This window comes from Saccharothrix sp. CCNWYY140 (assembly GCF_037401995.1).
In the GTDB taxonomy this organism is placed as follows: Bacteria; Actinomycetota; Actinomycetes; order Mycobacteriales; family Pseudonocardiaceae; genus Actinosynnema.
In genome coordinates, this window is the sequence record NZ_JBBEGC010000013.1 from 56476 (window position 1) to 104292 (window position 47817).

Consider the following 47817-nt stretch of genomic DNA (forward strand, 5'->3'; position numbering starts at 1 on the left):
GACACCGGGCCGAGGCTGGACATCAGCCGCTGCGCGTCGGGCGTGCCGCCGACCATGCGCCGGAACGGGCCGTAGGCGGCGCAGAACCAGCCGGTGGGGTTGTCCTGCCACGGACCGCGGGTCGCGGCGGTCTTGCTGCCCTCCAGCTTCTCCCGCAGCGACGGCTGGAGGCCTCGGTAGCCGCGCCGGTCCTCTTCGTCCGGCATCGTCCACACCAGGCCCGCCCAGAGCTCGCCGGAGGGCCGCCGACCCTTGCCCGACCAGCGCTCGGCGTGCTCGTCCTGGGTGAACCGGACCTGCGCGACGGCCTCCCGCTCGCCCGCGGTGACCCAGTTCTCGAAGTCGGGGACCAGGTTGCGGGCCACCGCCGGGCCGCTGATCGCCAGCGCGATGGCGTGCAGCAGCGAGGTCTTGCCCGAACCGTTTCGACCCGCGATCACCGTCCACCCGGGCGCGGTGAGCTTGAGGTCGACTTCCCGGGCGCCGTGAAACCCCTTGATGTTTCGCAGCCGGACCTGCGAGATGTACATGGTGGCGACTGTAGTGGGGGGCGGGTGTCCAACCGGTGCGGTCGGCGGGCGCGGCGGCGGGGGCATCTTATGGGGTGCGTATGCATCTTCTTAGAGCCCGAACGAGTGAACTGAAATCGCCGCTCCCGACCACTAGGGTGTTCGCAGTCTTTTCACGAGGAGCGAGGGCGAATGGCAGCGGTCCAAACCCGACGCAAGCGCAAGCTGGGGCAGTTCCTCAACGCGCTGCGCAAGCGCGCGGGCAAGACGGAGATCGACTACCACGCGCTGACCCGCAAGACGCAGTCGACGTTGTCCCGGATGGAGAACGGGTACATCAGTCCGAGTTGGACCGAGCTGAGCGCCCTGCTGGCGCTCTACGGGGCCACCGACGACGAGCGGCGCGAGGCGGAAGCCCTGTGGGAGGACGCGAAGCAGGACTCCACGCGGCTGGCCAACGCCGCCGCGTTCACCCCCGAGGCGCGCACCTACGCGCGGCAGGAGGCGGACGCGTCCGAGGTCCGGACGATCGAGATGATCGTGATCCCCGGCCTGTTGCAGACCGCCGCGTACGCGTCGGCGATCCGCCTGGCGGGCCGGCGCTTCGTGGACGCGGCGGTGTCGGTGGAGCAGGCCGTGGCGGCGCTGGCGAGCAGGCAGCGCCGGCTGCCGGGGTTGACGCTGCACGCGGTGATCGACGAAGCGGCGCTGCACCGGGTGGTCGGCGGGAACGAGGTGATGACTGAGCAGTTATCGCACCTTTTGGACATGTCCGGGCAGGACAACATCACGATCCAGGTGATCCCGTTCGGCGCGGGGGCCTACGGGACCATGTCCGGCGGCGGCGCGACCGCCCTCCTGTTCGAGGAAGGTGATCCCTCCACCGTGTACCTGGAGTACGCCGGCGGTGGGAAGTGGGTGGACAATCCCGCCGATGTCGAGAAGTACCTGCTTCACTTCGATGACATGGCCGGCGAGGTCGCGCTGCCGCCCAAGGACTCGGCCTCGCTGATCAGGGAACTGGCAACCGCACTGAAGGAAACATGAAGACGAAGAAGACCTGGCGTAGAAGCTCGTACTCGGGCGCGGCCAACAACTGCGTCGAGCTCGCGGTCGGCCCCACGGCCGCTGTTGTTCGCGACAGCAAGAAACCCGGCCTGGAACTGACCTTTCCCGACGGTCCGTTCCGGGCGTTCCTCTCCGCACTCCGCCGAAGCTGACCACCGCTCACGACCCCGCCGCCGCCCGCGTCCCCCGCGGGCGGTGACGTCCGGCACGCTGGTCCGTACGGGTGATACCCGGCGATTGTCCACAGAGGACTCGGCCGACGCTTGCCGCGAAGTCCATATAGGACTGATGAATACGATATCCGCTCGGCCGCCGCTCGCCCTCCACACACCTGTCGTTTGACGGCCATGCCGCTGCGGCCTGTGTCGGTTCAGATGAATGGTGACCGGGAGTGGGGGACACCACCCGGGAGTGCGTTTTCGGTACCCGGCCGGGTGATGCGTGGCGCTCCCCGGAGAACCGACCCCGATAGTGGGGGGAGTGGCGACCAGGCGGGGGAGGCGCGAGGGGCGCCGGGACTGGGCTCAGGTCTCGTCGCTGGTGTCCGCGTTGGCGGCGGTGGGGGCGCTGGTGTTCACGGCGCTGTCCCTCCAGGCCACGCGGGACCAGATCGAGATCACCGAGCGCGGGCAGGTCACCGACCGGTACAGCAAGGCGGTCGAGCAGCTGGCCCACGCGCGGTTCGAGGTCCGGCTCGGCGCGGTGCACGCGTTGGAGCAGATCGCGCGGGACTCGGAGGTGCACCGGGTGCCCGTGGTGTCGGTGCTGACCTCGTTCATCCGCGGCGAGCGGCACATCACGTCCGGGGGCGAGCCCGCGTGCGAGGTGGAGGAGTTCTACGACGTGGGCTCGGCGCGGCACGACATCCACGCCGCGCTCACCGCCGTGGCCCGCCTGGACGGGGGCGGCGCGGTCGACCTGAGCCTGTCGTGCCTGGACAGCGCGCTCCTGTCGGGGGCGCGGCTGCGGTGCGCCAACCTGGACGGCACCTCCCTGCGCCAGGCCTCGCTGATCGGCGCGGACCTGCGGGGCGCGTCGCTGTCCAGCGCCCGGCTCGACGCGGCCGAGTCGGGCGGACCCGGCGGGGTCGGCGCGGTGCTGCGCGGCGCGTCGCTGGCCGGGGCCCGGCTGGCGGGCGCGTCCCTGCGCAACGCGGTGCTGGAGCGGGTCGACTTCGCCGGCGCGGACCTCACCGACGCGGTGCTGGCCGGCGCGGACCTGGACGGGGCCAACCTCGCGGGCGCCTACGTCCGGGGCGCCGACTTCACCGGCGCGACGGTCGACTTGGACGCGGCCCTGCGCGCCGGCGCCATCGACGACTACCCGCCCGCGCCGCAGGGGTGCGGACCGTGAGAGGAGAGGGACATGAGCGAGAACTGCCCGAACGGCAGGGCCTGGCAGGACGGCTGGTACTACCCGGACCCGCCGGGCGACGGCGGGGGTCTCCGGAAGTACGCCAAGGACGAGTGCTTCGGCGGCAGAGCCGGGACGACCTGGCGGTACAAGCACGCCATCATCCCGGTCCCCGGGGACCCGTGGGACCCGGACGCCAAGGAGTGACCAGGCCCGGACGCGCCAAACCGACGCGTCCGGGCCTGCACAAAAGCCGTCAGTGGACGCCCAACACGCCGTCCACGCGGCGCGGGATGCCCAACGGGTTGGCGTCGCGCAGCTCCGCCGGCAGCAGGGCGTCGGGCCACGACTGGTAGGTCACCGGCGCCAGCCACCGGCGGATGGACGTCGCGCCCACCGAGGTGTGCAGCGGGTTGGTGGTGGCGGGCCAGGGGCCGCCGTGGTGCATGCCCCACGCCACCGCCACCCCGGTCGGCCAGCCGTTGAAGATCAACCGCCCGGCCACGCCCTCCAGGGCCGCCGCGACGGCTCCGGCGAGCTCGTGCTCGTCGTCCGAGGCGTGCACGGTCCCGGTGAGCGTCCCCGGCAGCCCGCGCAGCACCTCGGGCAGCGCCGCCGGGTCGCGGTAGGTGACGACGATCCCGGCCGGCCCGAAGTGCTCCTCGGTCAGCTCCGCCACGTTGTCCGCGAACACCTCCAGCGGCACCTCGAACAGCTTCGGGGCCGCGCTGAACCCGTCCTCGGGCGCCGATCCGCAGGCGACCTGCTTCGCCAGCCCCGAGGCCGCCAACTCCTCCGTGCCCGACCGGTAGGAATCCGCCATCCGCTCGTTGAGCATCGCGCCGCCGGTCGTCCCGTCGACCGCCGCGACCAGCGCCGGCACCAGCGACTCGGGGGCGAACAGCAGCCCTGGGTTGGTGCAGAACTGCCCCACCCCGAGGGTGAGGGACGCGGCGAACCCGGTCGCCACCTCCTCGGCCCGCGCCGCCGCCGCGCCCGGCAGCACCACGGCCGGGTTCACGCTGCCCAGCTCGCCGTAGAACGGGATCGGGTCCGGCCGGCCCTGCGCGAGGTCGAACAGCGCCCGACCGCCGGCGGTCGACCCGGTGAACCCCACGGCCTTCACCGCGGGGTGCTGGACCAGCGTCACACCCGCCGAGGTCCCGTGCACGATCCCGAACACCCCGTCCGGCACGACGGACGCGACCACGCGCGCGGTCTCCCGGGACGTCGCGGGGTGCGCCGGGTGCGCCTTCACGACCACCGGGCACCCGGCGGCCAGCGCGGACGCCGTGTCCCCGCCCGCGACCGAGAACGCGAACGGGAAGTTCGACGCCGAGAACACCGCGACCGTCCCGAGCGGGCGCAGCACTCGCCGCAGCACCGGCCGGGGCGGGACGGTGCCCGGGTCCGCCGAGTCCAGCACCGCCTCGACGTAGCTGCCCTCCCGCAGCACCTCCGCGAACAGCCGCAGCTGGTTGGTGGTGCGCTTCAGCTCGCCGCTCAGCCGGGGCACGCCCAGCGCGGTCTCCGCGTCCGCCACGGCGACCAGCGACTCGGCCGAGCCGTCCAGGGCGTCGGCCACGCGCTCCAGCACGTCCGCGCGCTCCGCCGAGAGCAGCCCCGACCAGGCCGGGAACGCCGCCGCCCCGGCCCGCGCCAGCACGTCCACCTGTTCGTCGGTGGTCTCGGGGACGGGGTCGCCGAACGGCTCGCCGGTCCGGGGGTTGTAGCCCTGCACGACGGTCACCGACCCGCCTCCTTCACGGCCGTGTCGAACTCCGGTCCGCACCACATGCCACCCAGGTACTTGTGCGCCAACGACTCGGGGTCGCCCTCGGGCACGTCCGCGGCGAACACCTCCGAGTCGTCCTTCGGTTCGTAGCCCAGCGCGCGGGCCTCGTCGAGGGAGAACCAGCGGCGGGTGTTGTCCGAGACGCCCCACACCACCCGGAACCCGGGCGAGGGCGCCGACAGGCACGCCTCGAACAGCCGCGCCCCGTCGTCGGGGGACAGCCAGGTGGCCAGCATCCGGGCGTCCTTGGGCCGTTCGAAGCACGACCCGATGCGGACCGCGACGACGTCCATGCCGTACCGGCTCGCGTAGAGGCTGCCCAGTGCCTCCAACGCCACCTTGCTCACGCCGTAGTACGTGTCCGGCTGCGGGAACAGGTAGTCCCCGGCTTCGCCCGAGGACCGCTCGTAGAACCCGACCGCGTGGTTGGAACTGGCCAGCACGACCCGGCGGACCCCGTTGCGGCGCGCGGCCTCCAGCACCACGTGCGTGCCGTTGATGTTGACGTCGAGGATCTGCGCCCACGGCTGTTCCAGGCTGTGCCCGCCGAGGTGGATCACGGCGTCGACGCCCTCGCACGCCGCGTCCATCGCGGCCTGGTCGGTCACCGAGGCCCGCACCACCTCGACGGCCTCGCCCTCGGCGGCCGGCGGCTGCTCGCCGACGTCCAGCAGCCGCAGGACGCGGTCGGGCGCGGCGAGGCGGGTGCGCATCAGCGTGCCCACCACACCGGCCGACCCGGTGATCAGAATGCGTTGGGTCACAACGAGAACCTTTCGCGGCTAGGTGAGTCAGACCCGCCCGAACTGGCGAAGCAGTTCGGTGATGGTTCGAGCGGCGTGCAGAAGGGCTTCCACCACCTGCTTCTCGTGCTCAGGGGTCAACCGACCCAGCGGCACCGAGCAGCTCATGGCGTCCAGGACCGGTGAGCGGTAGGGCAGGGCGACCGCGAAGCAGCCCAGGCCGGGCGTGTTCTCCTCGCGCTCGTGGGCGTACCCCACCGACCGGAACCCGGCCAGCTGGGCGTGCAGCGCGCCCCGGTCCACGACGGTGTTCTCCGTCAGCGGCTCCAGCTTCACCGGCAGGATGGCGTCCACCTCCTGCGGCGTGCGGGCGGCCAGCAGCGCCTTGCCCAGGGACGTCGAGTGCGCGGGCAGGCGGCGACCCACGCGCGAGACGACCCTGAGGTGGTGCTCGGACTCCCGGCTGGCCAGGTAGACCACGTCCGCGCCGTCGAGGCGGGCCAGGTGGACCGTCTCGTTGATCTCGCGGCGCACCTGCTCCATCACGCGGATCGCGACCTGCACGACCGGGTCGTGGTCCAGGTAGGAGGTGCCCACGAGGAGGGCGCGCACGCCGATGCCGTAGGTGCCGCGGGTCGTGTCCAGCTCGACCCAGCCGCGCGCGACGAGCGTCTGCAACAGCATGTAGAGGCTCGACTTGGGGTAGCTCAGCTCGCGGTGCAGCTCGGTCAGCGTCAGCGGGCGGTCCGACCCCGACAGCACCTCCAGCAACTCCACCGTCCGGTCGGCCGATTTGACCGCGTTCGGCCGTGCGGGTGACGCGGGTCCAGTCACCTGTCCTCCCCGGTGAATCCTTGAGACGCGCTTCTTGACACGTCGTAGCGGCGATTCTTACAGTCCGGCCATCACGTTCACAAGTACGACTCCATTTCACACATGTGAACACAGGAGACTGCTCATGAGAACATCCCGCCGGTCCGTCACCGCTGCCGCTGCGCTGGCCGTCGTGGGACTCGTCACCTCCGCCTGCGGCTCGTCCGCGTCCGGCGGGGCTCAAGTCCAGCAGGACCCGAATGCGCCCTTCGAGGTGTGGACGCGCAGTACCGAAGCGCCCGCGAAGGTCTACGCGAAACTTTTCGCGGATTTCGAGCAGAAAACCGGGGTGAAGGTCGATTACAAACCCATCTTCACCGATTTCGAGAAGCAGCTCCAGCAGCGCGCGGCGTCCAAGGACCTGCCGGACGTGATCATCAACGACACCGGCTCGCTCGGCACGCTCGTCCAGCAGGGCCTGGTCCCCGAACTGGACCGCAACTCCATCGCCGGCGGCGGGGACATCGTCGAACGGGCCTGGGACAGCGCCCGGGGCGCGGACGGCAAGTACTACGGCGTCCCGTTCTCCGCGCAGTCGTTCGTCACCCTGATCCGCAAGGACTGGCGGGAGAAGCTCGGCAAGCCGCTGCCGAAGACCTGGGCCGACCTGGCCGACCTCGCCACCGCGTTCACCACGCAGGACCCGGACGGCGACGGCCAGGCCAACACCTACGGCGTGCTGGTGCCCGGCACCACCGACCGCGGCTACCTGGCCTGGTGGGCGTCGAGCTACCTGCTCCAAGCCGGTGGCGACATCGTGAAGGCCGACGGCGACAAGTACTCCGTGGCCATCGACTCGCCGGAGTCGGTCAAAGCCGTCGAGTGGATCCGCGGCCTGTTCTGCGACAGCAAGGTCGTCGTGCCCGGCGCGCTCACGCTCAACACCAACGACGCCCACGCGTTCTTCGAGTCCGGCAAGGCCGGGATCTACCACACCGGCCCGTACATGTTCGGCCGCTTCGACCAGAAGCTGGGCAAGGACAAGTACGAGGTGGTCGCGCCGCCGGCCGGCCCGGCGGGCGTGGGCTCGCTGGCCGAGGGCGAGAACGTCTACCTCATGGCCGGGTCGCCGCGCGTGGCCGACCAGAAGAAGCTCGCCGAGTTCCTGATCGGCGCGGGCGCGCAGGAGGCCGGCATGAAGGGCGAGACGCAGCCGGTGGTGCGCCTGCCGGTCAACAAGAACGTGGACGTGCAGACCGTCTACAACGACGCCCGCTGGAACACCGTCGCCAAGCTCTACCAGGACAACGCGAAGCCGTTCCCGAGCCTGCCGAACTTCCAGCCGTTCCGGCAGCAGACCGCCGAGGGCCTCAACGGCATCTTCGCCACCTGCTCCACCGACGTGCGGGGCGACCTGGGCGAGCTCGCCGAGAACCTGAAGAAGGAACTCCAGGCGCAAGGCATGGCCAGGTGACGGCGGTCCACACCGCCCGTGAAGACGTGGGGGCGACGGCCAACGGCGGCGGTGCTCTCGGCCCCCACCCCGTGGGGCGGCGACGCAAGCGCCGCCTCACGGGCGCCACCCCGTGGCTGTTCCTGGCCCCCGCCCTGCTGCTGTTCGTGGTCTTCAAGTACGTGCCGATGGCGGAGGGCATCCGGCTGAGCCTGTTCCAGGTGCGGCCGTTCCTGGGCGACCTGTTCGTGGGCATGGACAACTACGTCCGCATCCTCGGCGACGACCGGTTCCGCTCGGCCATCGGCCGGACGTTCCTGCTCGCGGCGGGCCAGACGGCCGGGGCGATGCTGATCGGGTTCGCGCTGGCGCTCCTGCTGGAGGGGCACGCCCGGTCGCTGTGGTTCGTGCGCTCGGCGGTGTTCCTGCCCGTGGTGGCGGCCACGGCCGTGATCGGCGAGATCTGGCGGCTGCTGTACTACCCGGCCCCGGAAGGGTTCATCAACAACGTCCTGTCCTTCGTCGGGCTCGGCCCGGTGGCCTTCCTGGACAGCCCGGACTCCGCGCTGTGGTCGGTGATGGCGGTGGGCATCTGGAAGGGCGCGCCCTACGACATGGTGCTGATCCTGGCCGGCCTGGCGGGCATCGACCGGCAGCAGTACGAGGCCGCCGAGATCGACGGGGCCTCGACGTGGCAACGCATCCGGTACGTCACGCTGCCCGCGCTGCGGCCCGTGGTGACGATCCTGCTGACCCTGGCGGCCATCCGCGGGTTGCGCACGTTCACCGAGGTCTACGTGCTCACCGGCGGTGGCCCGGCAGGGTCGACCGACGTGTGGATGACCCGCGTGTTCTCCGTGGCGTTCGAGCGCAACGAACTCGGCATCGCATCGGCGGGATCGGTGCTGCTGTTCCTCATCACGTTCGCGCTCACAGTGACCGTGCAGCTGTACCGGAGGAGGAAAGCGTGAGCCACGCCGACGTACGTTTCCCAGCGGAGGCGTCATGAGCACAGCGCAGAAGTGCGAGACCGCGCTGGGCTGGCGCTCCGACCGGTCGGCGTGGGTGTCGCGGGGCGTGCGGGTGCTGCTGTGCGTCGGCGCGGTCCTGTTCTTCACCGGGCCGCTGCTGACGATCTTCTCCGGCGCGTTCGACGACAACCCCGACCCGACCAGGCTGTCGGTGGTGCCCGACAACCCGTCGCTGGACAACTTCCAGGCGGCCGGCGAGAACCGGATCTGGCACTACCTGGGCAACTCGCTGATCATCGCCGGCGGCGCGCTGCTGCTCCAGCTGTCGGTCAGCGTGTTCGCCGCGTACGCGTTGGCGCGCAAGAAGTTCCGCGGCCAGGCGGTCGTCCTGCTGGCCGTGCTCACCACCATGATGCTGCCCGAGGAGGTGATCGCCATCCCGCTGTCGCTGGTGATCGGCGACCTCCCGCTGCTGCACATCAGCCTCAAGGGCACGCTGCTGGGCGTGATCCTGCCCCTCGGGGCCTGGGGTTTCTCCATCTTCGTCATGACCGAGTTCATGAAGGAGATCCCGGTGGAGATCGAGGAGGCGGCGACCGTGGACGGCGCGGGGGAGCTGCGGGTCTTCGCGCAGATCATCCTCCCGCTGTGCAAGCCCGCGCTGGGCGTGGTCGCCGTGTTCGGGTTCAACATGATCTGGGAGCAGTACCTGCTGCCGCTGATCGTGGCCACCGACCCGTCCGACTACACGCTGACCGTCGCCCTGCTGTCGTTGCGCTCCGACGACCAGGTGGGGCCGGGCATCGTGCTGGCCGGCGCGCTGCTGGCGCTGGTGCCGAGCCTGCTCGTGTACCTGTCGCTGCAAAAGTCTTTCCTGCGTGGGATCACCACCGGAGCGATCAAGGGATGAAGGTCGGTATGCAACTGGATGGGGTGCTGTTCTTCCCGGTGACGCCGTTCGACCCGGACGGAGCCGTCGCCGAGCACGTGCTGGCCGAGCACGTGAAGCGCGGGGTGGCGGCGGGCGCGGGCGGGGTGTTCGTCGCGTGCGGCACCGGCGAGTTCCACGCCCTGGACCTCGCGGAGTTCGAGCGCGCGGTGACCGTGGCGGTCGAGGCGACCGCCGGGCGAGTGCCGGTGTTCGCGGGCGCGGGCGGTCCGCTGCCGGTGGCGAAGGCGTGTGCGCGGGCGGCTCGGGACGCCGGCGCGGACGGGCTGCTGCTCCTGCCGCCGTACCTGGTGACCAACCCGCCGCGCGGCCTGGTCCGGTACGTGACCGAGGTGGCGGGCGCGACCGAGCTGCCGCTGATCGTCTACCAGCGCAACAACGCCGTGTTCACGCCGCAGACCGCGGTGGAGGTGGCGTCGCTGCCCACGGTGGTCGGGTTCAAGGACGGCCTGGGCGACATCGACCTGTTGCAGCGCATCGTGCTGGCCGTCCGGGCGGCGGTGGACAAGCCGTTCCAGTTCTTCAACGGCCTGCCCACCGCGGAGCTGACCGTGCCCGCCTACCGGGGCATCGGCGTGGAGCTGTACTCCTCGGCGGTGTTCTGCTTCGCGCCGGAGATCTCGCTGGGCTTCTACCAGGCCGTGCAGGACGGCGACGACGCCCTGGTCCGCCGCTACCTCACCGAGTTCTACCGGCCGTTCGTCGAGCTGCGCGACCAGGTCCCGGGGTACGCGGTGGCGCTGGTGAAGGCGGCCGTGAGGGCCACCGGCCTCGATGTGGGCGGCGTGCGCCCGCCGCTGCTGGACCCGACCGACGAGCACCTGGCGGAACTGGAGAAGATCGTCGCGGCCGGAAGGGAGCTGGCGGCGTGAAGATCACCTCGGTCGATTTGATCCCCGTCGCCTTCCGGGACCCGCCGCTGCTGAACTCCGTGGGCTGCCACGAACCGTGGGCGCTGCGCACGATCGTCGAGGTGCACACCGACGAGGGCATTTCCGGCCTGGGCGAGACCTACGGCGACATCGGGCACCTGAACCGGCTGCGCACGGTCGCGCCCGCGCTGGCCGGCCTGGACGTCCACGACCTCAACGGCCTGCACGCCCGCGTCACCACCGCCCTGGGCGGGGAGACCGGGTCCGACCGGCACGGCCTGACCGGCAAGCTGACCGCCGAGTCCACTGTGGACCGCGTGTTCGCCGCGTTCGAGGTCGCCACCTGGGACATCCGGGGCAAGGCCCTCGGGCGACCGGTGGTGGACCTGCTGGGCGGCGCGGTGCGGTCCGCCGTGCCGTACAGCGCCTACCTGTTCTACAAGTGGGCCGCCCACCCGGGCGCCGAGCCGGACGAGTTCGGCGAGGCCTTGGACGCCGACGGGATCGTGGCGCAGGCGCGGCTGCTGGTGGAGCGGCACGGGTTCGGGTCGATCAAGCTCAAGGGCGGGGTGTTCCCGCCGGAGGAGGAGATCGAGGCGATCCGGGCGCTGCGGGCGGCCTTCCCGGACCACCCGCTGCGGCTGGACCCCAACGCGGCCTGGACGCCCGCGACGGCGCTGAAGGTCGCCGCGGAGCTGGACGGGGTGCTGGAGTACCTGGAGGACCCGTCGCCGGAGATCCCCGGCATGGCCGAGGTCGCCCGGTCGTCACCGCTGCCGCTGGCCACGAACATGTGCGTGGTGGCGTTCGAGCACATCGCGCGGTCGGTGGAACTGGGGGCGGTGCAGGTGATCCTGTCCGACCACCACTACTGGGGCGGGTTGTCGCGGTCCAAGGAGCTGGCCGCGATCTGCCGGACGTTCGGCATCGGGCTGTCCATGCACTCCAACTCGCACCTGGGCATCAGCCTGGCGGCCATGACCCACCTCGCCGCCGCCACGCCGAACCTGAACTACGCCTGCGACACCCACTACCCGTGGAACTCGGCGGACGACGTGCTGGTGTCGCCTCTGTCCTTTGTGGATGGTGCTCTGCCGGTGCCATCCGGTCCGGGGCTGGGTGTCGAGCTGGACCGGGACGCGTTGGCGCGGCTGGCCGAGAACTACGTCAAGTGCGGGCTCGTGCAGCGCGACGACACCGGGTACATGCAGCAGCACGACCCGTCCTACGAGAGGAAGCGCCCCCGGTGGTGACGACCGTCGTCCACGTCTACCCGTGGGACATCGTCGGTGATCCTTCCGCTGTGGCAAGGATTTCCGGGCTCGGCGTGGACGCGGTGGCCCTCGCGGCGGCGTACCACACCGTGCGGGCCGCGACACCGTTCCACCCCTCGCACCGGCTGGTCGACGCGCGGCACGCGGCGTTCTACCTGCCGGTGCGGGAGTCGAAGTTCGGCCGGCTGGTGCCCGCGTCGCCGCCGTGGGCTCCCGACTCGTACCGTCCCGCGTCGGACGCGCTGAAGGCGGCCGGGCTGCCGGTGTACGCGTGGACCGTGCTCACGCACAGCAGCCTGCTCGGCGACCTGCACCCCGATGTCGTGGTGCGCAACGCTTTCGGTGACGCTTATCCGTACGCGCTGTGCCCGGCGCAACCCGATGTGGTGGAGTACGCGCGGGCGCTGGTGTCCGAGGTGCTGGAGTTGGGGCAGCCGGACGGGGTGGTGCTGGAGGCGTGCGGGCCGTTGGGGTTCGTGCACGGCGGTCACCACGAGAAGACCGATGGCACGGACTGGAGTCCGGAGCAGCAGAAGTTGTTGTCGCTGTGCTTCTGCTCGATCTGCGCCGATCGGTACCCCGCCGGGACCGCCGAGGCGGTGCGGGCCGGGGTCGACGGTGGCGCGGCGTCGGTCGAGGAGGCGCTGGGGGAGTCGGCGTCGGCGGTCCGGGCGGTGCGGACCGCCGTGTCGCGTGACCTGCGGAGGGAGTTGGTGGCACTCGCCGGGGGTGTGCGGGTGGTCGTGCACGCGACCGCCGATCCGTGGGGCACCGGGCCGTTCGCCACGGTCGCGGACGGGGTCGGCGCGGACGTGGACGTGCTGACGTTGACGTGCTGGCCGGGGCCGGAGGTGGCCGTGCCCGCGATCGAGGCTTTGCGCGCGTTCGACGTGCGCACGGCCGCGTACGTGCTGGGCCTGCCGCCGCGTGCCGCCGATGGTGACGAGTTGTTGGCGGAGTGGCTCCGGTACGCCGACGCTGGCGCCTCGGAGTTCCACGTCTACCACGCCGGACTCGCGTCGGCGGCCAGGCTGGACGCCCTGCGGCACGCCGTCCACGGCGTCCGGAGTCACCTGAACGGGTAACTGTGAAAAGGGCGGAGCAACCCGGTGCTCGGGCGGCTCCGTCCTGTTCACATGAGAAGCCTAGGAACCGTCATCGGCGCAGGCGCGCTGCTCCTGCTGACCGCCTGCGCTTCGACCCAGCCGTCGGTCGCGCCGGGCAACAGCGGCCCCACGCTGACCACCGAGGCGAGCACCACGTCCTCGTCGCAGGAACCGGAGTTCGAGAGCCCCGTGCCGGCGGGCGCCAAGGAGGTGCCCAAGGCGAAGATCGACGCCGCCGCCGTCCCCGAGGACCGGCCGCGCACCGTCTGGACCGAGGGCGACGGCAGCACCATCGGCCTGATCGCGCAGGAAGCGGGCTGCGGCAAGGCGACGATGGAGGTCACCGAGCAGGGTCCGCAGGTGGTGAAGGTCGTCATCGTGGAGACCACGCCGAAGGACGCGCAGATCTGCACGATGGACATCCGGTACCCGCCGCTGACGGCCAAGCTCGACGCGCCGTTGGGCGAGCGCTCGGTCGTGCTGACCACGCGCCAGGACCAGCAGTGACCCCTTGACGCCCGCCGCGGGTGCGGCGGGACCAACGTTCCACCTCCCTGGTGCCCGGTCGCGAGGCCGCGTCGGCTTGTCGGGCCGCTCTTCGCGCCGATCAGCTTTTCCGATCGGCGCGAAGAGCGGCCCGACAAGCCGACTTTCGGGCGGCCTCGCCGCGACGCCGGAGGCGGCGCCATCCAACACAGCCCCGTCGGCCGGGCACCGCTTGCAACCCTTGCGCCCCGAAGTACCGTCCTACGGCTATGAGAAGGTTCGCCGTCGCCCTCGCGGCCCTCGCCCTGGCCGGCTGCACCACCGGCACGCCCTCCTTTGCGCCCGGCTCGTCCACCGCTGGATCGACCACCACGGCACCGTCATCGCCTTCGACAACGTTGTCATCGCCGTCCGAGCCGGTCCAGCCGCCGCCGCAGTCGAGCGCTGAGCCGTTGCCGGGCGGTCCCACGGTGGTGCCGGCCGAGCGGGTCGACGGCAGCACGCTGTCCGAGCTGTACAAGAAGGAAGTCCAGGCCTCCGCCGATGGGCGCACTCTGCGCGTGATCGGCCTGGCCGGCGGGTGCAAGCGGGCGTCCGCCGAGGTCGCCGCGCAGGCCGCCGACCAGGTTCGGATCACGCTCGTGACGACCTACTACCCGCCCAACGACGGCGTGTGCACCCAAGAGCTGTACGACGTCCCGCTGAACGTCACCCTGGACGCCCCGCTGGGTGACCGCCGGATCGTCCTGGAGTCCCGTGAGGACACCGCCTGACACCCGATCAGGTGATCTTCTAGCATTCGGCGGGTGCCGATCCCCGACGCGTTGAAGACCGGCCTCGCCGACCCGAAGTTCTGGGCGATGTACTGCTTCGAGGAGGACTTCGAGGGCTACGACGAGTACTTCGACGAAGACAGCCACGTCCTGTCCTTCCCCGTGGGCGGCGGGTTCTCGCTGGACCTGGACATCAGCGACTCGTACTTCGACCTGGGCCTGCGGGTCCCGGGCGCGGACGAGCCGGTCACCGTGGGCTGGTCCGACGAGGCCCACTTCCACCCGCACGCCCTGCGCTGGGACGAGCTGGACCTGGTGTGCCGGGCCGCCGCCCTGCTGGAGCCCGACCTGCGCCACCCCGGCCCCGGTCTGGCGCTGCTGAGCCGGTTCCTGGTGGTCAGCGCGTACGACGACCTGGCGACCATCGAGTCCTTGCTGCACGCCGCCTTCACCGGCCTCAAGCCGGCCGAGGCCGAGGGCTACTGGCCCGACGCCGAGGACATCGCCGGCCGCGCCGACTACCGGCGCCACGCCGTCGTGTGGCACCGGGACGTGGACGGCAACTTCAGCGTGCACAAGGACATCACGGCGTTCGACGGCGCCGACCTCTACAGCACGCGGATGCGCGGATCGGACTTCCCGTGGACCGACTGGCGGGCGATGGTCGACCAGGCGGAACGCACCCTCGCCGCCGCCGTCGACCCGGCCTGGCTGGAACCCTTGGCCGTGGGCAAGCTCCTGGACCGGGCGATCGCCGACCGTGACCCGACCGCCGCCCCGGAACTGGGCCGCACGCTGGCCGACCTGGGGTGCGCGAACCAGACGATCCGCACCGCCCTGACCGCCCCGATCCACCCCGCCGAGACCGCGTGGGTCCTGGAACTGCTCAGCACCGCCCCACGCGGCACCCTGCTGCGCGGCCTGCCGACCACCGACGCCCGCGTGTGGTGGCCGCGCTGACTGTGTTGGATGGCCGCGACTCCGTCGCGGCGGCGAGGCCGCCCTGGAGGTCGGCTTGTCGCGCCCCCTTTCCCGCCGATCGGAAGAGCTGATCGGCGGGAAAGGCGCCGCGACAAGCCGACGGCGGCCTCGCGGCTACTTCCGGAAGGTGATCTGGAAGGTCGGCGCGGAGGTCTCGGCGAAGAAGTCGTTGCCCTTGTCGTCCACCACGATGAACGCCGGGAAGTCCTCCACCTCGATCTTCCAGACCGCCTCCATGCCCAGCTCGGGGTACTCCAGCACCTCGACCTTGCGGATGCAGTCCTGCGCCAGCCGGGCGGCCGGGCCGCCGATCGAGCCGAGGTAGAAGCCGCCGTACGACTTGCACGCGTTGGTGACCTGCGCCGACCGGTTGCCCTTGGCCAGCATCACCATCGAGCCGCCGGCCGCCTGGAACTGCTCGACGTAGGAGTCCATGCGCCCGGCCGTGGTCGGGCCGAACGAACCGGACGCGTAGCCCTCGGGCGTCTTCGCCGGACCGGCGTAGTACACCGGGTGGTCCTTCAGGTACTGCGGCATGGGCTCGCCCGCGTCGAGGCGTTCCTTGATCTTGGCGTGCGCGATGTCGCGGGCCACCACCAGCGGACCGGTCAGCGACACGCGGGTCTTCACCGGCAGCTTCGACAGGGTCTCGCGGATCTCCGCCATCGGGCGGGTCAGGTCGATCCGGACCACCTCGTCGGACAGGTCCTCGCCCTGCACGTCCGGCAGGAACTGCGCCGGGTCGCGCTCCAGCTGCTCCAGGAACACGCCCTCGGGCGTGATCTTCGCCTTGGCCTGGCGGTCCGCAGAGCACGACACCGCGATGCCGACCGGGCAGGACGCGCCGTGCCGGGGCAGGCGGATCACGCGGACGTCGTGGCAGAAGTACTTGCCGCCGAACTGCGCGCCGATGCCGAAGTTCCGGGTCAGCTCCAGCACCTGCTGCTCCAGGTCGACGTCCCGGAACGCGTGGCCCGCGGCGGAACCCTCGGTGGGCAGGTGGTCCAGGTACCGGGCGGACGCGAGCTTGGCGACCTTCAGGTTCTGCTCGGCGGACAGGCCGCCGACGACCACGGCCAGGTGGTACGGCGGGCACGCGGCGGTGCCCAGCGAGCGCAGCTTCTCGTCCAGGAACCGGGCCAGGCGCGCGGGGTTCAGCAGCGCCTTGGTCTCCTGGTACAGGAACGTCTTGTTGGCCGAACCGCCGCCCTTGGCCATGAACAGGAACTCGTACTTGGGTTCCGTGCCGGGCGCGGAGAACAGGTCGATCTGCGCGGGCAAGTTGGTGCCGGTGTTCTTCTCGTCCCAGAAGCTGACCGGGGCCATCTGCGAGTACCGCAGGTTGAGCTCCTGGTAGGCCTCGAAGATGCCGCGCGACAGGGCTTCCGCGTCCGTGCCGCCGGTCAGGACGGACTCGGTGCGCTTGCCCATGACGATCGCCGTGCCGGTGTCCTGGCACATCGGCAGCACGCCGCCGGCGGAGATGCACGCGTTGCGCAGCAGGTCCATCGCGACGAACCGGTCGTTGCCGCTGGCCTCGGGGTCGTCGACGATCGCGCGCAGCTGCTTGAGGTGCGACGAGCGCAGCAGGTGCTGGATGTCGCGGATGGCCTCCTTGGCCAGCATCGTCAACGTCGACGGCTCGACCTGGAGGAACGTCCGACCGGCGGCCTCGACCACGGAGACGCCGTCCGGGGTGACCAGGCGGTACTCCGTGGTGGTGTCCGGGCCGAGGGGCAGGACGTCGGTGTACTCGAAAGCTGTGGTGGGCACTGCGGGCACGTCGCGGGCTCCCTTGCGCGCGTTCGGGTTCCGACGAACCTATACCGCACCGGGCACTCCGACCGCGTCGCCGTGGTGTGATTCGCGTCGGGGTGCCGCAAAGCTCCCCCCGAAATGCGGAAGGCCGGGCCGGCCCCCGACCGCCCCGACCTTCCTCAGAGTGCGACATCCCCGCGAAATGGGGCGGAGGTGTCGCGAAGCTTGTGTGACACGCGACTAACACGCGACCGTGCCGTGATCGGCGTCACAAGTCAACCCGGCTGAACGGGTGACTCGCCCCACCGGCCGGCGCAGCCCGCACGCACCGGCCGGTGGCGGCGATCACTAGCTGGCGTAAGCGCGCAGCTTGGCGGCGCGTTCGCCCTGGCGCAGCTTGGCCATGACCTCGCGCTCGATCTGGCGCACCCGCTCGCGGGACAGGTTGAACTGCTTGCCGATCTGGTCCAGCGTGCGCGGCTGGCCGTCCTCCAGGCCGTAGCGCAGCCGGATCACCGCCTGCTCGCGCGGTTCCAGCGTGGCCAGCACGCGGCGCAGGTCATCCTGGAGCAGGCCGGAGATGACGGCGCTCTCCGCGTCGGTCGCGTCGGAGTCCTCGATGAAGTCGCCCAGCGGGGCGTCCTCCTCGGTGCCGACCGGCATGTCCAGGCTCACCGGGTCGCGCGCGTGGTCGAGCAGGTCGGCCACCTTGTCCGGCGTCAGACCGGATTCCTTGGCCAGTTCGTCGTGGGTCGCCTCGCGGCCCAGCTGCTGGTGCAGGTCGCGCTTGATCCGCGCCAGCTTGTTGACCTGTTCCACGAGGTGGACGGGCAGCCGGATGGTGCGGCCCTGGTCCGCCATTCCCCGGGTGATCGCCTGGCGGATCCACCACGTGGCGTAGGTCGAGAACTTGAAGCCCTTGGTGTAGTCGAACTTCTCCACCGCGCGGATCAGACCCAGGTTCCCCTCCTGGATCAGGTCCAGCAGCGGCATTCCGCGGCCGGTGTACCGCTTGGCCAGCGAAACGACCAACCGCAGGTTCGCTTCGAGCAGGTGGTTCTTCGCGACGTGGCCGTCGCGGATCAACTGGCGCAGTTCCCCCTTGCGCGTGGCCGACAGGTTCGCGGCCGTTTCGAGCATGTGCTGAGCGAAGACCCCCGCCTCGATCCGCTTCGCGAGTTCCACTTCCTCGGCCGCGGTGAGCAGCGCTGTCTTCCCGATCCCGTTCAGGTACACCCGAACCAGGTCGGCGGCCGGGCCCTGGGCGTCGAGGTCGAACTCGGCGCTCGTGGTGGTCGTGTCGCTCTCGACCTCGCGGTCGAGGACCTTCGGGACGGTCATGGAGCTCCCTCCCCCTTGTCGCGGGCTGGCAGTGCGGTCACGCATCCCGCGCTGCGCTGCGCGAGGTTGCCTTTCGGCTGTCATCGGGGGAAACGTTCGCCGGTGCGAAATGGTTCCCGCCTCCCCGATCTGAGAGACGTCACTGCCGTCACAGCGGTTGCGCCACGAATCCTGAGATTTGGCTGAGAAGGATCTAGAGTTCCACCAACACGGTGAAGGGACCGTCGTTCACACTCCGCACCGACATCATCGCCCCGAACCGCCCGGTTTCCACGCGAGCACCCTTCTGGCGCAGTTCCCGCACGACCGCGTCGACCAACGGCTCCGCGTGCTCGGGCCGGGCGGCGGCCGTCCAGGACGGCCGCCGACCCTTCCGTGTCTCCCCGTAGAGTGTGAATTGGCTCACAACAAGCAGGGGTGCGCCGGTCGTGGCGCAGGACTCCTCGTCGCGGAGGATGCGCAACTCGTGCAGTTTCCGGGCCATCAGAGGGGCTTTGGCGTCCGTGTCGTCCACGTGGACGCCGAGCAGGACCAGCAGTCCCGGCTCGTCGATCGCGCCCACGCGTTCCCCGTCCACGGTCACCTCGGCTTCGGCGACCCGCGCCACGACCGCTCTCACGCCGGCACCACCATGCCGTGCCGCACCAGCTCCCGGACGACCGGCAGCGCGGCGGCGGCGAGGTCGTCGGCGGAGATGTCGTTGGCGTAGGCCAGCAGCGTGATCAGGTCTTCGAGCGGCAGGGCGCCCCGGAAACCGGCGAGCAGCCGCGCGGCGGTCTCGTCCAGTTCGTGCTGCCAGCCGGGGCCGTCGGTGCGGTGCAGCCGGCGCACGATCGACTCCCAGCCGTCCTCCGTGGGCGCGGAAACCTCCTCCAGCAGCACGGTCTCCGGCACGGTGAACCTGGTGGCCAGCACGGCGTCGTTGTCGTGCGTGCGCAGCCATTCGACGCGGTCCAGCCAGGCCGCCGACTCCGGCCCCAGCGGGTCGTCGTAGGCGTGGCGCAGGTCTTCGCACACGACCTCGGGGTGCGCGGCGTCGGTGCGGCGCATGGTGACGAACCCGAACCCGATGCCCTCGACGTCGTTCTCGGCGAACCAGTCCAGCCACGCGGACGCCTTGGCCCGTCCCTCGTCCGAGCGCGGGTCCACGCCCGCGTCCCGCAGCCACGTCCCGACGTAGAGGGTCGGGTCGGCGACGTCGCGCTGGACGAACCACGCGTCGACGTTGCGCGGCAGCCACCCGGACACCCGGTCCGCCCAGTCCTCGCCGCGCCGGTGCAGCCAGGAGCCGAGCAGCTGCCCGACCCCGCCCTCGTTCAGGAACGACGGGAGCTGGCGGACGACCAGCGCGCTGGCGTCGTCCCCGCCGAGGCCGGAGTCCCGGTAGACGTAGTCCACGCGCGGCGGCCCGACCACGAACGGCGGGTTGCACACGACCTGGTCGAACCGCCGGTTGCGCAGCGGCGCGAACCACTCGCCCTGGCGGAGTTCGACGTCGACCTCGTTGATCCGGAACGTGCCCTGGGCCAGTCGCAACGCCCGTTCGGACAGGTCGGTGGCGGTGATCTTCTTCGCGTGCCGGCTGGCGTGGAGGGCCTGCACGCCGCAGCCGGTGCCCAGGTCGAGCAACGTCTCCACGGGCCGGCGGGAGGTGGCGCGGGCCAGGCTGATCGAGGCGTGCCCGACGCCGAGCACGTGGTCGGCCGGCACGGGGCCGCCGCGCTGCTCGGAGTCCAGGTCGGCGATCACCCACCAGGACCCCTCGTCGTCGCCGTAGGGCCGGACGTCCAGCCCGGCCCTGACCCGGTCCCCGGCGCGGACCAGGACCTGCGCGTCGACGGCCTGGTCGAGGTCGAGCCCGTCGAGCGCCTTGCGCACGGCGGCGGGCTCCTCGGCGTCGCCGAGCAGGAAGAGCCGGACCAGCGTGCCCAGCTCGCCGGCGTCGGCGGTGGCGCGCCGAGCGGCCTCCGGCTCGCCCCGGCCGAGGGCGGCGTGGGCCTGGGGACCGAGGAGGTCCACGACACCGTCGGCGTCGTAACCGGCGTTCTGGAACGCGCCACGCAACCGCGCGGTCAACTCGATGGAGAGATCAGGAAGCACGGCCGAATTCTCCCACAGCCGAAAAAGCACCGGGTAATTGAGAGAATTCACCCCGGAAATGCGTGGCGGCCTCTCGTGTGGATCGCCAGGGCGATGGACATCGCGAGCCGTTGGTCCGGGTCCTCCAAAGGCAACGGGGTCACCTCCGCCATCTTCTGCATCCGGTACCGGAGCGTGTTCGGGTGCACCGAAAGGGTCCGTGCCGCCTCCCGTGCGTCCCCTTGAGCCGCCAGCCATGCGCGGAGGGTGGCGGCGTAGTGGGTCCCGTGCTGCTCGTCGTGCCGCACCAGCTCCGCGACCGGGCCGCGGGTCGGCAGCCGGCCGCCGGACGCGGCTGCCGCCAGCCTGCGGAGCAGGACCTGGGCCCAGGACTGGTCGTAGACGACCGGTTCGCCGGTCGACAGGGCCAGGCACTCGTCGGCCTCGTGGCGGGAGGCGGGGAGCTGGGCGGCCTCGGCCCGGCCGCCGATGCCGGCCTCCACCACGACCTCGGCCGGCAGTTCCCGGCGCAGCGAGCGCACCCAGTCCACGGCGGCGGCCGGGTCGTCGCCGCACGGCAGCACGGTGTAGAGGACGTTGCCGAACAACGCGCTGCGCCCCGGCCGGGACCAGCCGAAGCCCGCGGTGGCGCGTTCGAAGGCCAGCAGGGCCGCGCCGTGCTCGCCCTCGCCGGCGTGCGCCTGCACGGCGATCACCCGCAGGTCGGTGGCGGGCAGGCCCAGGCGGGGCAGGTTGGCGCCGGAGTCCAGGGCGCCGATCACCAGGTCCGCCTCGGCCTGGCGTTCCAGGTCGGCCGACGCCCGCGCGCGCAGCAGGTGCAGGGCGGCGGTGCGGGCCCCGTCGGCCAGGGCCGCGTGGCGGGACGGGTCGACGTCCCGGTCCACCTCCACCCAGACCGAGCCGAGGAGCTCCCGGCCCGCCCGGACGGCGGCCACCAGCCGCCCGCCCAGCTGGTCGGTGAGCTTGGGCACGAACAGCGGCTCGTCGCTGCGGGACAGGTGGGTGAACACGCCGTACTCGTCCAACGCCTGCCGGGCTTCCTCGGGCACGCGCCGACCCAGGATGGTCTGCACGCGCACCTGGTCCACGCCCTGCTGCCGGTACGAGTAGGCGAGCACGCGGGACTGCTGGTCCTCGATGGTGACCGGGCCGCCGACGACGGCGGCGATGGCGTCGGCCACGGCGAACAGGTCGCCGGAACCCTTGCGCCGCCCGCCCAGCACGAGGGTCTGGGCGACGTTGGCGAGCTGGCTCCACGGCACCGAGGGCTCCACGAGCAGCACCGCCGCGCCGGAGCGCTTGGCCGCCGCGACCACCCGTTCGTCCAGCGGCGGTCGGCCGTGCAGGACGACGGCCGCCGCGCTGGTCGAGCCGACCAGGCGGGCGGCTGCGGTGGGGGACGGCACACCCAGGCCCAGCAGGACGTCGTCGGGGGCTGCGGTGCTGGGCTCGGCCGGGTCGTGCAGGGCCACGCCGCGCAGCTCGACGTCCCGGCCGCGTGGTGCGCAGCTCAGGTGCGTGCCCAGGCTGCCGAGCACGTCCACCAGCCGATCAAGGGCCACCACGGTCGGATCGTACGGTCAGCGGGCGGGAGCGTGCTCGAATACACCACCCCTGACGGTGTCGCCGGGGCCGTCGTAGTGGGACGATGGAACACATGGTCGACCACGAGCGCGACGGCACCCCGGTGCTGATCACCGAAGCGGCGCCCTCCTACGAGGAGCAGCACGCCGCTCGCAAGCGCAAGTACGCGATCATGATGGGCGCCCGCATCCCCTGCCTGGCCCTGGCGATGGTCTTCTACCAGACGTGGTGGCTCGCGCTGTTTTTCCTCGTGCTGTCCGTGCCGCTGCCGTGGATGGCGGTGCTCATCGCGAACGACCGGCCCCCGCGCAAGGCGGAGAAGGCCAGTCGGTTCGTCAAGGAGCACCGCGCCCTGGAAGCCCGCGACCACCAGGTCATCGACGGCTGAGACCCGCTCGGGTCGGCTGAGGGGCTGGTCAGGTCGCCGGCTGGGTCCTCGCCACGGGCTGCGCGCCCACGTGCGACACCGCTCGCGCCGCCGCGCGCACGCCCCCGACCAGCGACTCCTCCCGGGACGCGCCGGTCAGCCACGCCGCCAGCAACCCGGCGTCGAACGCGTCACCCGCGCCCGTCGAGTCCACGCACTCCACGTCCCGCGCCGGCACCGACACCACACCCGCCCGGTCCACCCAGCTCGCGCCCTTCTCCCCGGAGGTGAGCGCGACCGCGCCCACGACGTCCAGCAGGGCCTTCGCGGACGCGGGCTCGGGTGACCCGGTGAGCGCGATCAGCTCCTCGGTGTTGGGCAGCAGCAGGTCGACGCCGGCGATGTCGTCCAGGAACCCGTCGTAGACCAGGGCCGCCGACTGCGGGTCCACCGACGTCGTGAGCCCGGCCTCACGCGCCGCCCGCAACGCCGCCACGCCGGCGGGCCGCGAGGACGCGTCGAGGAGGACGTACCCGGACAGGTGCAGGTGCTTGACGCCCGCCAGGAGACCGGGATCGAGGTCGGCGGGGGAGAAGCGGGCGTTCGCACCCCGGTCGGGCAGCATCGTGCGCTGCCCGGTGTCGTCCACCAGCACGACGACACAGCAGGTCGCGGCCTCGGTGTCCACGGCGAAGGCGCACCGGACCCCCGCGGCGGTCAACTCGGCGTGCACCTGCCGCCCGGCGGAGTCCGCCCCGACGCGCGCGACCAGCGTCGGCGTCGTGCCGCACGCCGCCAACCACACGGCGGTGTTCGCGCCCGCGCCACCGGGCTCGATGGTGACCTTGGCCCGCGAGTCGCCGCCGTGGACGATCGGTCCGGAGTGCCGGGCCACCACGTCCAGCCCGGCGTCCCCGACGACCACGATCGAGGTCACTGCGCCTGCTCCGCGGGCTTTGGCAGCTCCGCCAGCTTCACCGCGACTTCGGCGGCCAGGGCGGCGTTGGACAGGACCAGGGCCTCGTTGGCGTCCAGGCTGACCCCGCCGCTGGCGGTGTGGAAGTGCTCCAGCAGGGCCGGGGTGACGTCCTTGCCGTGCACGTCCCGGGTCTTCTCCAGGCCCTCGCGCAGCAGCCGGTCGTGCAGGTCCTGGTCCATCTCGAACTCACCCGGGATGGGGTTGGCCAGCAACACGCCGGACCGACCGGGCACGTGCCCGAAGTGCGCCGCGACGACCGCCGCAGCCTGCTCGGGGTCGTCCACCCGCCACGGCACGGTGTGCCCGGACTCGCGGCGGTAGAAGGCGGGGAACTGGTCGGTCCGGTAGCCCAGCACGGGGACCGACCGGGTCTCCAGCAGTTCGAGGGTGGCCGCGATGTCGAGGATCGACTTCACGCCCGAGCAGACGACCAGGATCGGCGTGGTGGCCACGACGTCCAGGTCGGCGGACACGTCCCAGGTCTCGCGTGCGCCCCGGTGCACACCCCCGAGCCCACCGGTGGCGAACACGTTCACGCCGGCCTGGCTGGCGATGGCGGAGGTGGAGGCGACGGTGGTCGCACCCTGCTTGCGGAGGGCGTAGGCCGCGCCGAGGTCCCGCCGCGACAGCTTGACCAGGTCGTTGGCCGGGTCGCACACGAAGTCCAGTTCGGTGCCGGTCAACCCGACCTTGGGCACCCCGTCGAGGACGGCGATCGTGGCGGGCACCGCGCCCGCCTTGCGCACGACGTCCTCCAGGCGCGCGGCGACCTCGCGGTTGCGACCGGGCGGCAGCCCGTGGGACAGGATGGTGGATTCCAGGGCGACCACGGGCCGGTTCTCGGCCAGGGCGGTGCGGACCTCGTCGGTGATGCTCGGCGTACTCACGAGGGGCCATCCTCCCAGGTAAGCTGGGGACGTGAGCACGCAGACTCTGCCCGAGGTCGACGTCCGCCCGGAAGGCACCGACCACACCGGGGACGACACCCCGAAGATGTTCCACTACGTGCGCAAGAACAAGATCGCGGAAAGCGCGGTCATGGGCACGCACGTGGTGGCACTGTGCGGCGAGGTCTTCCCGGTGACGCGGTCGCCGAAGCCGGGCTCCCCGGTGTGCCCGGAGTGCAAGAAGATCTTCGACGGCCTGCCCAAGGGCGGCGGCGAGTAAGTCGCACGGATCCCGGTGCCCCGACGCCTGTTACAGGCGCCGGGGCACAGTGCTGTCCAGGTGCCGGCTGTGCGGGTGGCAGGCTGTGCGGGTGCGCTGGCTGTGCGGGTGCGCTGTGGGGGCAACTTCTAGCCGCCGGACAGCCCCAGCCCCCAGCCCCAGCCCTCCTAGCCCCAGCCCTCCCAACTCCAGCCCCAACTCTCAGCCGCACAGCCCCAGCCCGATCCCCAGCGCCGGCCGTGCGGGCTTTGCCGCGCAGCGGCGCTTTTCGCCGCGCTCCGCGCGGCGGTGGTGTCAACCACAAGGGAGGGGCCTCGTGTTCCCCACCGTATGGCCCGCCCGAAGGGCTACCACAGATTTCCCGGGTGCAGCCGAATTTTTTGTGAGGAACGAGCAAAAAATTTAGCGGCACCCGGGAAATCTGTGGTTGGCTTTGCCGGGTCATGCGGTGGGGAACACGACGCTCCTCCCGACCCCCATCGGTGGTTCGCCCGCCGGCAGGCGCTTTTGATCTTTCGAGCGCTCCGCGCGTTGCGCGGAGCGCTCTCAAGCGCGGAGCCCGTTCGAGCTTGCGAGCGCGGAGCGCGTCCCGTTCGGACCCGCGAAGCGTGGGCTTGAGAGCGGAGCGTTGAGTTCAAAGATCAAAAGAGCCTCGCCGGCGGGCAGGCCGCCAAGGATGACACAACTACAAAGGCGGGGGCTTCTTGCTTGTGTCATCCCCGCATGGCCTGGCAAAGCCAACCACAGATTTCCCTGGGTGCCGCTAAATTTTTTGCTCGTTCCTCACAAAAAATTCGGCTGCACCCAGGGAAATCTGTGGTAGCCCTTCGGGCAGGCCATACGGGGATGACACAAGCAAGAAGCCCAAGTTGAGTTGTGTCCCCCTCGGCGGACTGCCGCTCGGCGGACTCCCGGTCGGCGAGCTGCCGGTCGGCGAGCTGACTGGACGGCGGGTCGCTTGCTTGGCGGGCTGCCTGCTTGGAGGGCCGTCTGCTCGATGGGCGCTTGGGCTTGTCTGCCGGGCCGTCTGGCTGAGACGTCTGCGTCGGGCGGGTGTGCCGGCCCTGGGGCGTTGGGGCGGCGGCCTGGGGGGCGTTCGGTCCGTTGTTTACACGGGACAGGTGTTTGCGGGCGCGGCACCTGCCCCGTGTAACGGTCGGATGGGGACCACGTCCCCCGTACTCCCCGTCCGACTCCCCTTTGCAACAACGGAAGGACACACACCCTCCAGGAGGAGGTGTGGTAACGCTATGCCACTACTGGCGAGTTCACACCTACGACAATTGAGTGAATCACCAGGTGAGAGCCGCTCGACTACTCTCAGAGAGTGACGGCACCGCGGCGGTCGAACACAAGATCGCGGGCTGCTGTCAAGCCCATCGCGATCGCGCCGCTGAGGACTGCTCCGTCGCCCAGTTCGCCGGCCACGATTCGTGGGGTCAGCGGGGTCAGGCGTGTCAGGGCCGCCTCCAGGGGAGGGCCTAGGAGTTCCGCGTTGCCGCCTATGCCGCCGCCCAGGACCACCAGTTCGGGGTCGATCACCGCGGCCACGGATGCCACCACGAAGGCCAAGCGTTCGGCCTCGTCTTGGACCACGTCCAGTGCTCGGGGGTCGCCGCTGCGGGCCAAGGTGAAGACGTCTCGTGCCGATTTCACCGTGCTCAAGCCGTGCGAGCGTGCCGAAGCCACCACGGACTCCGCTGCCACGGCCGACTCCAGCCGTCCGCGTGTGCTGTCCACTTCGGACGGATAGGGCAGGTAGCCGATCTCGCCCGCGGCGCCGTTTGCCCCGCGGAACAGTCGGCCGTCCACCACGATCCCCATGCCGATGCCGGTTCCGATGGTCACGCACGCGAACACGTCCACGCCTCGGCCGGCCCCGTACGTGTGCTCGCCGACGGCCGCCAGGTTTGCGTCGTTCTCCACCAGCAGGTCTGGGCCTAGTGACGTCTCGAGGTCGTCCAGCAAGCCGGGGCGCTCCCAGCCGGGGAGGTTTGGGGCGTGGTGCAGGGTTCGGTCGCGGGGGACGCCGGGGGTTCCGACGACCTTCACCACCAGGTCTGTCAGCGACAGGCCTGCGTCGGACACCGTTCGCGCGGCCAGGTCGCGCACAGTGCGGACCAAGGCACCTGCCGTTCGGCAGCGGTTGCGTTCGTCTACCCGTGCGATCACCGAACCCGCAAGGTCTGCCACGGCCGCCCGGATGCGTTGCCGTCCGATGTCCACGCCCAGGACGTGACCGGCCGCGGGGTTCACCTCGTAGACCATCGCCGACCGGCCCGGACCGGCTGTCGTGCGGCCGATGGGGCGTACCAAGCGGTGCTGTTCCAGGTCCAGCAACGCTTGGCCCACGGTCGGTTTGGACAGTCCGGTGTCCTTCGCGATCTGGGGGCGGGTCGCCGGGCCGTCGCGGCGCAGTCGGTCCAGCACCGCCCGTTGGTTCAGCACGCGCATGCCCGCGGGGGTGCCCACCTGGGGGGACTTCCGGACCGTCACAGCGAGTGAGTCTAGATCGGGTGGAGCAACAACCGGACAGGCTTGTGGACAAGCCGGGCGATCAATCTTGACAACGATGTCAGCCGGCCGATTCGCTGACCGGCGAGTTGGGCCGGCACCAAGGCGAGAGGCGTGCGCGATGAGGCACATGCGAAGTCGGAGATCCCTGGTCATCCTGTTGACCGCTGCGCTGGTCGCGGGGTCCGTGGCAGGCTGGTCGCACGCGACCGCCGCACCGGGGGAGCCAGCCGTGAGCGAGACCCTGTTCGCCACGTCGTTCGAGGACGGGCAGCCGCAGCCCAAGTGGGCGAGCACCGTGGAGACCGGTCCCGACGGCAGCCCGAAGACCTCCGGCGTCAACGGGTCCGACTCCACCGGGATCCCGGGCAACGTCACCGACCGCATTGTCGACGTCGCCGCCAACTCCGAGTACGTGGAAGCCGGTGAGGTCAAGGAGAACCTCGTCGACGGCAACACCGCGTCGAAGTGGCTGACCTTCACCCGCACCGGCTGGGTCCGCTTCACCTTCCCCGAACCGGTGGCCGTCCAGCGGTACGCGATGACTTCCGCGAATGATGCGCCTGAGCGCGACCCGCGGGACTGGACGTTGCGGGGCTCGAACGACGGCTCGACCTGGACGACGCTGGACACCCGCACCGGCGAGGCGTTCACCGAGCGCTTCCAGACCAAGACCTACGACACCGCCAATGTCGAGGCGTTTCGCCTCTACCAAATCGACATCATCGCGAACTACGGCGGCGCGGGCCTGATCCAGCTCGCCGAGATCCAGTTCTCCGACGGCTCGACCACCCCGCCCGCGCAGAACATGCGCACCACCGTCGGCAAGGGCGCCAACGGCGGGTACAACGCGAAGGCGGGTGCGGGCTTCACCGGCGTGAAGGCGTTGCGGTACCAGGGAACCCATGTCGCCGAGGGGCGCGGGTACTCGTACAACAAGGTCTTCGAGGTGGACATCCCGGTCACGGAGACGACCGAGCTGTCCTACCTGGTGTTCCCGTCGTTCATCACCGACGACCTGAACTACCCCAGCACGTACGCGGCGATCGACCTCGCGTTCTCGGACGGCACCTACCTGTCCGACCTGGGCGCGCGCGACCAGCACGGGTTCGAGCTGTCCCCGCGTGGCCAGGGCGCGGCGAAGTCGTTGTACACCAACCAGTGGAACCGGGTCGCGTCGGTGATCGGGTCCGTCGCGGCGGGCAAGACGATCACGCGCATCCTCGTGGCCTACGACAACCCGCGCGGGCCGGCGGCGTTCAACGGCTGGTTCGACGACATCGCCGTGAAGTCCGCGCCGGTGGTCGTGGCCAAGCCGCGCCCGTCCGACCACGTCCTGACCACCCGCGGCACCAACTCCAGCGGCAGCTTCTCGCGCGGCAACAACTTCCCGGCCACGGCCGTGCCGCACGGGTTCAACTTCTGGTCCCCGATGACCAACGCGGGCTCGATCAGCTGGCTCTACGAGTACGCCAAGGCCAACAACCGGGACAACCTGCCGACGCTGCAAGCGTTCACGGCGAGCCATGAGCCCAGCCCGTGGATGGGCGACCGGCAGACGTTCCAGGTGATGCCGTCCACCGGCACCCCCACCGCCGACCGGGCGATGCGCGCACTGCCGTTCAAGCACGAGAACGAAACCGCGCAGGCCCACTACTACGGCGTGAAGTTCGAGAACGGGATGCGCACGGAGATCGCGCCGACCGACCACGCCGCCGTGTTCCGCTTCACCTTCACCGGCGACAGCTCGAACCTGGTGTTCGACAACGTGAACAACAGTGGCGGGCTGACGCTGGACGCCGCTTCGGGTGTCGTGACCGGGTTCTCGGACGTCAAGAGCGGCCTGTCGACCGGTGCCACCCGCCTGTTCGTGTACGGCAAGGTGAACCGGCCGGTGACGGGCAGCGGGCGGCTGACCGGCGTGGGCCGGGACAACGTGGCGGGCTACCTCCAGTTCGACACGTCGGCGGACAAGACCGTCGAGCTGCGGATCGCGACCTCGTTGCTGGGCGTCGAACAGGCGCGCCGCAACCTGGAGCTGGAAGTGTCCACTTCGGACACCTTCGAGTCGGTGCGCGACCGCGCCCAGCAGGCGTGGGACGACGTCCTGGGCATGATCGAGGTCGAGGGCGCGACCGAGGACCAGCTCACGACCCTGTACTCCAACCTCTACCGGCTCTACCTGTACCCGAACTCGGGCTTCGAGAACGTCGGCACCGCCGAGAGCCCGAAGTACCAGTACGCCTCCCCGGTGCAGCCCGCCGGCCCGTCGACACCGACGCAGACCGGCGCGAAGGTCGTGGACGGCAAGATCTACGTCAACAACGGCTTCTGGGACACCTACCGCACCACCTGGCCCGCCTACAGCCTGTTCACGCCTGAGAAGGCGGGGGAGCTGGCGGACGGGTTCGTGCAGCAGTACCGGGACGGCGGCTGGATCTCCCGGTGGTCCTCGCCCGGCTACGCCAACCTGATGACCGGCACCAGCTCGGACGTGGCCTTCGCGGACGCGTTCGTCAAGGGCGTCAAGGACTTCGACGCCAAGGCGGCCTTCGAGGCGGCGGTCAAGAACGCGACGGTGGCGCCGCCGAACGCGGGCGTGGGCCGCAAGGGCCTGGACACCTCGATCTTCACCGGCTACACGTCGACCGCGACCGGCGAGGGCATGTCGTGGGCGATCGAGGGTTACGTCAACGACTACGGCATCGCGAACATGGCCCGCGAGCTGCACAAGCAGACCGGCGACCCGGAGTACCTGGCGCAGAGCGAGTACTTCGCGAACCGGGCGCAGAACTACATCCACATGTTCGACCCGAACACCGGGTTCTTCCAGGGCCGCAACCCCGACGGGACCTGGCGCGCGCCGGCCTCGGAGTACGACCCGCGCGAGTGGGGCCACGACTACACCGAGACCGACGGCTGGAACATGGCGTTCTCGGTGCCGCACGACGGCCAGGGCCTGGCGAACCTGTACGGCGGGCGCGCGGGGCTGGCGTCGAAGCTGGACGAGTTCTTCGCCACGCCCGAGACGGCGAAGTTCCCGGGTTCGTACGGCGGTGTCATCCACGAGATGACCGAGGCGCGGGACGTGCGGATGGGGCAGCTGGGGCACAGCAACCAGGTGTCCCACCACATCACCTACATGTACGACTACGCCGGGCAGCCGTGGAAGACACAGGAGAAGGTGCGCGAGATCCTGTCGAGGCTGTACACCGGCAGCGAGATCGGCCAGGGCTACCCCGGTGACGAGGACAACGGCGAGCAGTCGGCGTGGTACCTGTTCAGCGCGCTGGGCTTCTACCCGTTGCAGATGGGCAACTCCACGTACGCCATCGGGTCGCCGCTGTTCAAGAAGGCGACCGTGCACCTGGAGAACGGCTCCAAGCTGGTCGTGAACGCGCCGGCGAACAGCGCGCGCAACATCTACGTGCAGTCGTTGAAGGTCAACGGGAAGACGTGGGACAAGGCCTACCTGCCGCACTCGGCCATCGCGTCCGGCGGCACGCTGGACTTCGAGATGGGCTCCGCGCCGTCGTCGTGGGCGACCGGCCCTGACGCTGCGCCACCGTCGCTGACCAGCGGGAACGAACCGCCCAAGCCCTTGCGGGACGTGACTGGTTCCGCTGCGGTGACCGGTGCTCCGGCTTCGGTGCTGGACAACACGTCCCAGACGTCCGGCAGCCTGTCCTGGTTGCAGGTGGACCTCAAGGACAAGAAGGAGAAGGCCGAGTTCTACACGCTGACCTCGGGCAAGGGGTCCGGTGACCCGTCGTCGTGGGTGCTGAAGGGTTCGTACGACGGGAAGACGTGGTCCACTGTGGACGAGCGGTCCGGGGTCGTGTTCGCGCACCGGCAGCAGACCCGGGCGTTCAAGATCGCACGGGCCGGTCACTACCAGCACTACCGCCTGGAGTTCCCGGGCGCCGTGACCGTCGCCGAGGTCGAGCTGCTGGCCAAACCGTTCGTGACCTGCACGTCCACCATCACCGGCGAGCACGCCGGGCCGTTGCGCGTCGAGGGTGTTGTGTGCGTGGACGGCGGTTCGGTCACCGGTCCGGTGACGGTGGCGTCGGGTGCGTCGCTGTACGTGTTCGGTGGGCGGTTGGCCGGTCCGCTGACGGCGTCCGGGGCGGCCTCCGTGGTGCTGGTCGAGGCCACGGTGGGCGGCCCGGTGAGCGTGACCGGCGCTTCTGGCGAGGTGTCGCTGGAACGCACCACAGTCGGCGGTCCGGTGGACTTGGTCGGCAACCGCGGCGGCACAGTCGTCGCCGGCAACACCATCGGCGGCCCGCTGTCCTGCGGCACCAGCTCCCCGCCGCCGGTCAACAACGGCTGGACCAACGACGTACGAGGCCCCAGCTCCGGCCAGTGCTCAACTTTCTAGTTTCTGGTCACCAGGAGATTTCGCGGCACCGCTGCGCGGAATCTCCTGGTTCGACCTGAAGCGTGGCGTGCTCGATGTGGTAGCGGTCGGCCAGCAGGGTCTGGGCGGCTTGGAGGACTTGCGCCGGGTCGGCGTCACGGCAGGTCGTGAGGTGGGCGGAGGCGACCTCCATGCCGGAGGTGAGCGTCCAAACGTGCAGGTCGTGGGCCTCCTCGACCCCCGGCAGGCCGGTCAGGTCGGTCTGCATGGCCGCGACGTCGACCCGCTCGGGCGCGTGCTGGAACAGAATCCGCAACGCGCCCGCCGCAAGCTTCCACGTGCGGGGGAGCACGAAGAGCCCGATCGCGACACCCATGATCGGGTCGGCGTACCGCCACCCGAACACCAACGTCACCGCGCCACTGATGAGCACGCCGACCGACCCGATGAGGTCAGCCAGCACCTCCAGGTAGGCGCCGCGCACGTTGATGCTGTCCTTGGCGCCGCTACGCAGCATGAAGAACGAGATGACGTTCGCCACCAGCCCAGCCGCCGCAGCCAGCATCACAGGCAGCCCAGGCACCTCCGGCGGGTTCCCGAACCGACCAACGGCCTCGAACACCACGTACCCAGCAACCCCGAACAGCAACACGGCGTTGGCAAGCGCAGCAAGCACCTCAGCGCGGTACATGCCAAACGTCCGGCTGCCGGTCACCTTCGCCCGCCGGGCCAGGAGGATCGCCGCAAGCGCCATGCCGACACCGAGGACGTCCGTGAGCATGTGGGCAGCGTCAGAGATCAGCGCAAGCGATTGCGTAGCAATGCCAACAGCAAACTCAACCCCCATGAACGCCGCGCCGATCCCAAACGCGACCCACAACTTGCCGAGGTGCTGCGCACTAGCTGACACATGGCCGTGACCGTGACCCATGCAACGGAACATATAGTCACATGCGCATGAGTGCAACCGGCCCTCAGGTGAACCTCCCCACCCACCCGGTCGACCCCTAAACCCGCAGGTAGCCCCCCTGTGCAACCACTCAAGCGCCAGGGGTGCCCCCAGGGGGGCGGGGGGTGCAAACCCACTCCTACAGCCCTGCTAAGCTTCCCCCGTAGCTACGGCCCCCGTAGCTCAGGGGATAGAGCACCGCCCTCCGGAGGCGGGTGCGCAGGTTCGAATCCTGCCGGGGGCACCCAAGATCAGGTCGGACACCGAGACGGTGCCCGGCCTGTTTTGTTTTCCGGGGTCGCGTGAGCGTTCGAGGGGCACTCGCCCGGCCTCGATCCCGAAGCGTCACGACCTGGCTGAGGTTGTCCCTGTGGTCCTGATCGCCCGAAGCCGGGACACCTGGTTGGCAGCGTGTCCCGGCTTCGGGCGGTCAGAGGTTGAAGTGTTCTCGGAGGCGGCGTTGTAGGGCTTCCGCCTCGTCGAGCAGGCGGCGGAGGTCGGCTAGGACTTCTGCCGTTGTTGGTTCCGGTGGGCGGGGGTGGCCCTGTGTGGTGGCTTCCGGGGTGTGGGCTTTGGCGGCTAAGTACGCGTAGAGGGGAGAGAGGGGCTGTTTGGTGTCGGGGTTGCGTGGGTCGGGGACGTGCATAGGTGCATGTTAGGTGTGCGCGGCGGACGATGGGCGTGTGGGCGCATCGTTCGATCGGGTGGATGTGGAGGGGCTGTCGCTCGATCGGGTGGGGGGTTAGTGGTGGGTCAGGGTGATGATGGAGAGGGTGTTGGAGGCTGAGTTGGTTACCAGGATGTAGTGGTGGCCTGGGCCCGGGGCCGACCAGTGGGCGTCTAGGCCTACTGGGACCTCGCCTACGACCTTGTTGGTGCGGGTGTCGAAGGTGATTACCTTGCCGGGGGTGGTGCCTGGGCCGGCGTTCACCACGTACGCGATTCGGCCGCCGGCTGCGAGGGTTATGCCGCGGGGTTTTTGGCCTACGGGGATGGTGGCGGTGATCTTGCGCGTCTGGACGTCTATGACTGACACGGTGCCGGCGATGGTGTTGCTGATGTATGCCGTGCGGTTGTTGGGGGTTATGAGGACGCCGCGGGGTTCGTCGCCTACAGGGATGGTGTCGACCGCCGTGTAGGTGGCTGTGTCCACTATGGACACTGTGTCGGCGTCGGAGTTGGCTATCCAAGCCTGGCGGGCGTTGGTGGTGAAGTGGATGCCGCGTGGGGCGTCGCCTACCGGGATGGTGTGGGTTACTGATTGGGTTCGGGTGTTGATGACGTAGACCGCGTCGGAACCTGTGCTGCTTACCCAGACCTCGCGTCCATCCGGCTTGAGCGCCGCTAGGCGTGGGGCGTCGCCTACCGGGATGGTTTTGACGACTGTGCGGCTGGCGGTGTCGATCACGGACACGTTGTCCGAGTCGCGGTTGGAGATGTACGCGTAGCGGCCTGGGCGGTCGAAGGCTATGCCGTACGGGAAGGTGCCCACCGGGATGGTGGCGACCTCCTTGCGGCGGACCGGGTCCACCACCGAGACGGTGTTCGAGCCGCCGTTGGCCACGTAGACCGAGCGGTGGTCGGGGGTGAAGACGACCATCCTCGAGTTGGCCCCGATGGGGATGGTGCCGATCTCGATCGGGTGACCGGTCCCGACACCGGCCGTGGCGGTCGGTGTCGCGACGAGGGTCATGGCGGTGACCACGGCCGAAGCGGTGAGGAAGGGGTGACGCAAGAGGTGTCCTTTGCTAGACGGTGGATCGGGTGCGCTGGCGGTGGGAGGCCGTCGCGTACAGGCCGGCGCCGATCACCAGTGCGACCGGGAGCACGTAATCGGCGTCGCGTTCGACGAATTGGAACCACTCCTGGCCGACCAGCGGGCGGAGCAGTTCGGTGACCAGTTTCCAACCCAGCACGAACCACAGCAGTGCTTTCGCCGGTCGGGCCAGGACGGCCAGGCCGAGGAGGATTTCGAAGGCCCCGAAGGCGGCCATCAAGTGCGCCGAGTCGACGGTGGCCGAGTCGATGCCGAAGAAGGCGAAATACTTGTAGAAGTAGGCCTTGTTCTCGAACAACGCGAATCCGCCGTGCCCGATCAGCAGCAGTGCCAACCCGCCCCGCGCGGCCCAGTGCGACCACACCAGCGCGCGGTCGGAGACGTGCTCGGGCTTGGTGCCCGGCGTGAACCAGCGGCGCAGGGACCACCCGCCGCCACCGACCAGGACCAGCAGCGCCAGCGGCATGCCGTAGTTGCCGCCGCGCTCCAGGAACTCCCACCAACCCTCGCCCACAGCGGGCCTGAGCAGGGCGGTGAACACGCCCCACACCGTGGCGTGCAGCAGCACGATGCGCAGCGGGAAGAACAACACGACCAAGCCGACCAGGATGTCGACGGACCCGGTCAGGTACATCATCCAGTCGATGGCGGTGTCGGCGGAGATGCCGAACAGGTCGTAGTAGGGCAGCCACGCCCGCGACCGGCTCAACCCCGCCCAGCCGTGACCGAGGTATTCCACCGCGACGCCGATGCGCAGCAGCCAGTACAACTTCGTGAGGACGGACGACTGCGCCCAACGCTGCCACAGCGACGCGCTCGCCGTGCCTACCGCTTCTTTGGTGGTCAAGGATCCCCCAATTGCCGAGAAGGGGCGGATTGGTTCGACCGCACTGAAAGTACGCATCCGAGGCTGCTTCGGAATCGGCGGCGGGCACTAATTTGAACTACTCCGGATGGCATGTCCGAAAGAGATCTAAATTGTTTTTTCGCACAAGTCGGCGTCAATTCTTTGGCCGAATGGAACGGCCGCGTGGTCGTCCACCGCGCCGGGCGTGCCGGCGCGGGTGCGTCGCGAGGTGGGGTCGCGAGGGGTGGCCCTGGGTGCCTCCTGTGCTTCATGGTGTGGACGGCCTTGCTCCCACCCAAGCACCTCAGCGAGGATTGCCTCAATGGAAATCGAGAAGAATCTTCGGGCCCGTGCGGCGGTGCACCACGCGCTGTCCGACCCGGTGCGCCTGGGGATCGTCGACCTGCTCGCGATCGGCGACCGGTCGCCCGGCGAGCTCGCCACCCGCTTCGGCCTCACGTCCAACCTGCTCGCCCACCACCTCAAGGTGCTGCGCGAGGTCGGCCTGGTGGAGCGCACCAAGTCCCACGCCGACGGGCGGCGCGCCTACGTGCGGCTCACCCCGGAACCGTTGCACGGCCTGCACACCACGCCGACCGTCACAGCGCCCAGGGTCGTGTTCGTCTGCACCCGCAACGGCGCCCGCTCGCCCCTCGCCGCCGCCGTGTGGAGCACCCGCAGCCCCATCCCGGTCACCTCCGCCGGCACCCACCCCGGCCCCCGGATCAACCCCCGCGCCCTGGCCACCGCCGAACGCCACGGCCTGGTCCTGGAGCGTGAGACCACCGCCCATGTGCGGGACGTCGTCGCACCGGACGACCTGGTGGTGGCGGTCTGCGACGGCGCGTTCGAGGAGCTCGGACCGGCGGACCGGCACGTCCACTGGTCGGTCCCCGACCCCGGCCCGGTCGACACCGACGAGTTCTTCGAGGACGTCTTCACCCAGCTCGCCCACCGCGTGGGCCGACTCGCGGAGATCGCGCAGACCCCCTGACCCGTCCGGGAAGGACGGGTGACGTGGATCACGAACAGTCGTCGGAAACCTTTCCGGGAGCAGCGGCAACTCGTGGGCAGAACGCCGCCCTGAGCCGTGCGCGAGGCACGGCCGAGTCGAGGAGTGCTGCATGAGTGAGACCGGGGCCACCGGTGGCCGGCGGGTGCGTCGGGACGGTGGCGCGGAGCCGCGGGGACGTTGGCGGTGGGCGGCGATCGGCCTCATCGCGGGCGTGCCCACGCTCGTGGCCCCCTACCTGTTGTTCACCGGGGACACTCCGGAGCCGGTGACCGTGGAGGCCTCCGCGTACTACCAGTTCGTCTCCGTGCGCAGCGGCAACGCGCTGGACGTGGCCGGGGCGGACAGCGCGGACGGCGTCCGCATCCAGCAGGAGAAGCGCACCGCCGACGCGGCCAGCCAGCAGTGGCGGGTCCAGCCCGCGGAGGACGGCTACTACCAGCTGGTCAACGTCAACAGCGGCAAGGTGCTGGGTGTGCGCGCCGGCGCGGAGGCGCAGGCCAACGTCGAGCAGCAGTCCGACCTGGGCGCTCCCACCCAGCAGTGGACGCTCACCGAGGTCGACGGTGGCGCGGTGAAGATCGTCTCGCGGGCCAGCGGCAAGGTCCTGTGCGTGCAGGACGGTCCCGACGGCCAGGCCGTCGTCCAGTCCGACGACCGGGGCGGCACCGACCAGCAGTGGCAGCCCGCCAGGGTGGCCAAGCCGGCCAAGCCCACGCCCCCGGTCATCGCGCCCAGGCCCACGCCGAGCACGTCCGCCACGCCGACCGCGCCGCCACCGCCGAGCACCGGCACGGGCGGTTACGCCTGGCGCAACGTCCAGATCGCGGGCGGCGGCTTCGTCACCGGCGTCGTCTTCAACCCCGCCCGCAAGGGCGTGCTGTACGCGCGCACCGACATGGGCGGCGCGTACCGGTGGGACGGCGGCCAGTGGGTCCCGCTGACCGACTGGGCGGCGGACTGGAACCTGCTGGGCATCGAGAGCGTGGCGACCGACCCGGTCGATCCGCAGCGCCTGTACCTCGCCACCGGCACCTACACCAACGACTGGGCGGGCAACGGCGCGATCCTGCGTTCCACCGACCAGGGCAAGACGTTCCAGCGCACCGACCTGCCGTTCAAGCTGGGCGCCAACGAGGACGGCCGGTCGATGGGCGAGCGGCTCGCGATCGACCCGGCCGACCACCGCACGCTCTACCTGGGCACCCGCAAGAACGGCCTGTGGCGCAGCACCGACTACGGCGTGACGTGGAGCCAGGTCTCCGCCTTCCCCGTCAAGGACGGCGGCAGCAGCGGTGTGGGCCTGTCGTTCGTGACCTTCGGGCCGGCCGGCAGCAAGACGATCTACGTGGGCGTCGCCGACAAGACCACCTCGCTGTACCGCTCGACCGATGGCGGGGCCACCTGGCAGGCCGTCCCGGGCCAGCCCACCGGCCACCTGCCGCACCACGGCGTCCTGTCCGGTGACGGCTCGCTGTACCTGACCTACACCGACGTCCCCGGCCCGAACGGGGTGAAGGCCGGCTCGGTGTGGAAGCACACGCCGTCCACCGGGGCCTGGAAGGACATCTCGCCCATGCCCGGCTCGGGCTTCGGCTTCGCCGGGCTGGCGGTGGACCCGCAGCGCCCGTCCACGGTGATGGTGACGACCATCGACCGCTGGTGGCCCTCGGACGAGCTGTTCCGCTCGACCGACGGCGGCGCCACCTGGAAGGCGCTCGGCGACACGTCCGTGCGGGACGCGTCCGCGGCGCCGTACGTCGGCACCGGCATCGGCCACTGGATGGGCGCGCTGGCGATCGACCCCTTCGACTCCGCGCACGTCATGTACGGCACCGGCGCGGGCCTGTGGGCCAGCAACGACGTGACGGCGGCGGACCGCGGCGCGCCCACGCACTGGTCGGTCCCCGTGAAGGGCCTGGAGGAGACCGCCGTGCTCGGTCTGGTCACGCCGCCGGGCGGCAAGCTGATCAGCGCGCTGGGCGACATCGGCGGGTTCCGCCACGACGACCTGGACAAGGTGCCGGCCGGTGCCGTGTCCGGACCGCGGTTCACCAACACCACCGGCATCGACTTCGCGCAGGCCAAGCCGAACGTCGTGGTGCGCGTCGGCTACGGCCACGAGGAGCGCGGCGCGTACTCCACCGATGGCGGCGTGACGTGGCAGCCGTTCGCCGGGTCCCCGGTGAGCGCGGCGGGCGGTGGCGCGGTGGCGATCTCGGCCGATGGCGGCACCGTGGTGTGGACGGCGTCGGGGCAGGTGCCGCACGTGTCCACCGACTGGGGCAAGACGTGGAAGGCGTCCTCGGGCCTGCCCTCGGGCACGGCTGTGGTGGCTGACCGCGTCACGGCGAGCACCTTCTACGCGCTCAGCGGCGACACCCTGTACGCCAGCACGGACGGTGGCCGCAGCTTCGCCGCCAAGGCCCGCGGGCTCGCGAACGGACGTCTCAAGGCGAACACCGTGGGTGACTTGTGGATCGCAAGCCACAACGGACTCGTCCGGTCCACTGACGGCGGGGCGAGCTTCACCAAGGTGGGCGGCGGCGTGGAGAGCGCCGATTCGGTCGGCTTCGGCAAGGCCGCGCCGGGCGCCCGCTACCCCGCGCTCTACCTCAACGGGACGGTGAACGGCGTGACCGGGATCTTCCGGTCGATCGACGGCGGCGCCGCGTGGGTGCGGATCAACGACGACCGGAACCGGTTCGGCGGTGGCGCCGGCGGTGTCATCACCGGCGACCCCGACGTGTACGGGCGGGTCTACCTGGGCACCAACGGCCGCGGCGTGCTGGTCGGGGAACCGTCCTGACCGACCTGGTCACTGGTACGTTGCCGCCTCGGAGGGGCACATGGGTAGGGAGAGGTCAGCCGAGCGACATGCTCCTCGATGACACGTCGGCGGAGTTCCACGCCTTCTTCGAACTGCACTACGCGGAGCTGTCGCGGCTGGCCTACCTCCTGACCGGGGAGGCCGACGCCGCCGACGACCTCGCCGCCGACGCCCTGATCGCGTTGTGGCAGCGGTGGGACCGGCTGCGCGGGGCCGAACACCCGGTGGCGTACGCGCGGGGTGTGGTCGCGAACCTGGCGCGGGAACGCATCCGCGGTGCGACGCGGGAACGTCGTCGGGTGGCGATGTTCTGGTCGCACCGGTCGCAGCAGGCGCACGGCCCGGACGTCGCCGCCGTGGTGGACGTGCGGGCGGCCCTGGACCGGTTGCCGTTCCGCAAACGGGCGTGCGTCGTCCTGCGGCACGCGTTCGACCTGTCGGAGAAGGACACCGCGCTGGCGCTGGGCATCTCGGTCGGCGCGGTGAAGAGCCAGACCTCCAAGGGGCTGGCCGAGTTGGAACGCCTGCTCGGCGCGCGGGCGGCGGACGTCGTGGCGGGGAGGAGGACTCGGTGAACGACGAGATCGGCAGGCGGTTGCGCGAGGCCGCCCAGGAACACCAACCCGACCGCGCCCGGATGCTGGCCCGCGTGCAGCGCGGCACGGCCTCCGCCGAGCTCCGCCGCGGCACACCCGGCACCCGCCGGGGCGGCGTCCTCCGCCGTGGCGCGGCCGGTGCCCCTGGCGGGGTAGGCGGCCGTGGCGGTGCCGGTGTCCCCGGCGGGGCTCCTGGCATCCCTGGCGGGGCTGGCGTTCCCGGCGGTGCTGGCATCCCTGGCGGGGCCGGTGTCCCTGGAAGGGCTGGCGTCCCTGGCTTGGCCGGTGTCCCCGGCACGGCTGGCGTTCCCGGCGCGGCAGGCATCCCTGGTGCCGCCGGTGTCCCTGGTGGGGTCGGCGGCCGTGGTGGGGCTGCCGGCCGTGGTGGGGCCGGTCGCCGTGGGTTGGCCGGTGTCCGTGGGTTGGCGGGCGGCCGGCGGGGTGCCGGTGTCCGCCGGACCTCGGGCATCGGGCGGTCGTGGCCCCGGGTGGCCCTGGCAGGCCTGGCCGCGGCGGGCATCGTGGCCGTGGCCGGTGTGGCCGTCGCCGCGATGCTCCCCACCGCACCACCCCGACCGGACACGGCGATCACCGTGTCGAGCCCGCAGACCACCCCCTCCAGCACACCCCCACCGACCCAGCCGAACCCGACCACCCAACCGAACCGCACGACCACCCCCGAGCCGCCGCCGGACCCGCCTCGTGGCCACGAGACCACCGACGGCCCGCTGACGGCGAAGGGCACGATCGACTCGCACAGCCACACGTACTGGACCCAGAACACCCTCGCCCTGACCACCACCCAGCCGCTCACGGCGCTCACCGTGGAACTGCGCATCAAGCAGACCGGCGGCGTGGACAGCCCTGGCCAGTGGCAGACCGGCCCGGGCGACGACTTCACCGTCGCGGTAGAGGAGGTCGACGGCACGGTGGTCTACCGCTGGACCCTCAAGCCCGGCCACACGGCCCCGGCCGCCGACCACGCTTTCGCCGCCCAGTACAGCCACGCCGCCGACCGCAGCTCCGGCGCCGACACCTACACCGTCCAAGCCACCACCGCCGGCGGCACGTTCTCCGTGCAGGGCACCTTCAAGGCCGGCAACTAGCTCGGAACGAGCAGGTGGCGGTGGCCCCGCCGACGCCCGTGCGGGCCTCGGCGGGGTGGTGGTTGTGCAACGCGGGTGACGGCGATCAGCGCAGGCGGCGGCTGAGCTCGGCCAGCAGTTGCTTGTTCGTCAGGGTTGTCGGTGTCGGGGTTCGGGAACGGAGCTGTGCTTCGGCTTCGGTCAGGACGTCGGCTGCCACCAGGACTTCCAGCACGGTGACGTCGAGGGCCTTGGCCAGGGTGCGGGCTGTGGGGACGTTCAGGGAGCCGCCCCGGCGCCAGCCCGAGATGCAGCTGCGGGCCATGCCGGTGCGGCGGACCAGGTCGCCCGCGGTGAGGCCGCGGTCGGCCAGGTGGCCCTCGATGAACGTCCACAGTTTGGGTTGGGGGTTTGTGGTCACGACGTTTGTGGTCACAACCTGAGTATAGTCCTGCGCGCGGTCCGTCCGCTGCGCGCGGCGGACACAATCGCCCGATCGGGTGCCTGGATCACGCGCGGGGGAGGCCGGCCCCTCGACCGAAGAGCGAGGTCAGGCGGACTTGGTCCACTGCTCGGCGGGCGACACGCCCGGCGCGGGCTTGCCGATCAAGGCCAGCGGCACGAAGAAGTTCACCTGGCCGATGGCGACGGCCAGCGCCGCGATGCCCGCCTCGTCGTAGTGCTCGGCCACCTCGCCGTACAGCGCGTCGGGCACGCGCTCGCCCTGCGCGGCCGGCTGGAGCACGGCCTCGACCAGAGCCAGGGCCGCGCGCTCGGCGGGCGTGTAGTACGGCGCGTCCCGCCAGGTCGCGACGCCGGTGATGCGCTCCTCGGTGTCGCCGGCGCGGCGCAGGGTGGTGGTGTGCAGGACGGTCAAGTAGGTGTTGCCGACGATCTGCCCGGCCCGCAACTGGATCAGGCCGATCGTGGTCCGCGGCAGCGGGCCGGTGCCGGTCGCCGCGAACAGCGCCTTGGAGACGTCCTTCAGGGCCGGGACGAGGTCCTGCGGGTTGGACAGGCGCGAGGTGCTCGACATTGCGGTGTTCCCTCCGTGTTGGCTACGTCTGGCTGACGTACCGCGCGGCGAGGATGTGACCGCTGTGCCGAAGAAGTTTTTCAGGGCAGTGCGGCGGCCAGTCCGTCGAGGACGCGGTCCAGCCCGTAGGTGAAGGACTCGTCGCGGGCGTGTGCCGGGTCGGTGTCCGCGTACGCGGTGAGCTGTTGCCGCATGTGGGGGTACTCGGTGGAGGCCTGTTCGACGGCCGGGCGCAGGTCGGCGACCAGGTCCTGCTCGGTGCGTCCGCTGCGCGCCAGGGTGGACAGCCACGCGGCCTCGCTGATGCCGACGCCGATGACGTAGGCCATGACGGTGCTGAGGGCGTGGTTGGCCTTGTCCGCCGGGAAGCCGGCGGTGCGGAACAGCGCGAGCATCCGGTCGCTCAGCCGCATCACGTTGGGGCCCAGGTAGGCCAGGCCGACCTGGCCGAGCAGGGTCGCCGTCCACGGGTGTCGCAGGATCATCGACCGCACGCTGTGCGCGCACCTCGTCGCGGCGGTCCGCCAGTCCGCCGGGTCGCTGATCTCCGGCACGTCGATCTCGCCGTACACCTCGTCCACGACCAGTTCGACCAACTCGTCGCGGTTGGCCACGTGCCGGTACAGCGAGGTGGCGCCCGCGTCGAGCCGCGCGCCGAGCTTGCGCATGGTCAGCGCCTCGACGCCGTCCGCGTCCAGCAGGGCGACGGCCTCGGCCACGATCTGCTGCCTCGTCAGCGCCGGTTGGTCGCGCTGCCTGCGGGTTCGCGTCCACACCGAGGGGATCTCCATGCCCGCCAGCCTAGCGCACGGGGTGCGCAGTTGCGTACGTCGTTCCGCTGTGCGTACAGTGTGCGCATCGACGGAACGGTGTTCGCACTCTGGAGGGGTCATGACGGAATCGGGGAACCCGCGCAGGTGGCTGGTGCTGGCGGTGCTCTGCCTGAGCACGTTGGTGCTGGTCGTGGACAACATGGCGCTCAACGTCGCCGTGCCCGCGCTGACCACCGACCTCGGGGCGAGCGCCCAGGACATCCAGTGGATCCTGGACTCCTACATCCTCGTGTTCGCGGGCCTCCTGCTCACCGCGGGCAGCCTGTCCGACCGGTTCGGCCGCCGCCGGCTGCTGGTCATCGGCCTGGTGCTGTTCGGCGCGGGCTCCCTGTTCGGGGCGTTGGCCTCGACGTCGGCGCTGCTCGTCGCGGCCCGGGTGGGGATGGGCGTCGGTGGCGCGCTGATGATGCCGAGCATGCTGTCGATCCTCATCACCGTGTTCGCCGAGGAGGAGCGCCGCAAGGCGATGGCGGTGTGGAGCGCGGTCGCGACGCTGGGCCTGATCGGCGGACCGATCGTCGGCGGCCTGCTGGTCGACTGGTTCTGGTGGGGCGCGGTGTTCCTGGTCAACGTGCCGATCGTGGTCGTGTCGATCGTCGCGGCGGTGGCGTGGATGCCCGAGTCGCGCGGCCCGTGGCGCAAGCCCGACCCGCTGGGCGCGGTGCTGTCCGTGGTCGGCCTGACCGCCCTGATCTGGATGATCATCGAGCTGCCCAAGAACGGCCTGGCGCACCCCGGCACGCTGGCCGCGCTCGCCGTCGCCGTCGTGGGGCTGGGAGGGTTCGTGGTGTGGGAGGCCCGCGCCGAGTCGCCGATGGTGCCGCTGGGCCTGTTCCGCAACCGCAACTTCAGCGGCGGCAGCCTGTCGCTGACCCTGGTGCAGATCGGCAACGGCGGTCTGCTGCTCGTGGTGACGCAGTACCTCCAGTTCGTGCTCGACTACACGCCCATGCAGGCCGGTCTGGCGCTCATCCCGATGGCCGTGGCTTCCTTGCTGTGCAACGGTTTCGCGGCGACCCTGGGTGCGAAGACGGGCAACCGGGCGCTGGCCGTCATCGGTCTCGTGGTCGTGGCCGGCGGGTTCGGGGTGCTGACCACGCTGGAGCCGGGCGCGGGCTTCCTGCCGCTGGGCATCGCGGTCGCGCTGCTCGGCGCCGGCGGCGGCCTGGCGATGCCGGCGGCGGTGGCCGCCCTGATGGGCGCGGTGCCGCACGAGCACGCCGGCGTCGGGTCCGCGCTCAACGACACCATCCAGCAGGCCGGCGCGGCGCTCGGCGTGGCGATCCTGGGCAGCGTGCTGTCCGGCGCGTACTCGGCGGCGATGCCTGACTCGGCGCCTGAGGCCGCGCACCGGTCCATCCAGGACGCCTTCGCGGTGGCGGCGGCTACCGGCGACGCGAGCCTGGTGTCCACCGCGCGCGACGCCTTCACCACCGCGATGTCGGTCAGCTTCGTGGCGGCGGCGGTCGGCGCCCTGGCCGGCGCGGTGCTGTCACTGGTGATGATCCGCGACCGGAAGCGGGAGGCCGTGGTGGAGGAGGAGTTGGCCGGCGTGGCCTGATCTCGACGGGATGTGGGCGGCGACACACCGGTGTCGCCGCCCATCCGTCACATCCGCGTCCCGGGCGGGGTCGTGGGGGTGAAGGACGAAGGAAACCGTTGAAGGAGTTGCGCCATGTCGACCACCTACGTCGTCGTCACCGTCCTCGGGGCTGTCCTGGCCGGGTTCTCGGCCGTGTCGGTGTTCACCGGGGCCAAGTGGGTCGTGGAGCCGCTGGCCGAGTACGGCGTGCCGCGCTCGTGGTGGACGTGGTTGGGGGTCGCCAAGGCGCTGGGCGCGGTCGGCCTGCTGGTCGGGCTGGCCGTCCCGGCCGTCGGAACCGCCGCCGCGATCGGGCTGGTCCTGTACTTCACCGGGGCGGTGGTCACCGTGCTGCGGGCGCGGTCGTACGGGCACGTGGTGTTCCCGCTGATCTACATGGCCCCCGCGGTCGCCGCCCTGGCTTTGGCCTGACCTCAGCGGGGCGCGTGGTCCCGGATGAGCCGCCACAACTCCTCGTCCAGCGGCTGCCCGGCGTACTGGGGTGCCGCGGGCGGCGGGGTGTCGCCGGACCGGCCGCGCAGGGTTTCCGGCACGCCGTCGGTCGCCTCGGTGCTGCGGCGGGTGGTCCGGGAGCGGCCGGTCCGGCTGTCGCTTGTGGACGGTCGGAGGGTGCCGTTTTGTTGTGGCGCTTGGGGTGGCATCATCGGTGGCATCGCCGGGGTTGACCCGGCCGCTTTGGCGCTTGCCCCGTGGCTGGTCGGCTCGGGTCGCCTGCCGGCGGGGCGGGCCAGGGGTAGGCCGGTCGACGATGTCGGTGGGACGCTCAGGAGTGGTCCGCCGGACAGTGCCGGAGCACCGCCGCCGGTTCCGGGCAGACCACCTGTCGGAAGTGACGGCGGTGCCGTGGTGACTCCGGCCAGGGAGAGGTCGCCGCTCGGGAGGTCGGGGAGGGAGACGTCCGGGAGCGAGGCGGAGGCCCCTGCTGCGGAGGATGCCAAGCCCTGCAACGAGGTCGCCGCGCCGAGGACGGCGGTGGCGGCGTCCAGGTCGTCCTTGGACACGGTCGGCAGTTCGGGCAGCACGTCACCGGGGGACCTGATGCCCGAGGCCGCGCAGACAGTCAGCATGGACATGTCGAACTGGCCGCCCAGTGCGGTCATGCGGGTGCCCGCGGCCTGTTGGAACGCGACCGCCAGGCCTGCCGTGAACGGGTTGGAGATCGCCGCCAGGTAGCCCTCGTAGAGCGCGGTGACGGTTTGCATGGTCTCCGGGATGGCGGTGGCCAGGGTGGTCAGGGTTTCGGACACCTTCGAGGCGTCGATCCGTTCGCCCCACATCTTGAGCTCGGCGTCGGCTCGCTGGAACTTCTCCTCCATCTCGCGGCCTGCCTGGTCAGTCCAGGAGGGGGCGAGGTCTTGCGCGCGGGTGTGCAGTTCGACGCGGGCGGATTCGATCCACGTGCGGACTTCGGTCCACATGCGGGCGGCGTCGACCAGGACCGGGACGTTCGCCTGCTCGGCGGTGATCATCGCGACGTGCGCCTCGATGGGAAGCGCGTTGTAGGGGACGGCCACGGGTCGCTCCTCAGGTGGCGGGCCGCGGGTCGGCGGCGGTCTGGTCGGGCTGGGTCGAGCCGGCCTGCGTCGAGCCGGCCTGCGTCGGGTTGGGCTGCGTCGGGCCGGCCTGGGCGGTGTCGCTCGGGGTGGTCGCGCCGGTGCCGCCGGGTGCGGTGTCGCCGCCGAACTGGGCGGCGGAGAGCTGTTGGAGCGTCTCGATGCCCTTCTGCGCGAACTCCGCGCCCGCCGACACCAGCTTGGCCATCGACGCCACGTCGGCCGCCGTGTAGGTGGCGGCGGCGGTCGAGGCCTTCACGCCGAACGTGGCGAACTCCTCGGTGGTCTTGGCCAGGAACTGCGCGGCGGCGGCCGTGGCGGCCTTGTCCAGCACGGACATCGCGATGCCCTCGAACAGCCCGCTCAGGTTGGGCGGTGTGCCCAGCCGTCCCAGGGACGGCGGCAGCGGGGGCGCGGCGAGCCGTTGCGCGAACAGGCTCATCGCGGCGGTGTCCCCCTCGATGCGGTCGGTGGTCATGCTGCCCCTCCTCGACGTCCGGCCCGGTGGTCCGGCTCGTGGTCCTCGTGGTCGACCTGCCACAACTCTTCGTCCAGCAGGCGCTGGTGCCCGGCGTCCCGGCGCGGTCGGGACACCGGGAGCGGCGCGGACCCGGTCCGTCCGCGCAGGGCGACACCCGGTGTGGTGTCCCGCTTGCGGGCACGCGTCCGGCCGTTGTCGGTGGGGTGCTCGGCGACACCGGGCCGTACCCCGTTGGACCGTGCGGTTCCCGACGGGGGTGGGTACATCGGCGGCATGGCCGGGGAGCTGGACATGGCCTTGGCGGCACGCGCAGCCTGTGCATTCGCGCCGTGCGCACTCGCGGGCACGCCCCCTGGGACGGGCACGCCTCCTGGGACGGGCACGCCCGAGCTCGGCACTGCGGGCGCCGAGGCTGACCCTCCCGCACTTGGTGCACCGCCGGCGGTCACGGGCTCCAGTCCGGCCAGCATCAGCCCATCTCGGGCCGTGATCGGGTCTCCGGTCAGGGCGGACGGGTCGAAGGTTGTCGGGTCCGGTACCGATGTCCCGGTACCCATCAGTTGCTGTGCGGCGTCGCTCAAGGCGCTCAAGGCCTGTGCTGCGTCCGATCGTGACGCTGTGTCCGGAGTAGACGGTGTTGGCTGGGTTGGTGTCGAAGGCGTTGCGGGCTCGGAGGGCACCGTGGCTGGTTCGGTCGGCGAGGGGGACGGGCCACTGGTTGGTGAGCCGGGGTCCTGGGTGCCGCGGGTGGGCAGGGCGTCACGCGGTCCGTCCCACACCGGGCCCACCGCCGTCTCGATCGCCCGTTGTGCGGTGCCGTACTGGGCGGCGAGGCCGTCGAGGGCCTGACCGGCGTTCCTGCGTGCCTGCGGTTCGAGGATGATCTGGAGGTGGAGGGGCAGGCTGGCCCAGCCGTCGTGGATGGTCTTGACCGACGTGTAGGTGCGGCCGATCGCCGTGACCAGCTCCTTGAGCCGGTCCGCCACCCCGGACGTGCTGATGCTGCCGTACAACGACGGCGTGAACTTCGTCAGGATGTTGCTCGGCGGCCCCGACCAAGACCACAACGTCGACGCACTGAGCTTCACCCGCTCCTCGAACAACGCGCCCGCGTCATCCCGCCAGGTCTCCCGCAACTGACCGACGTAGGTCGTCAACGCTTCGTGCTGGTGCTCGATCCACTCGTGCGCGTCGGTCCACATCTGCGCGGCAGCGGCCAACGCGGGCGCGTGGCGCTCGTTCTCGACGCTGATCATCCGCAACTGATCGGCCAGGCTGAACTGCTCGTACATCAGCCCTCCTTGGGCGGCAGGAGAGCGGGCGACACATCCGGCACACCGTCCCCGCGACGGGTCCGCAACACGTCGAGCATCACCCGCCGGGCCGTGTCGTCGGCGTCCAGGTACTCGCGCCCAGAGGTGCGAGCGAAGTTCGCGTACCCGGCAAACCCTTGCTGGACCTGGGTGACGAACTCCCGAAGCCGCTGAGTGGACTGCCGATCCGCCCCCAGCAACGGGCCGCACTCCACCATCCCGCCACCGCAATCGGCCAGATCCTCGCGCGCGAAGGACGCAGGCGTCTCCTTGCCGGCAGTGGTCAGGAGGTTCGAGGCGAAGAGGTTCATCGCCGTAACGTTGGCTCGCGCCACCTCATCGGACATGCTCACTCCATCCGGTTCCCGTACCAGACAAGCAGTTGGGAGCAACAACCACTGGGGCACGGCAGGAACCGGCCAGCAGTTTTCTCTCAGCTCGCGCAGCAGACCTCCCAACTTGGGCTTCTTCCGTCATCCCCGTATGGCCTGCCCGAAGGGCTACCGCGCTTTTGGTCGGGTGCAGCCGAAATTTTTGTGAGGAACGAGCAAAAATTTTAGCGGCACCCGGCCAAAAGTGTGGT

General features: G+C 70.8%; 44 protein-coding genes and 1 tRNA gene (1 of these 45 only partly in view). 23 read left to right on the forward strand and 22 right to left on the reverse strand.

Going from position 1 to position 47817, the window contains the following annotated elements; all coding sequences use genetic code 11:
* A protein-coding gene (locus WBN91_RS10065; RefSeq protein ID WP_337726859.1) for an AAA family ATPase crosses the window boundary here: on the reverse strand, positions 1–530 show its 5' end (the start). It extends 802 nt beyond the left edge of the window; 530 of the gene's 1332 nt are visible here — the first part of the coding sequence; it begins with the start codon at positions 528–530; its stop codon lies beyond the left edge, outside the window.
* A gap of 171 nt (positions 531–701) precedes the next feature.
* Between WBN91_RS10065 and WBN91_RS10070 the strand changes: the two genes are divergently transcribed.
* From WBN91_RS10070 to WBN91_RS10085, 4 genes are all read left to right on the forward strand, one after another.
* Positions 702–1556, forward strand: a complete 855-nt coding sequence (locus WBN91_RS10070) for a helix-turn-helix domain-containing protein (protein WP_337726858.1) — start codon at positions 702–704, stop codon at positions 1554–1556.
* Positions 1553–1729 carry a DUF397 domain-containing protein gene (locus WBN91_RS10075; protein WP_337726857.1) on the forward strand — a complete coding sequence of 59 codons (177 nt, stop codon included), beginning with the start codon at positions 1553–1555 and terminating at the stop codon, positions 1727–1729. Before WBN91_RS10070 ends, WBN91_RS10075 begins: the two co-directional genes overlap by 4 nt.
* A gap of 328 nt (positions 1730–2057) precedes the next feature.
* Positions 2058–2930: a pentapeptide repeat-containing protein gene (locus WBN91_RS10080; protein WP_337726856.1), complete on the forward strand. Its 873-nt coding sequence runs from the start codon at positions 2058–2060 to the stop codon at positions 2928–2930.
* 12 nt (positions 2931–2942) lie between these two features.
* Positions 2943–3137, forward strand: coding sequence for a hypothetical protein (locus WBN91_RS10085; protein ID WP_337726855.1), 195 nt, complete (start codon positions 2943–2945; stop codon positions 3135–3137).
* Positions 3138–3186: 49 nt separating this feature from the next.
* Here the strand turns inward: WBN91_RS10085 and WBN91_RS10090 are convergent, their stop codons facing one another.
* From WBN91_RS10090 to WBN91_RS10100, 3 genes are read right to left on the reverse strand one after another with little or no spacing between them, the layout of a single operon-like run.
* Positions 3187–4680: an aldehyde dehydrogenase (NADP(+)) gene (locus WBN91_RS10090; protein ID WP_337726854.1), complete on the reverse strand. Its 1494-nt coding sequence runs from the start codon at positions 4678–4680 to the stop codon at positions 3187–3189.
* Complete coding sequence (locus tag WBN91_RS10095; protein WP_337726853.1) at positions 4677–5489, reverse strand: NAD-dependent epimerase/dehydratase family protein; 813 nt, start codon at positions 5487–5489, stop codon at positions 4677–4679. The genes WBN91_RS10090 and WBN91_RS10095 overlap by 4 nt, the downstream gene beginning before the upstream one ends.
* A gap of 27 nt (positions 5490–5516) precedes the next feature.
* Positions 5517–6302 carry an IclR family transcriptional regulator gene (locus WBN91_RS10100; RefSeq protein ID WP_337726852.1) on the reverse strand — a complete coding sequence of 262 codons (786 nt, stop codon included), beginning with the start codon at positions 6300–6302 and terminating at the stop codon, positions 5517–5519.
* A gap of 124 nt (positions 6303–6426) precedes the next feature.
* Here WBN91_RS10100 and WBN91_RS10105 point away from each other — a divergent pair, with 124 nt between their 5' ends.
* From WBN91_RS10105 to WBN91_RS10145, 9 genes are all read left to right on the forward strand, one after another.
* Positions 6427–7755 carry an ABC transporter substrate-binding protein gene (locus tag WBN91_RS10105; RefSeq protein ID WP_337726851.1) on the forward strand — a complete coding sequence of 443 codons (1329 nt, stop codon included), beginning with the start codon at positions 6427–6429 and terminating at the stop codon, positions 7753–7755.
* Positions 7752–8705 (forward strand): carbohydrate ABC transporter permease, encoded by a 954-nt coding sequence (locus tag WBN91_RS10110; protein WP_337726850.1) that lies wholly within the window; start codon positions 7752–7754, stop codon positions 8703–8705. Before WBN91_RS10105 ends, WBN91_RS10110 begins: the two co-directional genes overlap by 4 nt.
* 34 nt (positions 8706–8739) lie before the next feature.
* Positions 8740–9615, forward strand: coding sequence for a carbohydrate ABC transporter permease (locus WBN91_RS10115; protein WP_337726849.1), 876 nt, complete (start codon positions 8740–8742; stop codon positions 9613–9615).
* 8 nt (positions 9616–9623) lie between these two features.
* Positions 9624–10526: a 5-dehydro-4-deoxyglucarate dehydratase gene (locus WBN91_RS10120; protein ID WP_337726848.1), complete on the forward strand. Its 903-nt coding sequence runs from the start codon at positions 9624–9626 to the stop codon at positions 10524–10526.
* On the forward strand, positions 10523–11779 hold the full coding sequence (locus tag WBN91_RS10125; RefSeq protein WP_337726847.1) for a glucarate dehydratase family protein: 1257 nt from the start codon (positions 10523–10525) through the stop codon (positions 11777–11779). Before WBN91_RS10120 ends, WBN91_RS10125 begins: the two co-directional genes overlap by 4 nt.
* Positions 11776–12885 carry a hypothetical protein gene (locus WBN91_RS10130; protein ID WP_337726846.1) on the forward strand — a complete coding sequence of 370 codons (1110 nt, stop codon included), beginning with the start codon at positions 11776–11778 and terminating at the stop codon, positions 12883–12885. The genes WBN91_RS10125 and WBN91_RS10130 overlap by 4 nt, the downstream gene beginning before the upstream one ends.
* A gap of 51 nt (positions 12886–12936) precedes the next feature.
* Positions 12937–13413: a hypothetical protein gene (locus WBN91_RS10135; protein WP_337726845.1), complete on the forward strand. Its 477-nt coding sequence runs from the start codon at positions 12937–12939 to the stop codon at positions 13411–13413.
* A 248-nt stretch (positions 13414–13661) separates the two neighbouring features.
* Positions 13662–14165, forward strand: a complete 504-nt coding sequence (locus WBN91_RS10140; RefSeq protein ID WP_337726844.1) for a hypothetical protein — start codon at positions 13662–13664, stop codon at positions 14163–14165.
* 33 nt (positions 14166–14198) lie between these two features.
* A complete protein-coding gene (locus WBN91_RS10145) occupies positions 14199–15125 on the forward strand; it encodes a hypothetical protein (RefSeq protein WP_337726843.1) in 927 nt (308 codons plus the stop codon).
* A gap of 135 nt (positions 15126–15260) precedes the next feature.
* Here the strand turns inward: WBN91_RS10145 and WBN91_RS10150 are convergent, their stop codons facing one another.
* The 5 genes from WBN91_RS10150 to WBN91_RS10170 all read right to left on the reverse strand — a co-directional run bounded on the left by WBN91_RS10150 (position 15261) and on the right by WBN91_RS10170 (position 21910).
* Positions 15261–16928 (reverse strand): fumarate hydratase, encoded by a 1668-nt coding sequence (locus WBN91_RS10150; protein ID WP_337726842.1) that lies wholly within the window; start codon positions 16926–16928, stop codon positions 15261–15263.
* A gap of 324 nt (positions 16929–17252) precedes the next feature.
* Complete coding sequence (locus WBN91_RS10155) at positions 17253–18245, reverse strand: sigma-70 family RNA polymerase sigma factor (RefSeq protein ID WP_337726841.1); 993 nt, start codon at positions 18243–18245, stop codon at positions 17253–17255.
* Between the two features lie 193 nt (positions 18246–18438).
* Positions 18439–18864: a D-aminoacyl-tRNA deacylase gene (dtd, locus tag WBN91_RS10160; protein WP_337726840.1), complete on the reverse strand. Its 426-nt coding sequence runs from the start codon at positions 18862–18864 to the stop codon at positions 18439–18441.
* Positions 18861–20345, reverse strand: coding sequence for a DUF7782 domain-containing protein (locus WBN91_RS10165; protein WP_337726839.1), 1485 nt, complete (start codon positions 20343–20345; stop codon positions 18861–18863). Before WBN91_RS10165 ends, dtd begins: the two co-directional genes overlap by 4 nt.
* Before the next feature lie 47 nt (positions 20346–20392).
* Complete coding sequence (locus WBN91_RS10170) at positions 20393–21910, reverse strand: PucR family transcriptional regulator (RefSeq protein WP_337726838.1); 1518 nt, start codon at positions 21908–21910, stop codon at positions 20393–20395.
* A 92-nt stretch (positions 21911–22002) separates the two neighbouring features.
* On the opposite strand from WBN91_RS10170, the gene WBN91_RS10175 reads away from it, so the two are divergent.
* A complete protein-coding gene (locus WBN91_RS10175; RefSeq protein WP_337726837.1) occupies positions 22003–22317 on the forward strand; it encodes a DUF3099 domain-containing protein in 315 nt (104 codons plus the stop codon).
* A 28-nt stretch (positions 22318–22345) separates the two neighbouring features.
* Here the strand turns inward: WBN91_RS10175 and WBN91_RS10180 are convergent, their stop codons facing one another.
* A complete protein-coding gene (locus tag WBN91_RS10180) occupies positions 22346–23233 on the reverse strand; it encodes a carbohydrate kinase family protein (protein WP_337726836.1) in 888 nt (295 codons plus the stop codon).
* Positions 23230–24162: a pseudouridine-5'-phosphate glycosidase gene (locus WBN91_RS10185; RefSeq protein WP_337726835.1), complete on the reverse strand. Its 933-nt coding sequence runs from the start codon at positions 24160–24162 to the stop codon at positions 23230–23232. Before WBN91_RS10185 ends, WBN91_RS10180 begins: the two co-directional genes overlap by 4 nt.
* A 31-nt stretch (positions 24163–24193) precedes the next feature.
* On the opposite strand from WBN91_RS10185, the gene WBN91_RS10190 reads away from it, so the two are divergent.
* Positions 24194–24442, forward strand: coding sequence for a DUF3039 domain-containing protein (locus WBN91_RS10190; RefSeq protein WP_121221611.1), 249 nt, complete (start codon positions 24194–24196; stop codon positions 24440–24442).
* Between the two features lie 1320 nt (positions 24443–25762).
* On the opposite strand, the gene WBN91_RS10195 is transcribed toward WBN91_RS10190, so the two are convergent.
* The gene (locus tag WBN91_RS10195; protein WP_443217686.1) at positions 25763–26896 is read right to left on the reverse strand and encodes an ROK family protein; all 1134 of its coding nucleotides are present in this window, start codon (positions 26894–26896) and stop codon (positions 25763–25765) included.
* Between the two features lie 181 nt (positions 26897–27077).
* On the opposite strand from WBN91_RS10195, the gene WBN91_RS10200 reads away from it, so the two are divergent.
* Positions 27078–31340, forward strand: a complete 4263-nt coding sequence (locus WBN91_RS10200; RefSeq protein ID WP_443217685.1) for a GH92 family glycosyl hydrolase — start codon at positions 27078–27080, stop codon at positions 31338–31340.
* Positions 31341–31347: 7 nt separating this feature from the next.
* On the opposite strand, the gene WBN91_RS10205 is transcribed toward WBN91_RS10200, so the two are convergent.
* Entirely contained in the window at positions 31348–32250 is a 903-nt protein-coding gene (locus WBN91_RS10205) for a cation diffusion facilitator family transporter (RefSeq protein ID WP_337728054.1), read from the reverse strand.
* 190 nt (positions 32251–32440) lie between these two features.
* Between WBN91_RS10205 and WBN91_RS10210 the strand changes: the two genes are divergently transcribed.
* Positions 32441–32512 (forward strand) — tRNA-Arg (locus WBN91_RS10210).
* 498 nt (positions 32513–33010) lie between these two features.
* On the opposite strand, the gene WBN91_RS10215 is transcribed toward WBN91_RS10210, so the two are convergent.
* A complete protein-coding gene (locus WBN91_RS10215) occupies positions 33011–33961 on the reverse strand; it encodes a YVTN family beta-propeller repeat protein (protein ID WP_337728055.1) in 951 nt (316 codons plus the stop codon).
* A gap of 55 nt (positions 33962–34016) precedes the next feature.
* Positions 34017–34892 (reverse strand): hypothetical protein, encoded by an 876-nt coding sequence (locus tag WBN91_RS10220; RefSeq protein WP_337728056.1) that lies wholly within the window; start codon positions 34890–34892, stop codon positions 34017–34019.
* Positions 34893–35214: 322 nt separating this feature from the next.
* On the opposite strand from WBN91_RS10220, the gene WBN91_RS10225 reads away from it, so the two are divergent.
* The 4 genes from WBN91_RS10225 (at position 35215) to WBN91_RS10240 (ending at position 40436) form a co-directional block, all read left to right on the forward strand.
* The gene (locus WBN91_RS10225; RefSeq protein WP_337728057.1) at positions 35215–35886 is read left to right on the forward strand and encodes a metalloregulator ArsR/SmtB family transcription factor; all 672 of its coding nucleotides are present in this window, start codon (positions 35215–35217) and stop codon (positions 35884–35886) included.
* 130 nt (positions 35887–36016) lie between these two features.
* A complete protein-coding gene (locus tag WBN91_RS10230; protein WP_337728058.1) occupies positions 36017–38713 on the forward strand; it encodes an RICIN domain-containing protein in 2697 nt (898 codons plus the stop codon).
* 68 nt (positions 38714–38781) lie between these two features.
* Positions 38782–39309 (forward strand): SigE family RNA polymerase sigma factor, encoded by a 528-nt coding sequence (locus WBN91_RS10235; RefSeq protein WP_337728059.1) that lies wholly within the window; start codon positions 38782–38784, stop codon positions 39307–39309.
* 509 nt (positions 39310–39818) lie between these two features.
* Positions 39819–40436, forward strand: a complete 618-nt coding sequence (locus tag WBN91_RS10240) for a hypothetical protein (protein ID WP_337728060.1) — start codon at positions 39819–39821, stop codon at positions 40434–40436.
* A gap of 85 nt (positions 40437–40521) precedes the next feature.
* Here WBN91_RS10240 and WBN91_RS10245 read toward each other — a convergent pair whose 3' ends face one another.
* The 3 genes from WBN91_RS10245 to WBN91_RS10255 all read right to left on the reverse strand — a co-directional run bounded on the left by WBN91_RS10245 (position 40522) and on the right by WBN91_RS10255 (position 42242).
* Positions 40522–40851 (reverse strand): helix-turn-helix domain-containing protein, encoded by a 330-nt coding sequence (locus tag WBN91_RS10245; RefSeq protein WP_337728061.1) that lies wholly within the window; start codon positions 40849–40851, stop codon positions 40522–40524.
* 114 nt (positions 40852–40965) lie between these two features.
* Positions 40966–41451, reverse strand: a complete 486-nt coding sequence (locus WBN91_RS10250; RefSeq protein WP_337728062.1) for a carboxymuconolactone decarboxylase family protein — start codon at positions 41449–41451, stop codon at positions 40966–40968.
* Between the two features lie 80 nt (positions 41452–41531).
* On the reverse strand, positions 41532–42242 hold the full coding sequence (locus WBN91_RS10255) for a TetR/AcrR family transcriptional regulator (protein WP_337728063.1): 711 nt from the start codon (positions 42240–42242) through the stop codon (positions 41532–41534).
* A gap of 100 nt (positions 42243–42342) precedes the next feature.
* On the opposite strand from WBN91_RS10255, the gene WBN91_RS10260 reads away from it, so the two are divergent.
* Together WBN91_RS10260 and WBN91_RS10265 are read left to right on the forward strand one after the other, a co-directional pair.
* Positions 42343–43845: an MFS transporter gene (locus WBN91_RS10260; RefSeq protein WP_337728064.1), complete on the forward strand. Its 1503-nt coding sequence runs from the start codon at positions 42343–42345 to the stop codon at positions 43843–43845.
* 114 nt (positions 43846–43959) lie between these two features.
* Positions 43960–44298 (forward strand): DoxX family protein, encoded by a 339-nt coding sequence (locus WBN91_RS10265; protein WP_337728065.1) that lies wholly within the window; start codon positions 43960–43962, stop codon positions 44296–44298.
* A 2-nt stretch (positions 44299–44300) separates the two neighbouring features.
* On the opposite strand, the gene WBN91_RS10270 is transcribed toward WBN91_RS10265, so the two are convergent.
* The 4 genes from WBN91_RS10270 to WBN91_RS10285 are packed head-to-tail and all read right to left on the reverse strand — an operon-like array spanning position 44301 to position 47581.
* A complete protein-coding gene (locus WBN91_RS10270; RefSeq protein ID WP_337728066.1) occupies positions 44301–45401 on the reverse strand; it encodes a hypothetical protein in 1101 nt (366 codons plus the stop codon).
* A 10-nt stretch (positions 45402–45411) separates the two neighbouring features.
* Positions 45412–45918, reverse strand: a complete 507-nt coding sequence (locus WBN91_RS10275) for a hypothetical protein (RefSeq protein WP_337728067.1) — start codon at positions 45916–45918, stop codon at positions 45412–45414.
* Complete coding sequence (locus tag WBN91_RS10280) at positions 45915–47213, reverse strand: hypothetical protein (protein WP_337728068.1); 1299 nt, start codon at positions 47211–47213, stop codon at positions 45915–45917. The genes WBN91_RS10275 and WBN91_RS10280 overlap by 4 nt, the downstream gene beginning before the upstream one ends.
* Positions 47213–47581, reverse strand: a complete 369-nt coding sequence (locus WBN91_RS10285; RefSeq protein ID WP_337728069.1) for a hypothetical protein — start codon at positions 47579–47581, stop codon at positions 47213–47215. Before WBN91_RS10285 ends, WBN91_RS10280 begins: the two co-directional genes overlap by 1 nt.
* Positions 47582–47817: the final 236 nt, after the last annotated feature.

What these genes read in the sequence shown, in the direction of transcription:
- WBN91_RS10070 (WP_337726858.1), top strand. Translation starts at nt 702, where the DNA reads ATGGCAGCGGTCCAAACCCGACGCAAGCGCAAGCTGGGGCAGTTCCTC.
- WBN91_RS10075 (WP_337726857.1), top strand. Translation starts at nt 1,553, where the DNA reads ATGAAGACGAAGAAGACCTGGCGTAGAAGCTCGTACTCGGGCGCGGCC.
- WBN91_RS10085 (WP_337726855.1), top strand. Translation starts at nt 2,943, where the DNA reads ATGAGCGAGAACTGCCCGAACGGCAGGGCCTGGCAGGACGGCTGGTAC.
- WBN91_RS10105 (WP_337726851.1), top strand. Translation starts at nt 6,427, where the DNA reads ATGAGAACATCCCGCCGGTCCGTCACCGCTGCCGCTGCGCTGGCCGTC.
- WBN91_RS10115 (WP_337726849.1), top strand. Translation starts at nt 8,740, where the DNA reads ATGAGCACAGCGCAGAAGTGCGAGACCGCGCTGGGCTGGCGCTCCGAC.
- WBN91_RS10120 (WP_337726848.1), top strand. Translation starts at nt 9,624, where the DNA reads ATGCAACTGGATGGGGTGCTGTTCTTCCCGGTGACGCCGTTCGACCCG.
- WBN91_RS10135 (WP_337726845.1), top strand. Translation starts at nt 12,937, where the DNA reads ATGAGAAGCCTAGGAACCGTCATCGGCGCAGGCGCGCTGCTCCTGCTG.
- WBN91_RS10140 (WP_337726844.1), top strand. Translation starts at nt 13,662, where the DNA reads ATGAGAAGGTTCGCCGTCGCCCTCGCGGCCCTCGCCCTGGCCGGCTGC.
- WBN91_RS10155 (WP_337726841.1), bottom strand. Translation starts at nt 18,245, where the DNA reads ATGACCGTCCCGAAGGTCCTCGACCGCGAGGTCGAGAGCGACACGACC.
- WBN91_RS10175 (WP_337726837.1), top strand. Translation starts at nt 22,003, where the DNA reads ATGGTCGACCACGAGCGCGACGGCACCCCGGTGCTGATCACCGAAGCG.
- WBN91_RS10195 (WP_443217686.1), bottom strand. Translation starts at nt 26,896, where the DNA reads ATGCGCGTGCTGAACCAACGGGCGGTGCTGGACCGACTGCGCCGCGAC.
- WBN91_RS10200 (WP_443217685.1), top strand. Translation starts at nt 27,078, where the DNA reads ATGAGGCACATGCGAAGTCGGAGATCCCTGGTCATCCTGTTGACCGCT.
- WBN91_RS10205 (WP_337728054.1), bottom strand. Translation starts at nt 32,250, where the DNA reads ATGGGTCACGGTCACGGCCATGTGTCAGCTAGTGCGCAGCACCTCGGC.
- WBN91_RS10215 (WP_337728055.1), bottom strand. Translation starts at nt 33,961, where the DNA reads ATGACCCTCGTCGCGACACCGACCGCCACGGCCGGTGTCGGGACCGGT.
- WBN91_RS10225 (WP_337728057.1), top strand. Translation starts at nt 35,215, where the DNA reads ATGGAAATCGAGAAGAATCTTCGGGCCCGTGCGGCGGTGCACCACGCG.
- WBN91_RS10230 (WP_337728058.1), top strand. Translation starts at nt 36,017, where the DNA reads ATGAGTGAGACCGGGGCCACCGGTGGCCGGCGGGTGCGTCGGGACGGT.
- WBN91_RS10235 (WP_337728059.1), top strand. Translation starts at nt 38,782, where the DNA reads ATGCTCCTCGATGACACGTCGGCGGAGTTCCACGCCTTCTTCGAACTG.
- WBN91_RS10250 (WP_337728062.1), bottom strand. Translation starts at nt 41,451, where the DNA reads ATGTCGAGCACCTCGCGCCTGTCCAACCCGCAGGACCTCGTCCCGGCC.
- WBN91_RS10255 (WP_337728063.1), bottom strand. Translation starts at nt 42,242, where the DNA reads ATGGAGATCCCCTCGGTGTGGACGCGAACCCGCAGGCAGCGCGACCAA.
- WBN91_RS10260 (WP_337728064.1), top strand. Translation starts at nt 42,343, where the DNA reads ATGACGGAATCGGGGAACCCGCGCAGGTGGCTGGTGCTGGCGGTGCTC.
- WBN91_RS10265 (WP_337728065.1), top strand. Translation starts at nt 43,960, where the DNA reads ATGTCGACCACCTACGTCGTCGTCACCGTCCTCGGGGCTGTCCTGGCC.
- WBN91_RS10275 (WP_337728067.1), bottom strand. Translation starts at nt 45,918, where the DNA reads ATGACCACCGACCGCATCGAGGGGGACACCGCCGCGATGAGCCTGTTC.
- WBN91_RS10280 (WP_337728068.1), bottom strand. Translation starts at nt 47,213, where the DNA reads ATGTACGAGCAGTTCAGCCTGGCCGATCAGTTGCGGATGATCAGCGTC.
- WBN91_RS10285 (WP_337728069.1), bottom strand. Translation starts at nt 47,581, where the DNA reads ATGTCCGATGAGGTGGCGCGAGCCAACGTTACGGCGATGAACCTCTTC.